This window comes from Caballeronia arvi, assembly GCF_001544695.2.
Lineage (GTDB): Bacteria > Pseudomonadota > Gammaproteobacteria > Burkholderiales > Burkholderiaceae > Caballeronia > Caballeronia arvi.
The window spans coordinates 55,163-105,240 of record NZ_FCOM02000026.1 but is presented as its reverse complement, the minus strand read 5'-3'; the positions used below and the strand labels follow the sequence as shown (position 1 = coordinate 105,240).

Below are 50,078 nucleotides of genomic sequence, written 5' to 3'. Positions count from 1 at the left end.
TTCACCGAAAACGAAACCAATACCGAGCGCCTCGATGGCACCGCGAACCGCACGCCTTACGTCAAGGACGGCATCGATCGCTGCATCGTGCATGGACAGGAAGCGGCCGTGAATCCGGAGAAACGTGGCACGAAGGCCGCCGCGCATTATTCGCTGATGGTCGGACCGGGTGCGTCACACGTTTTGCGCATGCGCCTCGTCCGGGATACGCGCGAGCACGAGGCTTCGGCAGAGAACGGATACAGCGAAGCGTTCGGCAGCGGCTACGACGAAACACTGAAAACGCGCCATCGCGAAGCGGACGAGTTCTATGCGAAGGTCATTCCGGCATCGCTCGATGCGGACGAAACGAATGTGATGCGTCAGGCGCTCGCCGGCATGATGTGGTCGAAACAGTTCTATTACTACGACGTCGACAGATGGCTGACCGAACGCGGCTCCGATCCGTTCGACCCGAAGCGGCGCGCGCCGCGCAACTATCACTGGCATCACATGTACAACGCGGACATCGTCTCGATGCCCGACAAATGGGAGTATCCGTGGTATGCGACGTGGGATCTGGCCTTTCATGTCCTCGCGCTCACACTCGTGGACGAAGACTTCGGCAAGCAGCAGCTCGACCTGATGCTGCGGGAGCGTTATCTGCATCCGAGCGGACAGCTTCCGGCTTACGAGTGGAATTTCGGCGACGTCAATCCGCCGGTGCATGCATGGGCGACCATCTTTGCGTATCGTCTCGAGCAATATCGCTACGGGCGCGGCGATCTCGTCTGGCTCGAACGGTCCTTTCACAAGCTGCTTCTCAACTTCACGTGGTGGGTGAACCGCAAGGATCGGGAGGGCAACAACGTATTCGAAGGCGGCTTTCTCGGTCTCGACAACATCGGCGTCTTCGATCGAAGCGCACCGCTGCCAACGGGCGGATATCTGGAACAGGCGGACGGCACCGCATGGATGGCGCTGTTCTGCCAGAACATGCTCGAGATCGCCGTGCAGCTCGCGCTGAACAATCCTGCTTATGTGGACATGTGCGTGAAGTTCGTGTCCCACTTCCTGTGGATTGCATCGTCGATGCTGCGCACCGGCGAGGGCAGCGGCATGTGGGACGAAGAAGACGGGTTCTTTTACGACGTGCTGAGATTGCCCGATGGCCGCGCCGAGCGGCTCAAGGTGCGCTCGATGGTGGGACTGCTGCCGCTATGCGCCGTCACCTCGTTCGATGGCGCGCTGACGGAGCGTTATCCCGATGCCTTCGAGAATCTCAAGCGGTTCTTCGCGGCGCGTCCGCAGATCATGGCTTCCATTCACGACATGACGTCGAAGGGCGTCGCCGATCGCCGCCTCGCTTCGATCCTCAACGAAAAGAACCTGCGGCGCGTGCTGTCGAAGATGCTGGATGAGAACGAGTTTCTGAGCCCGCACGGTATCCGCTCGCTGTCCCGGTATCACGCGGATCATCCTTACGTGTACCGCATGGGTGAACAGGAATATCGCGTTGCGTACTTGCCGGCGGAGTCCGACACCGGCATGTTCGGCGGCAATTCCAACTGGCGCGGCCCGGTCTGGATGCCCGTGAACGGTCTCATCATCCGCGCGCTGCTGCAGTATTTCAGCTACTACGGCAACGACTTCAAGGTGGAATGCCCGACCGGCTCCGGACATCGGATGACGCTCTATGAAGTCGCTGAAGAGATCACCCGAAGGTTGTCGAGCATCTTCCTGCGCAATAGCGACGGCCACCGGCCGGTGCATGGCGGCAACCGGAAGTTTCAGGAAGACCCGCACTGGCGTGATTGCCTGCTGTTCTACGAATACTTCCACGGCGATAACGGCGCGGGACTCGGCGCCAGCCACCAGACCGGCTGGACGGGCATCATCAGCCGGGCGATGCATCTGTTCGCCACGACGACGCCAGAGCAGTTTCTGCAAGCGGGAAGAGCTGCGGCGTTCATCGAGTTACCGGTTGCTGGCGCGGATGCGGCCAGCGGTTGAGAAGGGCGACTTGACGCCTAACCGGTGCCGCCGGTGTCCGCATCTTTCGTGAGGGGCGACGCGACATGGGCGAAACTCGCGATGCTCGCGTCGTACCGGGCTCCGCCGCCACCCAGTGCGACCGTCGCCCGCCTGGCGCTGCCCAGCAGCGTCTTCAAGGCGGCGTCGATCGTGGCCGGATCATCGAATCTTCCGCGCGGACCCGACAAGGTCAGGGCGCCCACCAGTTCGCCCGTCGAATCGAAGACCGGCACTGAAGCGGAAGCCGTTTCCGGATCGCGTTCGCCGTATGAAACCGCCCAGAGCTGGGCCCGAATGTCGTCCCATCGTGCGTCCTGCGGTTCCGTGAAAGCGAGCAGCACTTTGCCGGACGCGCCCTTGTCGATCGCGAATTCTTCCCCGATACGTACCGATACCCTCACGCTCCGCGACGGCTCCACGCGATACAACACCAGCCGATAGTCACCCTGCCGCACATAGAAAGACGCGGTTTCACCGAGCTCTCTGCTCAACTGCTGGAGCAATGGCTCCACGACCGGTCCGACCTGAAAGGACCGCTGGTAAAGCGACGCCAGCCGCAACGGCTGATGGCCGATCGCATACTGCCCGTCGCTCAGTTTTCTGATGAAGCCGCCGTGCTCCAGTGCGCCGAGCAATCGCAAGACCGTGCTCTTGTACAGACCGGTTCGCCGTGAAAGCTCCGTGAGGGTCAACCGGTCGTCGGTTGCTCCGAACGCATCGAGGATCGCGAACGCGCGATCCAGCACGGCGACGCCGCTGGAAACCTCGCCCGTATCGGGCGCCTGTTCTTTCGTCGAAACCACCTTTCTTATCCTCCGCTGATCACCCCATCACTGTACGGTTCTATCCAGCAGAACTCAAGTTCTGAAATCGAGGGGTAAACCCGTCTTACCACGTCACATGGTCGCGCCTATAGTTCTCTTCAACAGAACACGGGTCTATCAGATGGAACTTCAAGGAGCGAACGATGGATGTTTTCCGCCCAAACGTGCTGGTCAGTGAAGTCGGGCCGCGCGACGGTCTGCAGAGCATCAAAACCGTCATGCCGACCGCAGCGAGGTTGCGCTGGATCTCCGCGCTCGCCACAGCGGGACTCAGGGAGATCGAGGTCGGCTCGTTCGTCCCGCCGAAGCTTCTGCCGCAGATGGCCGACATTCGCGAAGTCGTCGCGCATGCGCTTTCGATTCCCGGTCTGCATGTCGCGGTTCTCGCGCCGAATCTGCGCGGCTCGCAGAGCGCCTTCGAAGCAGGCGTCCACAAAGTGACGCTGCCGGTGTCGGTGACGAACGAGCACTCGATGGCCAACATCCGCAAGACGACGGAACAGATGATCGAAGAGGTGCGCAACATCGTCGCGCTGCGCGACGAGCAGTTTCCGGGCGTGCAGATCGAAGCGGGCGTGTCGGTTGCGTTCGGCTGCACGATCGCGGGCGTCGTCACCGATGAAGAGACCATGCGCATGTGCGCGGCGATGGCCGAATGCGGCGTCGACGAGATCGGCCTTTCGGATACGAGCGGTTATGCCAATCCGGTTCAGGTGCGGCGCCTGTTTCGCCGCCTGCAATCGGAGTTCGGAGCGAAGGCGGGCGGCGCGCACTTCCACAACACGCGCGGTCAGGGCCTGGCCAATGTCGTCGCGGCGCTCGATGCCGGCGTGACCACGATCGATGCGAGCCAGGCCGGCCTCGGCGGCTGTCCCTACGCGCCGGGCGCGACCGGCAACATCGTGACGGAAGACCTCGCGTTCCTGCTCGAAGCGATGGGCTATGACACGGGCATCGACATCGACAAGCTGATCGCCGCGCGCGCGATTCTCGCAGAAGCGCTGCCGGGCGAGGCGCTGTACGGACATGTGCAGGACGCCGGATTGCCGAAAGGCTTCACGTATGCGGACGGGCGCGCACCGAGCGCGCCCCAGCCGGAAGGCTGTTTGCTGGGAGTGGCGCAATGAGCGAAACGCAAGCGAATCAATCTCTGCCGTATAGCGGCGTGCGCGTCGTCGAGATGACGCACATGGTTATGGGTCCGACGTGCGGCATGGTGCTGGCGGATCTCGGCGCCGAAGTCATCAAGGTCGAGCCGATTTCCGGCGACAGCACGCGCGCGCTGCGCGGCTCCGGCGCGGGCTTTTTCAGCACGTTCAACCGTAACAAGAAGAGCATTGCCGTCGATGTGAAGGATCCGCGCGGCGTCGAGATCGTGCACAAGCTGCTCGCCGGCGCCGATGTCTTCAGCGAGAACTTCAAGAGCGGCACGATGGATAAGCTCGGCCTCGGCTATGCAGCGTTGTCGAAGCTCAATGAGCGGCTGATCTACGTGTCGCACAAGGGCTTTCTGCCTGGCCCTTACGATCATCGCACCGCGCTCGACGAAGTCGTGCAGATGATGGGCGGCCTCGCCTACATGACCGGTCCCGAAGACCGGCCGCTGCGCGCGGGAACGAGCGTCAACGACATCATGGGCGGCATGTTCGGCGCGATCGGCGCGATGGCCGCGCTCGCGCAGCGTGAACGCACCGGACGCGGTCAGGAAGTGCAGAGCGCCTTGTTCGAGAACAACGTTTTCCTCGTCGCTCAGCACATGATGCAGTTCGCCGTGACCGGCAAAGCCGCCGCGCCGATGCCGAGCCGCATTTCCGCGTGGGCCGTCTACGACGTGTTCTCGGTGAGAAACGGCGAGCAGATCTTCCTCGCGGTCGTGTCCGATACGCAATGGGCGCTGTTCTGCGATGCGTTCGGATTGTCCGCGCTGAAAGCGGACGAACGGATCGCCACCAACAATCAGCGCGTGCAGGCGCGCGACTGGCTGCTGCCGCAGCTTCGCAAGCACATGGAGCAATTCAGCGCCGCCGAGATCAGCGCGACCTTCGAGCGCTGCGGATTGCCTTACGCGCCGATCACGAAGCCGCAAGACCTGTTCGACGATCCGCATCTGCTTGCAACGGGCGGGCTGGCCGACGTGACCTTGCCGCCCGACGCGAGCGGCGCAGGGCGATCGGTGTCGACGAAGACGGCGCTGCTGCCTCTGACGTTGAGCGGCGAGCGCCTGCACCTGCGGGCCGCGCCGCCTTCGCTGGGCCAGGACACGCGGGCGCTGCTTTCGCAACTCGGGTACACGCCCGAAGAGTTGAGGCAGTTGACCGAAGCGGGCGTCGTCAGGTGCCAGGACCGGCAACCGGGCGATACAGCGAATCCTTCAGCGAACGAACTGGCCAGCGCCTGACATCGAAAAACAGACAGCAGAACAGCAAAACGCGGTCGCGCGAGTCGGCATGACGTCGCGCGCCCGGCGATCCGCCCGGAGACAAAGCATGACATCCCTATCCTCGAACCTGGCAGCCGATAGCGCCGCCGATTCCACGCTCGAACAGCAGGCGGTGAGAAAAGCCGCGTGGCGCTTCATCCCGCTCCTTGCGCTCGCTTACTTCTTCAACTATCTGGACCGCACGAGCGTCGGATTCGCGGCGCTGACGATGAACCGCGATCTCGGTCTGACGGCAACGCAGTTCGGCTGGGGCGCCGGCATCATGTTCGCGGGCTACTGCCTGTGCGAGGTGCCAAGCAACCTCGCCTTGTATCGATTCGGCGCGCGCCGCTGGCTTGCCCGCATCATGATCACGTGGGGCTTCTTCGCGGCGGCGACGGCGCTCGCCGTGGGGCCGACCAGCTTCTACGCGATCCGGCTGCTTCTGGGTATCGGCGAAGCGGGCTTCTTTCCGGGCGTGATCTTCTTCCTCGCCGTATGGTTTCCCGCGAGTTACCGGACGCGCGTGCTCGCGTGGTTCACCGTGTCGACGCCGCTTTCGTCGCTCGTCGGCGGACCGCTGTCGACATGGCTTCTCCAGATGGACGGCTTTCTCGGACTGGCGGGCTGGAAGTGGATGTTCATCGTCGAGGGTCTGCCCGCGTGCGTGCTCGGTTTTCTCGTGCTGAAAATGCTCGCCGACAAACCCGCCGATGCGAAATGGCTCTCGCCCGAAGAGCGCCGGGCGCTGCAAGGCGCCTTCGACCGGGAAGGCGCGGCGAGCCAAAAGAAGAAGAACTTCGCCGCCGCGCTGAAGGATGTGCGCATGTACCTCCTCGCGATGATCTCGTTCGGCTTCACGATGGGTTCCTACGGTATCGGCATCTGGCTACCGCAGATGCTCAAGGCGCACGGCATGAGCATGACGCAGACCGGCTGGGTGTCCGCCGTGCCTTACTTCTTTGCGACCATCGCGTTGCTCTGGTGGGCGAAGCGCGTCGATCGTCGTGGCGGTCATATCGCGAATCTCGCGGCCGGGCTCTTCATCGGCGCGGTGGCGCTCGGCGTGTCGACGTATTTCCATCAACTGATTCCCGCGATGACCGGCATCACGCTGGCATTGATCGGCACGATTGCGGGACGCACGATCTTCTATACGTTGCCTGCGAGATTCCTGTCCGGTCAGGCTGCGGCGGGCGGACTGGCGCTCATCAATTCGATCGGCGCACTGGGCGGGTTTGCCGGCCCGTACCTCGTGGGTTATCTGAAGGATAGCTTCGGTACGTTCACGGCGGGGATGATCGGCTTGTCGATCGTGCTCGCGGTCACGACCTTGCTGACGCTCTCGCTGTTTGCCTTCGACAAGGGGGATGCACGATGAATCCGCTTCGCTCCCCCCGACGACGCCAGCTTCTCGGCGCGGCCGCCGCATCGGTCATGATCCCGGCGCTGACATCGCGCCGCGCATACGCAAAAGAGGAATCGCGCAGCATGAGCACAACCAGCAACTACCTTCCCGTTCGGGCGGAGTGGCTCGCGTCCGGCACGGAGGCGGCGCTCGAACCGGAGATGCCGATCGTCGACGCGCATCATCATTTCTATGAACGCGCCGGCTGGACCTATCTGCTCGAGGAATATCTCGACGATGCGCGATCCGGCCACAACATCACCGCGTCGGTCTACATGCAGGCGCTCACGCGTTATCGGCAGTCGGGCCCCGAACCGCTGCGTCCGGTAGGCGAAGTCGAATACGTCGCCGATGTCACCGCGCCGTTGCAGAAGGACAAGCCGCAGGTTGCCAAGGGAATCGTCGGACATGCGGATCTGCGGCGCGGTGCGGCCGTTCGCGACGTGCTCGAGGCGGAGCTCGCGGCGGGCGACGGCCGTCTGCGCGGCGTGCGGCATCTCGCGACCTGGGATGCGGACCCCTCGCTCGTCAATCCGCTGTCGGCCGCGCCGCGCGGGCTGCTGCTCGATCCCACATATCGCGCGGGCGTGGCGCAGCTCGGGTCACTCGGACTGTCGTATGACGCGTGGCTGTTCTTCCCGCAACTTCCCGAACTGTTCGATCTGGCGAAGGCCTATCCCGACATGCCCTTCATCATCAATCACTGCGGCGGCGTCGTGCGGATTGCGAGCTATACGGACCAGCGCAAGGAAGTATTCGACACATGGGCGCGCTCGATGCGCGAGCTCGCGCAGTTACCCAATGTGTTCGTGAAGGTCGGCGGATTGGGGATGCGCATCAACGGATTCGACTTCGAGAAGGGCGAACGTCCGCCGACATCGATTCAACTCGCGCAAACGTGGAAGCCGTGGATGCTCACGTGCATCGAAACGTTCGGCGCCGATCGCTGCATGTTCGAAAGCAACTTCCCGGTGGACAAGGGTTCATACCCGTTCAACAACGGCTGGAACGCATTCAAGCGACTCACGATGCAAGCGAGTGCGGCGGAGCGGCAAGCGTTGTTCCGGGGAACGGTGACGAAGGTCTACCGGCTCTCCTGAATGAAAGGCCCGCAGGCCGGCGCATCGATCGACCGCTCAGTCAGTCCGCGGTGATGCGATAGCTGCCGGTCTTCTTGCCGACGAAGTTGAACGCGCCTTTTTCGGCCGGCAGCGAGAGCACCTGTTGCCAGTCGAGTTCGCCTTTGATGCCTTTGTACTTGCCCGTGCCTTGCCCCAGCACCGCCTTTCCCGCGATAGTCCCCGCCGCGTGGCTGAAGGTTTCGACGAAGTTATCGCCGTCCTTGTCCGTGAAGACGCAGTAGCCGTTCGCGCCGGCGGCGCTGAATCCCGCTTCCACGCAGCGCGCCGTGACGTTTTGCATCAAGGGCGTTTTGCTGTTGTTGGTGAAAGCCATCGTCGCTTCGAACAGGTAGACGGCGTTGTCGCTGCCCACGGGGATTTCCTTTACATCACGCCCGACAGCGGTAAAGGTGACATCGATCGGTCCTTGTTTCGGAATCGCCTGCGACCATGCGATGTCGATCGTCGCGAATACAGTTGCGCAAACGAAAACCGTCGTCGTGCATAGGCGATGGCAAAGCCTTTCCATGATTGCACCTCCGGACGCCGCTGCAACCTGTTCCGTTGATACCCCGGGTCGATGCATAGTGTTATAGGGCTTTCGAATTGAAAGTTCCAGTGGACGCGATGATCGGCGGGTCCGTCCGAATGATCGTTCGTTCCGGGCTTGATTCGGATACCTATGCGCGTCGTCCCTCTGGCGTGGCGACGTCCGGACGCGCCGATCCTCCTGCGATCCCGTCATCGCGATCCGCGATGGTGCCTTGCCGAATGACCACGAACAAGCCGGCTCGCCTGCTGCATGATGCTTCCACCGCACCGACTTCACGGAGCCAGACGAAGCAATGCAACTCGACCCAGCGACGGCGAGGCCGCGCACGCTTTACGACAAGATCTGGGACAGTCACCGCGTGATGTCGCGCGACGATGGACAGGACCTGTTGTTCATCGACCGGCACTACATTCACGACGTCACCGCGCAGTCGTTCGATCTGCTGCGCCAGCGCGGGCTCAGGCCGCGTTCACCCGAGCGCATCTTCGGCACGGCGGACCACTACGTGTCCAGCGCGGCAAACGACATCGCAGCCGTGACCGACCCCGAGCGGCGCGCGATGATCGAGGCCCTGCAACGCGATGCGGCCGAATCGCGCATCACCTTGTTCGGCATGAACGATCCGCGGCGCGGCATCGTGCATATCGTCGGGCCCGAGCAGGGCTTGAGCCTGCCCGGCATGACCGTCGTCTGTGCCGATAGCCACACGTCGACACACGGCGCGATGGGCGCGCTGGCGTTCGGCATCGGCGCCACCGAAGTCGCCCACGTGCTCGCCACGCAATGCCTGTGGCAGCGCAAGTCGCGCAACATGCGCGTCACGCTCGATGGCGCGCCGGGACCGGGCGTCAGCGCCAAGGACCTGATCCTTGCCGTGATCGCGCGGATCGGCGTGGCGGGCGCGGTGGGGCACGTGATCGAATATGCCGGCTCCGCGATCGCCGGCCTGTCGATGGAAGGCCGGCTGACGCTGTGCAACATGACCATCGAGGCGGGCGGCCGCGCCGGCATGATCGCGCCGGACGACACTACGTTCGCGTATCTCTCCGGGCGCCCCTACGCGCCCGCGGGCGAGCAATGGGACCGGGCGATGACGCACTGGCGCACCTTGTTCACCGACCCCGGCGCCAGCTTCGACCGCGAACTGCATATCGACGTGGCCGGCATCGCGCCGATGGTGACGTGGGGCACCACGCCCGGCTATGCCTGCGCCATCGACCGGCGCGTGCCCGACCCCGCGCAGCAGCCTGATCCCGATCTCCGCGCCGCGATGTCGCGGGCGCTCGACTACATGGGACTGAACGCGGACGAGGCGCTGGAAGGCGTGACGATCGACCGCGTGTTCATCGGCTCGTGCACCAACGGGCGCATCGAGGACATGCGCAGCGCGGCCGAGGTCGCGCGCGGCCGTCACATCGCAGCGGGCGTCGAGGCGTGGGTGGTGCCGGGCTCGCACGAAGTGCGGGCGCAGGCCGAGGCCGAAGGGCTGGACCGCGTGTTCATCGAGGCGGGGTTTCAGTGGCGCTTTCCCGGCTGCTCGATGTGCCTCGCGACCAACGGCGATATCGCCGCGCCCGGCCAGCGCTGTGCGTCTACGTCGAACCGCAACTTCGTGGGCCGGCAGGGGCCCGGCGTGCGCACCCATCTGATGAGCCCGGCGATGGCGGCCGCCGCCGCAGTCACCGGACGTCTCACCGATGTCCGCCGCCTCCTGGGAGCCTGAGCATGGAAAGCCTGACGTACCTCGACGCAGTCGCGGCCCCGATCGTCGCCATCGACTGCGATACCGACCAGATCCTGCCCGCGCGTTTCCTGCAAAAACCCCGTTCCGACGATTTCGGCCAGTTCCTGTTTCGTTCGATGCGCTTCGGCCCCGACGGCACGGAACGGCCGGACTTCATTCTCAATCAGCCGTCTTACCGCGCGTCGCGCATCGTCGTGGCGAATCACAACTTCGGTTGCGGCTCGTCGCGCGAACACGCGGTGTGGGCGCTGTACGACTACGGCATCCGCGCGGCGATCGCCCCGAGCTTCGGCGACATCTTTTTCATCAACTGCCTGAAGAACGGGCTGCTGCCCATCGTGCTGCCGGAGACCGTGGTCCTGCCGCTCTTGGACCGTTTGCTGGCAAGCCCCGGCAGCCGCATCGCCATCGACTTGCCCGCACAGACCGCGACCTTGCCCGACGGCTCCGTCCATGCCTTCGACATGGAGCCTTTCGCGAAGGCGTGCCTGCTGCGCGGCATGGACGAGATCGACTACACGCTGTCGCATCAGGACCGCATCGATGCCTTCGAGCGCAGCCGCGCCGGACCGTATTGAAGGCGCGTTCTTCCCACTATCGACCAAGGAGGAGTTCAGATGAAGATTGCAGTCATGCCAGGTGATGGTATCGGTCCCGAAGTCGTGGCGCAGGCGCTCAAGGTGCTGCAAGTCGTGGCGCCGCACGCCGAGACACAGGAAGCGCCCGTCGGCGAGGCGGGCATTCAGGCGCACGGCGTGCCGCTGCCCGAGCCGACGCTCGAGCTCGCGCGCAAGGCCGACGCCATCCTGTTCGGCGCGGTAGGCGTGGCCGACGAAGCCGACATCCCGCGCGAACGTCGTCCCGGCACCGGCCTGCTGCAGTTGCGCGAAGCGCTGACCCTGTATGCCAATTTCCGCCCGGCCTATATGTTTCCGGAGCTGATCGGCGCTTCGACGCTGCGGCCGGAAGTGGTCGATGGACTCGATCTCGTGATCGTGCGCGAGCTGAACGGCGACGCCTATTTCGGCCAGCCGCGCGGCTTCGAGACCAATCAGGCGGGCGAGCGGGTCGGCTTCAACACGATGCGCTATGCCGAATCCGAGGTCGAGCGCGTCGCGCACGCCGCCTTTCGGGCCGCGCGCCGCCGTCATCACAAACTGTGCTCGGTGGACAAGGCCAACGTGCTGGAGGCGAGCCAGTTGTGGCGCGAGGTGGTCACGCGGGTCGGGCGGGATTATCCCGACGTCGAGCTGAGCCATCTCTTCGTCGACGCCGCCGCGATGATGCTGATGCGCCGGCCCAGGCAGTTCGACGTGATCGTCACCGGCAACCTGTTCGGCGACATACTCTCCGACGCCGCCGCGATGCTGACCGGCTCGATCGGCATGCTGCCATCGGCCTCGCTGGGCTATGAGCGCAAGGGTTTGTACGAGCCGGTGCACGGCTCGGCACCGGACATCGCCGGCAAGGATATCGCCAATCCGCTCGCCGCCATTCTGTCGCTCGCGATGATGCTGCGCGAGAGCTTCGAGATGGAAGCGGCCGCGAGCCGCGTCGAGCGGGCCGTGCGCGCCGTGCTCGCCGCGGGCTACCGCACCGCCGATATCCAGCAGGACGGCACGCAATGCATCGGCACCCGTGACATGGGCGATGCAGTCGTCGAGGCGCTGCGCAAGCAGGCAGCCTAGAGGAGAGCGCGTCGCGAAATCAGGAGCAGGGAGCCGGTCCATCGCAGGCAGTTCGTCGCACCAGAATATCCCTTGAAAGGGAGGAGACAACCATGAAGCTAAAACTTGCCATCGCGCTATGCGCAGCGTTCGAGCTTGCCTGCGGGTCCGGCTCGGCCGTGGCCAAAGATGTGCCCGAGAAGCCCGAGTTGCACATCGCAGCGGCTTCGGTAGGCATCACCTATCTGCCGATGCTCGTCGCCAAGCAGCGCGGCTACTTCAAGGACGAAGGGCTGGACGTGAGCATCGCCGCATTCTCCGGCGGTTCGAAGACGCTGGAAGCCCTGCTGGGCGGCAGCTCCGACATGGTGGCGGGCGCCTATTCGAACACCATCACGATGGCCGTCAAGGGTCAGCATCTCGTCGTGGTGGCGGCGCAGGTCATCTGTCCGGGATGGATCTTCGGCGTGTCCCAGAAACGCCAGGCCGAAGTCAAGTCGCCCAAGGACCTGAAAGGCATGCGCATCGGCGTGAGCGCGCCGGGTTCCAGCACGCACATGGCCGTCAATTACATTCTGCACAAGGCGGGGCTGCAGTCTTCGGACGTGTCGATCATCGGCGTGGGGCAGGCGGCCGGCGCCGTCGCGGCGGTGCGGGCGGGACAAGTCGATGCGCTGATCGTCAACGATCCGAGCGCGACGATCCTGACGAAGGACGGCAGCCTCAAGCCGCTGGAGAACATGCGCACCGCCGACGGCAACGTGAAGGTGTTCGGTTCGGATTACCCCGAGTCGAGCCTGTTCGCGACGCAGGATTTCATCGACAAGAATCCGAAGACGGTGCAGGCCGTCGCCAACGCGATCGTGCGCGCCGAAAAGTGGATCGCCAAGGCGACGCCGGAGCAGGTCGCGGACAATGTCCCGCGCGAGTACCTCGAGGACAACAAGGCGCTCTATGCGGAGGCCTTCACGAACAGCCGCCGCTGTATCGCGCAAAACGGGGAGATCACGGCCAAGGGCGCTCAGACCGTGCGTGACGTGCTGTCGGCTTTCGATCCGGCGGTGGCCTCGGCGAAGATCGACCTCGCCGCGACCTACGACAACCGCTTCGTCAAAAAGGCGGCGGAGATCCAGCCATGAGCACCGCGGCGTGCAGCATCCCGCTCGACAGCGGTCAGGCCGAAAGACGCGAAGCGCTGTGCTTCGACAACGTGACGTGCACCTTCGCCGGCAATGGCAAGCATGCGCAGACTTACACCGCCGTCTCCGGAGGCAGCCTGACGATCGGCGACGGCGAGTTCGTCTCGATCGTCGGTCCGACGGGCTGCGGCAAGTCCACGCTGCTGAACGTGGCCGCGGGGCTGACGCGGCCCTCGTCGGGCAGCCTGAGCGTGTTCGGCAAGAAGTTGACGCACGGCCTCAACACGCAGGCTGCCTATCTGTTCCAGGTGGACGCGCTCATGCCCTGGAAGACGGCCGAAGACAACATCGCGATGGGCCTGATCTTTCGCGGCATGCCGCGCGAGGAGGCGCTCGGCGTGGCGCGCGGCTGGCTGGAGCGGGTCGGCCTGCACGGGCACGGCAAGAAATATCCGCATCAGATGTCCGGGGGCATGCGCAAGCGTGCCGGCCTCGCGCAGGCGCTGGCGCTGAATCCCCGCATCATCCTGATGGACGAGCCGTTCAGCGCGCTGGATATCCAGACCCGGCATCTGATGGAAAACGAACTGCTGCAGTTGTGGTCGCACGACCGCAAGTCCGTCATGTTCGTGACGCACGATCTGGAAGAGGCCATTTCGCTGTCGGACCGCGTCATCGTGTTGTCGGCGGGGCCTGGCACACGGCCTATCGCCGAGTTCGAGATCGATCTGGAGCGGCCGCGCGAGATGTCGGAAATCCGCATGACGCAGCGTTTCCTGCAACTGCACACCCAGATCTGGGACGTGCTTCGAGGCGAGGTTCTGAAAAGCTATGCGCGCAATCGAGTTTGATCCGAACAACCGGCTTACGGTCCTGATCACCCGCCTGGCGATCCTGTTCGGCGTCCTGTTTCTTTGGTGGCTCGGCACGGGGCAGAAATGGCTGTCGCCGTTCTTCTTCGGCGATCCGGTCGGCGTGGCGCGCCGCATCTTCGAGTGGTTCGTGACGGGCTCGGTGTTCCGCCACCTGTACACGACGCTGCTCGAAACCATGCTGGCGTTCGCGATCGGCACGGCCTTCGGGCTGGCGTGCGGATTGTGGCTCGCGCTCAACCCGTTCCTCGCGGTCGTGTTCGATCCGTTCATCAAGGCGATGAACTCGATGCCGCGCCTCATCTTCGCACCGATCTTCGCGCTCTGGTTCGGCCTCGGCATCTGGTCGAAGGTGGCGCTGGGCGTGACGCTGGTGTTCTTCGTGGTGTTCTTCAACGTGTTTCAGGGCGTCCGCGAAGTCAGCCCGACGGTGCTGTCCAATACCCGCATGCTGGGCGCCAATTCGCGCCAGCTGATGCGCCATGTGTACCTGCCTTCGGCGACGAGCTGGGTGTTCTCCAGCCTGCATAACGCGATCGGCATCGCTTTCGTCGGCAGCGTGGTGGGCGAGTACCTCGGCTCGGAGAAGGGCGTCGGTTATCTGATCCTGCTGGCCGAAGGCGTGTTCGATATCAACTCGGTCATCGCGGGCATTCTGGTGCTGACCGTGTTCGCGCTGGTCCTCGATACGGCTGTGTCGATGGTCGAAGACCACCTGCTGCGCTGGCGCCCCGTTGCCGGGCAGACCGTCGCCGCGAGCGCCTGATCGACCGGCGAGCCAAACTTCGAGGAAACCATTTTGCAAATCAACGCGATCAATCTGAAGGACCGCGTCGCCGTGGTGACGGGCGGCGCGCAGGGCATCGGCCTCGCGGTCGGACGCCGGCTGCTCGACTCGGGCGCGCGGCTGGCGATCTGGGACATCAGTCCCGTGGGCATGGACACGGCCCGCAACGAGCTGGGCGAGCACGCTGTCCACTTCGAGCACGTCGATATCGCCGACTACGCGAGCGTCGAAGCAGCCGTCGCGGGGACGATGAAAGCGGCCGGACGCATCGATATCCTGATCAATAACGCGGCGATCGTCGGGCCCAATGCACCGCTGACCGACTATCCACCCGATGTCTGGAAGCAGGTGATCGATATCGACCTCAACGGCACGTTTCACTGCTGCCGCGCCGTGGCGCCCGTCATGATCGGCCAGAACTACGGGCGGATCGTCAATCTCGCCTCGGTTGCCGGCAAGGAAGGCAATCCGAATGCGGCGGCCTACAGTTCGGCCAAGGCGGCCGTCATCGCCATGACGAAATCGCTGGGCAAGGAACTGGCGAGCCACGATATCGCGGTCAACTGCGTCACGCCTGCCGTGGCGCGCACGCCCGGCGCGATGGAGCAGTCGCCCGAGCATATCCGCTACATGCTGGGCAAGATTCCGCGCGCGCGCTTTCTCGAACTCCACGAAGCGGCCGCGATGATCGCCTGGCTCGCCAGCGAAGAGAATTCGTTCACCACCGGCGCCGTTTTCGACCTGTCCGGCGGCCGTGCCACCTATTGAGACGAGCCATCGTGAGAACGTTCTGGCGTCTGTTATTGCCGATAGTGGCCGCCGGCGCGGCCTTGCTGAATTCCCTTTCCGCCAGCGCCGCGCCCGTGCCGGAGAAGCCGAAACTTCATCTTGCCGCCGCGGGCGTAGGCTTTCCCTATCTGCCGATGGTCATCGCGGACAGCCGCGGATACTTCAAACAGGCCGGGCTGGACGTCGAGATCGGCGTGTTCAGCGGCGGCGCGAAGGCTCTGCAAGCGATGATCGGCGGCAGCGCCGATATCGTGGCGGGCGCGTATTCCAACACCATCACGATGGCGGCGAAAGGACAGAAGCTGGTGTCGTTCGTCACTCTGGCATCGTGCCCCGGCTGGGTGTTCGGCGTGACGCGGGCCAGCCACGGCAAGGTCAAGACGTACGCGGATCTGAAGGGCATGCGCATCGGCGTGAGCTCGCCCGGTTCGAGCTTCCACATGGGCGTGAATTACCTGCTGAGCAAGTCCGGCGTCAAGCCGGGCGATGTATCGATCATCGGCGTGGGCTCGTCGGCGGGCGCGATTGCCGCGGCGCGCAGCGGACAGATCGACGGCCTGATGAGCAACGACCCGGTCGCGACCGTGCTGCAGGACAGCGGCGATCTCTTTCCGCTGGCCGTGATGCGCGATCCCGCCGGTACGCGCGCCACGCTGGGCGGAGACTATCCGGAGGCGTCCATCTACACGACGCGGGAGTTCGTCGCCAGATATCCGAATACCGTGCAGGCGGTCACGAACGCGATTCTGGAAGCCGAGCGCTGGATGGCGCAGGCGACGCCCGAGCAGGTCGCCGCGGCCGTGCCGCAGCAATACGCGCTGGCCGAGAAGGCGGTCTTCGCCCGCGCTTACGGCAACATGCGCAGCTGCATCTCGCGCGACGGCCTGATGACGGACGCCGCAGCGCATACCGTGCTGGATGTGCTGACCGCCTTCGATCCCGACATCGGCAAGGCCGGAATCGATCTGAAGGCGACTTACGACAATCGCTTCGTCGAGAATTCCGGCAAGCACTGATTCGAGCAGAGGCGACGATGGAAAGCGGCGTGCGAATCCTGGCCGAAGGCCTGAAATTTCCCGAAGGGCCGGTGGCGATGCCCGATGGCTCGATCGTGCTGGTCGAGATCGAGCGCGAGACGCTCAGCCGCGTGGCCGCCGATGGCACGGTGAGCGTGCTCGCGGATGTCGGCGGCGGTCCCAACGGCCTGGCGCTGGGGCCGGACGGCGCCTTCTACATCTGCAACAACGGAGGCTTCCTGTTCCGGACCGTCGCGGGGTTGAACCGCACGAAGCCGGGCGTGCATCCGCGATATACCAGCGGCCGTATCGAACGCTTCGACCCGCGCACAGGTGCGCTGACGACGCTGTACGACCGCTGCGGCGACTATCCGCTGTGCGGTCCCAACGATATCGTGTTCGACCACGACGGCGGCTTCTACTTCACCGATTTCGGCAAGAACCGGCTGCGTGACCGCGATCACGCGGGCCTCTATTACGCGCGCGCCGATGGATCGATGATCGTCGAAGTGGCGTACCCGCTTACGACGGCCAACGGTGTCGGTCTGTCGCCGGACGACCGTGTCGTCTATGTGGCGGAGACCGAGACCGCGCGACTGTGGGCGTTCGATCTGGAAGCGCCTGGCCAGGCGCGCAAGCATCCTTATCCGTCGCCGCACGGCGGGCGTCTGGTGTGCGGTTTGCCTGGCTACCAGCGCTTCGACAGCCTGGCCGTGGATGCAGCGGGCAATATCTGCGTGGCCACGCTCGTCACGGGCTGCATCACGGTGGTCGCGCCGACGGGCGAGGTGCTCCGGCAGGCGATGGTGCCCGACGGCATGGTGACGAATATCTGCTTCGGCGGCATCGACATGAAAACGGCTTACATCACGATGTCCGGCACGGGACGTCTCGGCACTTTGCCGTGGCCGCAGGCCGGGTTGAAGCTGGCTTATTCGTGATCACCGCGCGTCTGCTGCGCATCCCGACTCGCGAGCAGATGACTGAGAAAGAGCTGGACGGGCGCGGGAAGCGACTCGGCCTCTCGCACGCAGATCTTCCAGTGCCGTTCGGCCCAGGTTTCGTCGAGCTGCACGGCGACCAGCGGCGCCGAACTGACGTAACGCTCGGCATGACGCTCCGGCACGAGGCCGATGCCGAGGCGCGCTTCCACCATGCTGCGCACCGGCTCGAAACCGTTGACCCGGATCGATAATTTGAGCGGATGATCCAGATCGGCGGCGGCGCGCAACACCAGCGAATTCAGATAGCTGCCCGCCTGCGGCCCCACCAGCGGGTATTCGGCCACTTCGCGGAATTTCACCCGTTCGGCGCGGCTCAACGGATGATCGGGCGGCATGATGACCACGAGCCGATCGCTGCGATAGGGGAATACCTGCAGGCCGGTGGTGACCGTCGTGCCGCCGAATACGCCGATATCGGCTGCGTTTTCGGCCACGGCTCGCACGACGGCGGGACTCAGACTTTCTTGCAGATCGATGCGCAGCCCCGGATGCAACTCGAGGAAATCGCGGATATCGTTGGCGATGTACTGGACGATGGTGGACAGGCTGGCATGGAGCCGGATCTGTCCGCGCACGCCTTCCGCATGATCGAGCAGCTCGCTTTCCATTTGTGCGATGTCGCGCAGGAGCACCCGTGCGTGCTGCAAGAGCGCCGCGGCGGCGGCCGTCAGTTCGAGCCCTTTGTTGCTGCGCACGAAGAGGGCGGTCTTGAGGGTGTCTTCGAGCTGAGACATGCGCTTGCTGAGCGCCGAAGGCGCGATATTCCCGGCTTCCGCCGCGCGCGCGATACTGCCGTGCTCGCAGACAGCGACGAATAATTTCAGCGATTGCAGATCGAAACGCATCGGGTCTCCGGGCCGCGGTCTTCTCGCCGCGATGCTTTGTCCATGAAGCGAGAGTATGCATGCGGTCGATTGCACGTGCAGAGGATGAAAAAAAAGCCCTGGCTCCGCACGCTCGTACTTCCCGCGTAGCCGGTAACGCCAGCTAAGGCCGTACCCGTTACCCCGTGGCGCTTCCTCATCCCACAATTCGTGCAATTAATGATTGACGCCCACGCGTTGAAAGGCAGAAGCTTGCGGAAATTCTCCTGTAAAGAATCTTCCGGTCTGATTACGCACTGAAAGATATTTCCTTCCGCCATGCGCGAGTTGGCATGGTCTCGACTTAACGGAGAAGAAAATGAGAAGGATCAGAGGGCTCGTTCTGGCAGTTTTTTCAGGAGTACTTCTCAGTGCATGCGGGGGCGATGCCGGCTCCGATGCACCAGGATCGAACGCGAAGGGTGCGGCCGCACAACCGGCAGCTCAGGATGTGAGCACGACGAAGGGTTACGCGTTGTCGACGGTCATCTGGGATCGCTTTCCCATCGGTGTGTGCTGGGACATGAACAATGCCGATTTCGCGCGATATTCGGAACAGCGCAAGTGGACGCGTCTCGCGGTCAAAGAGACCTGGGAGCAGCATTCCGGCGCCCAGTTCTCGGGCTGGCAGCAATGCACGAACGATCCGAACTATTACGGCATACGGATTTCCGTCGAAGACAGTGCGGCGGAAGGGCCGCACACCTTTGGCCTCGGCGCAATGCTGAACAACGCGGCGGGTGGCATGGTGCTCAATTTCACCTTCATGAACTGGAGCCAGAGTTGCCAGGGGCGCGAGGAGTTCTGCATTCGCCGCCTTGCCGCGCATGAATTCGGTCACGCGCTGGGCTTTGCGCACGAGCAAAACCGGCCGGACACGCCTTCGACGTGCACGGAGCCCGCGCAAGGCAATTCGGGCGACACGATGATCGGGCCGTGGGATCTCGCATCGATCATGAACTACTGCAATCCGAAGTGGAACGGCGACGGCAAGCTCAGCGCCACCGACATCGAGATGGCGCAGAAGTACTACGGGCCTCCGCGCGGCAACGAAACCGTGTACACGCTGACGCGCGCGCAAGCCCCTGCGCAGGTGACCGCGTACGACTTCTCCACGCACGCCGCGAAGGCTTCGATCGATCTGTCGCTGACGGGCGACTACAAGCGGGTCGACCGAATGTTCGCCAGCACCGATGGAAAACGGCTGCACGTGCTTCTCGAAAGAAGTTCGACATCGATCGATCTCGCGACCATCGACACGGCGACGAATACGGTCTTGCGCGTCACGCCCATCGGTCCGTTGCTGACGACGTTCACCGGCTATGACCTTCAGCCCGCGCCGGATGGAAGTCAGGTCTATCTGTCGAGCAAGAACGTCATCAGCATCATCGACGCGGACGCCGGGACGCTCGTCAGAACGATCGTGTTGCCAGAAGCCTTCAACCTCATCAGGCTGGCGACGGCAAGAAACGACAGTGGGAACATCTACGCGCTATCGATCGCGGAGGGGACGAAGGTGGAAGTGCTGCGCATCGACACGGCCCTCTCGCTGATCACAGGCGGCTACCCGGCAGGTTCGGCGCCGAGCACGCTCCATGATCAGTTCGCCGTGACCCCCGATGGCAAGAAGGCCTACTTCGTCAGCTTCGCGTCTGCGGCGGCCCAGGGCAGTCTGACGGAAATGGACCTGGAAAGCGGCATTACGCGCGTGCTGACCGATCTGCCGGAAAAGAACCCGAAATTCCTCGCGGCCATCAGCAACCAGCAAATCCTTTTTGCCGACGACAACGACACGAAACCGAGTCCGATCATCCTCTATGACGTGGCGAGCCGAGCCAAGACGACCTTGCTGGCTTCGTCGAACCTGCTGGGTTATCTCCAGTACGAACCGAGGACGCAGTCCATCCTTCTGGAGCGAAGCGGCGTCTGGTCCGTCAATCAGTTGAAGCAGCGTGCGGACGGCATGTACAGGAATATCGACCTCGGGATGCGGTCATTCACCAGTGGTTCCGCGTATAGCGGTCTTGCACCGTTCGTGTTCGTGGCGCGTTGAGATAGCCGTCCATAACTTCATATCATTCGAGAGCAACAGGGAATCCCTCATTGAATTAAAGTGTGTAATTAAGCTAAGCGCTTGCCTCCAATGGGGATTCGAAATGGCTGCCACTCAATCGGGGGCCATGCCCCTGTCCGATGAAGATTATCGGCGCCAGCTTCGCCGTGCCGTCGTCGCCAGCACGATCGGCACGACGATCGAATGGTATGACTTCTTTCTTTACAGCACCGTCACGGGCCTTGTCTTTGCCAAGCTGTACTTTCCGGAATCGGACCCGCTCGTCGGCACGTTGCAGGCGTTTCTGATCTACGCTGTCGGCTTCATCGCGCGGCCGGTCGGTGCGGCCATCTTCGGTCACTACGGCGATCGGATCGGACGGAAGGCCACGCTGATCGTCACGCTGCTGCTCATGGGGCTGGCCACGTTCGCGGTCGCATTCGTGCCGACCTACGCGACGATCGGCATCTGGGGCGCCGTCGTGCTGACCGTGCTGCGCTTCATTCAAGGCGTGGGCGTCGGCGGCGAATGGGGCGGCTCCGTTTTGATGTCGATGGAATGGGCGCGCACGAATTCGCATCGCGGCTTCGTCGCTTCGTGGCCGCAGTTCGGCGTGCCCGCGGGGCTGTTCATCGCCAATCTCGCCGTGCTCGCGATGAGCCAGATTTCCGGCAGCGCATTTCTCACGTGGGGCTGGCGCGTGCCGTTCGTCCTCAGCATCGTACTGGTCGCGATCGGTCTTTATATCCGGCTGAGCATTCTCGAGACGCCGATCTTCGCCAAGCTTCTGGCCGAGAATAAGATCGAAAAGGCGCCGACGCTCGAAGTCATACGCCGGCAACCGAAAGACATTCTGCTTTCCGCGTTCGTGCGGATGGCCGAGCAGGCGCCTTTCTATATCTTCACGGCCTTCGTCTTCACCTATGGCGTGCGGACGCTCGGCGCGTCGCGCGATCTGTTGCTCATGGCCGTGCTCGCCGCATCCGTGCTGGAATTCTTCACGATCCCACTGTTCGGTCACGTGTCCGATCTCATCGGACGCCGCCGGATGTACATGATCGGCGCGGCGCTCGCGGGCCTGTTCGGCTTCGTCTTCTTCGCAATGGTCGACACCAGAAATTCTGTCTGGATTTTCGTGGCCATCGTGCTTTCACTGGTGCCACATTCGATGATGTACGGGCCGCAGGCCGCGTTGATCGCCGAGTCTTTCACGGGGCGGCTGCGTTACAGCGGTGCATCGCTGGGTTATCAACTCGCTTCGGTGATTGCGGGCGGTCCCGCGCCCTTGATCGCAACCGCGCTCTTCGCGTATTACCACTCGGGCTATGCGATCGCGGGCTATATTTTCGTGTGCGGATTGTTCAGCCTCGCTGCGGCGTGGCGAATGGGCGACTACACGAACAAGGACATCTCGCGCGAATATGACGAACCGATGGGCGAGCACCATCACGCAAGACCGGCGCATTGATCGAAGCCCGGCGAAGCGCACGCCTCATACTTCGCTGCGCTTCAGAAGATAATCGAGGCCGCCCACGCGGAACCATCGATAGCCAAACGGTTCCAGCACGACGGTATGCTGTCCTTTCGCCGTGCCTTGGCTGTGGTCGTCCGAGAGCAGGTTGACGAGCATGGTGCTCTCGCCGGCCTCCGCGCGGACGTGAAACTTCACCGTGCACGCGGCCGCGCTGAAGTTGTGCACGCAGACTACCGAGTTGTTGCGCCACTCATAGCGCAGCACGAGCACATCGTCACGCGATGTCCGCAGGATCGCGAAATCGCCCCAGCTTATTTCAGGCACCTCCTTGCGCATGCGAATCATCCGCTCGATCCAGTTGAGCAGCGAATTCGGGTCCCGGCGCTGACTGGCGACGTTCACACGTTCGAAGCCGTACGGTCCGCCCGAGATCACGGGAGACACGGGCCGCGTATGCTTCGTGAAACCCGCGTGCGGCTCGGTGGACCACTGCATCGGGGTACGCACGCTTTCACGCTCGGGCAGGCGCAGGTCGTCGCCCATGCCGATTTCATCGCCGTAACGCACGACGGGCGTGCCCGGCAGCGTCAACATCAGGCTGTACGCAAGCTCCAGCCGGTGACGGTCGCCATCGAGCATCGGCGCAAGACGCCGTCGAATGCCGCGTTCGTAGAGCTGCATGTCCGGTTCCGGGCCGAATGCGGCGAACACGGTCTCACGCTCTTCAGACGACAACCGCCCGAGATCGAGCTCGTCGTGGTTGCGCAGGAATACGCCCCACTGCGCCGTCGCGGCGCGCGACTTCGTCGCTTCGAGCGCCTTCTTCAACGGCGTGGCGTCCGCGCTCGCGAGCGCATAGAACGTGTTCTGATTGACCTGGAAGTTGAACATCATCTGCAACCGCTCGCCTGCATCGCCGAAGTACTGCATGTCGGTATCGGGCAGCACGTTCGCTTCCGCGAGAATGATGGCGTCGCCCTGACGCCATTGCAGGAACTCGCGGAACATGCGCAGCATGTCGTATTGCTCGACCGGCCGCTTCACCTGCGCACCCTTGGTGGCGATGACGAACGGCACCGCATCCATGCGAAATCCCGAGACGCCGAGCTGAATCCAGAAGCCCATGATCTTGAGCAGCTCGGCCTGCACATAGGGATTGGCCGTGTTCAGGTCGGGCTGAAAGTCGTAGAAGCGGTGGTAGTACCACATGGCCGCTTCTTTATCGTAGGTCCACGTCGACTTCTGCACGCCGGGGAATACGACGCCTTCTTTCGCGCGGGCCGGCCGCTTCTTCGACCACACATACCAGTCGCGATATTTCGATGCCGGGTCGCGCCGCGCCTCCCTGAACCACGGATGCTGATCCGACGTGTGATTCACGACGAGATCGATCATCACGCGCAGGCCGCGTTGACGGCATGCGTGAGTGAATTCCGTGAAGTCGCCGAGCGTGCCGTAGCGCGGATCGACGTTGTAGTAATCGGAGATGTCATAGCCGTTGTCGCGGCCGGGCGATGGCTGGAACGGCATCAGCCATATCGTCGTGATGCCTAAGCCCTGAAGATAGTCGAGGCGGCGCACCAGACCCTGAAAGTCGCCGACGCCATCGCCGTTCGCGTCCATGAACACGCCGACGGACAGGCAGTAGATGATTGCGTTCTTGTACCAGAGGTCGTTGACCATGCGCTTTGATCGGAGCCCGGTTCGTGAGCGGCGCGGAACCGTTCGAGTGTAATCGGCATCCTTCGAAGCAGGCAACGTTTCGAAGCGTGGATGCACCTTCGCACCTCACGGCGTCGCCTATACTTTTTTTCAGGCAGTCAGCCCGACCGTGCGCCGCATATGCAATCGATGCGGCCCGCAACGCGAAACCGGGCGATATCCCATCGGCGGCGCTCTTGTCGCAAGCGCCAGATCTTCTGCGCGATAGCCGCCTCTCTTCCCTTTTCTTTGCCTCTTTATCCACGCATAGAAAAACGCTGCGCGCGCGGCGGCTGCGCTCGTCCGCGTGCGGCAGTGTCACTCTCACTCGACGAGGACGACATGGCCACCTACATCATGCTGCTCAACTGGACCGATCAGGGCGTGCGCAGCGCGAAGGACACGATCAAGCGGGCACGCGCGTTCCGCGAAACGAGCCAGTCGATGGGCGCGACGCTCAAGTCATTGCACTGGACACTCGGCACCTACGATCTGGTCGCTTCGGTCGATTCGCCTGACGATGAAACGATGACCCGTCTCGGCCTCATGCTCGGAGGACTGGGCAATGTCCGCACGACAACGATGCGTGCGTTCGACGAAGTCGAGATGGAGCGTATCGTCGGCGGATTGAAGTAGAGCAGAGCGCGATTCTGCTGACGAATAGATGCTGATTCACGCACGGATTCTTCCGTCTTTCGCAACGTCGGCCGGTATGCTACGGTGGATTCGTATGCATAACTTGCGAACGGGCGATCGCTGATTGTCGATCGACCCTCCGGAATCATTCGTCTGGAGTGTGATGTGACAGTGGATCAGCAAGGCGTTCGCTCGTCGCCTTATTCGGTCATCTGCCCCCGATGTGAAACGCTCTCTTCAGTGGAAGAGAGCGCATGTCCTTTTTGCGGCGCGGATCGGCACGGGGCCGTGCTGACGAGAGGCGCGGAAACCGCGATGCGTGCGGTCGTGGCGGCGCGCGGCGTGACGCGCCGTTTTCAGGAGTACGGCGAAGCGGACCGCGTCGAGAAACGGCTTGGCCGCATCGAAGGGCGCGAACCGCGTTTGCCGGCGCCTGCGGCTGCTCATGCGCTGGAGCAACCGCAACGCAAGTCGAATTCCATGCTGGCCACGGTCGCGATGGCAGGCGTCGTGCTCGGCGCCTGTGTGCTCGCGCGCGCTTACTTCGAAAATCATGGCGCGACCGCGCGCGCCGCCTCGGTGCCTGTCGCCGTCGCCGGGCCGGTCCGCGAGGCGGCGCCGAAGATCGACGTGGCCGCAAGGACCGTCGAAAGCCGCGCGCCCGATGCAGCGCGTCCTTCGGTCTATACGGCGTCGCCATTGATTCCGGTGGTCGCATCGAGCAAGGAAAGCACGCCGCAGGCGGTCGTGCCCGAACGCCCGGTCGTAAAGAAGAACGCCGCGCCTCGCACACAGGCATCGCATAAGGTCGCTTCCAAAGCCGGTGCTTCCAAACCTGCCGCCACGTGCTCGCAAAAGTCCGATCGTGCGTGTGCGAAGGCCACCCAACGTCAGGCATCGAAGACGGAACCGAAACAGCAGAAGACGAGCAAGCCGCAACCGCACCGCCAGGAAGTCGCGAAAGCCAAATCCGGATCGAAAGACTTTCAGAAGGTCGCAGCCGTGCCCGCACCGGTCAAACCCGCGATGACCGCCGACGGAAGCTGGAAGCCGAGCCGGAAGAATTAGCCGGCGTATCTGCCGACGAAAGCGCGCGCGTTCAGATCCACTTCGCCTTTCGAAACCAGCGGAAAAGCAAAGTGTCGATGGTGACGATCGCGGCGATCACGACCGGATAGCCGAACCGCGAGTGCAACTCGGGCATGTGCTCGAAGTTCATGCCGTAAATGCCGGCGATCATCGTCGGGACCGCGAACATCGCCGCGAATGTGCCGAGCCGTTTGGTGATTTCGCTGTCGGCGAGTGCGATCATGCCGAGGTTCACCTGAATCGCGGTGATCACCATTTCGCGGCGTCCGTCGATCGCGCCGACGATGCGCTCCAGATGCACGTAGACATCCTTGAAGTACGCCGTCATGCCGGCGCAGATGCCCGGCACGCGCCCGCCGGTCAGCTTCCCCACGCCTTCGAGCAGCGGACCGACGTGATGCCGCAACACGACGAGCCGCCGCTTGAAGCGATAAAGATCCTCGATGAGCTCGCGCGAATCCCTGTTGTCCTGGCGCGCGAAAATGCGGTCTTCCAGCACTTCGAGATCGGCGGTGAGCGTTTCGAGCACGGTGAAGTAGCCGTCGACGATATCGTCCATCAGCGCGTAGAGCACGAACGCGGAGCCTTGCCTGAGCATCGGCGGCTCGCTCTCGCAGCGCTCGCGCACCTTCGTGAAGCCGCGCGTCGCGCGCATGCGCACCGTGAGCACGTAGTTTCTGCCGACGAACACATCGACTTCGCCGAAGAGCAGGCTGCCGTCTTCCGTGAGCTCGACCGTGTGCATCACGGCGAACAGCGAGTCGCCGTATTCCTCGATCTTCGGCCATTGATGATGCGTGCGCACATCCTCGACGGCGAGTTCATGCAGGCCGAATTCCTCGCGCATTGCGTCGAGTTCGGTGGGCTCCGGATCCTTGAGCGCGACCCATACGAAGCACTCCGGCTTTTGCACGTAGTCGCTGATCTCGTCGACGGTGATATCGGCGAGCTTGCGGCCGTCCTGATAGGCAACGCAGGCTATCAACATGACCGGTCTCCTTGCGGGAGGATGCGTTGGGATGGCTCGCGCCCTGGACTGCCATTGAGCTGCGTTTTATCGGACCTGACCAGACATGCATCGTGCATGGGTCAGTCGACGGTTTGATGACATCGCGCGCGGCGTGAAGGTTGGCCGCGCGCGACAGGGGGAAGGGATCGATGAAGTGCTTCGGGCGATCAGGCGGCTTGCCAGTGCTCGTCGACGGCCTTGTCGGTCACGCGAACCTTCGCGATCAGGGGCGAATAGCCGCGCAGCCTGATTTCGTCGGCGGCGAGCCGCTCGGAGCGATAAACCTGCTGCGTGATTCGGGTGCCGTCATGGAATTCGAGTGCGTAGCCGTCGATCGGCCCCCACTGGCCCTTCGGCATCGGTTCGATATAGACGTTCTGCATCGCGTTTCTCCAGCGTGATTGGAAAGCGTCGGGCGCGAAGGCGCACCTCTTGTATAAGAGGTTATCGAAGAAAGGCGAGCGGGCAGCGGCGATCCGTGGCCTCGGACACCAAATAAAACACGTTAAATTTCAATGAGTTAGACGCATAATTTCACGATGCGAAAGCCGGTTGTCCGATGTGCAACCTGCGCCATGCTGCCATGCAGCGTGCGTTTTCGAAAACCGGACCCCGATTGCGCATCGTGAAATTTCAGTGGTGCATCGCGTGCTCGCCGGCCGCTTCGAGACACGCGTCGATCGCGGGCGCGGCGTCCGCCGGCATCGACGCGAAGCGAAAGCCGTTTCGGCCCTTGCGCTTCGCTTCGTACATCGCGCGATCGGCTTGCGCGAGCAGCGCTTCCGCCGAGGTATCGAAGCCCGCCGCGCACATCGCGATGCCGACGCTCGTGCCGAGCCGCGCTTCGCCATTGGCCAGGTCGAAAGGCCGGCCGATCGCGCGGCAGATATCCTGCGCGATCCGGCTGCACGCGCTCGACGACGCAATGCCGCGCGCGAGCAGCACGAACTCGTCGCCCGCGAGACGGCAGACGAGATCGCCCGCGCGCGTGGTCTTTTTGAGGCGCGCGGCCACTTGCCGGAGCAGCGCGTCGCCGACATCGTGACCGTGCTGATCGTTGACGTTCTTGAAGCCGTCGAGGTCCATGAAGAAGAGCGCGAACGGCATGTCGTCGGCGCGGGCGGCATCGACATAAAGCGCGAGCTGCTCGGCGAGCGCGCGGCGGTTCGGCAGGCCCGTCAGCGCATCGAGCATGACTTCGGAGCGCATCTGGTTCTCGCGCCGCTTCGTCTCGGTGATGTCCTGCGACATGATGTAGAAGCCGACGACCTTGTCGCGCCGATACTCCGGGATATACGTCGCGTTCCAGATGCGGCTAGGCGCGCCTTCGTAGACGATGTCCTCGTGCGTCACGCGTTCGCCCGCGAGCACGCGGCGAAAGTACGGCAGGCAGCGCTCGAAGGTCGCCGCGCCGATGGCGTCGCGCACGGTCTTGCCGCGCAGCGCGGCCGGATCGACGCCGAACACGTCCCGATACACCTGATTGTTGAAGCGGTACCGCAGGTCCGCATCGACATGGGCGATCAGCACGGGCAGGTTGTCCGTGATCGTCTGCAACGCCGCGCGGCTGCTCGTGAGTTCGGACGTGCGGCCGAGCACGCGGCGTTCGAGCTCCTGACGGTAATCGCGCAACATCTGCTCGCTGTGTTTGCGGCTCGTGATGTCCTGCGCCACGCTGACGAAATGCAGCGGCTCGCCGCGTTCGTCGCGGATCAGCGCGACACAGAGGTCGACCCAGATCGTGGCGCCGTCGCGGCGGCGATAGCGCTTTGCGAGCGAATACGTCTTGCGCGCGCCGTCGAGCAATTCGGCGACAAGTTCCATGTCTTCGGGCAGATCGGCTTCTTCCGTGATCTGCTGAAAGGTCATCGATACGAGTTCGTCGGCGCTGTAACCGGTGATCTCGCACAGCTTCGGATTCACTTCGATGAATCGGCCGTCCAGATCGACGATGGCCTTGCCCGTCGGCGTCTGCTGGAAGATCGTGTGAAAGCGCGACTCGGAGAGGCGCAGCTTGCGGCGGTCGACTTCCTGAATCTCGCGTGTCTCGCGCGCGGCTTCCCGCTGCACGATCTCGCGCTCGACGGTGGCCGCCAGATCGCACAACGCCGCCTGTTTCGATGCGCTCAGTGTTCTCGGCTTCGTGTCGATCGCGCACAGCGTGCCGAGCACGAGTCCGCCCGACGAGCGCAGCGGCACGCCGGCATAGAAGCGGACATGCGGCGCGCCCGTGACGAGCGGATTGCCCGCGAAGCGCGCATCGGCGTGCGTATCTTCGACGAGCAGCAGGCGCTCCGAATGCAGCGCGTACGCGCAGAAGGACACGTCGCGCGCGGTTTCGCACACGTCCAGTCCGAGGCGCGACTTGAACCATTGCCGATGCGCGTCGACGAGCGACACCAGCGCGATCGGCACCTCCAGCAGTTCCGCGACGACGCGCGTCACGCGGTCGAAGACTTCTTCGTGCGGCGTATCGAGCAGGTCGAGGCTGTGCAGCAGATGCAGTCGTTTTGCTTCATCGGCGGGAAGGGGTGCCGCGTGCCATTCGTGTACGGGATGCAAGTTGGTTCTCGGTTCTTCTGGTTTCGCCGTCGGGCCCAATGCCACGACGGGCAATTTATCGAACCTCATGCAATCCCGATTCGCCGATCAAAGGCAGGCTTTCGGTTCAGTTCGGCGCACGGCTCACATGCCCAGACACACCGCGCCCGCCGCGACGACCACGCACGCGAGCCAGCGTTTCGCGCTGACCGCTTCCTGCAGGAACACGCGGCCGATGAGGGCCGCGAACACGACGCTGGTCTCGCGCAACGCGGATACCGCGCCCATCGCGCCGGCCTGCATCGCCCAGATGACGATGCCGTATGCGGCGATCGACACGAGGCCGCCCGCGAGCGACGATCCCACGGCCATCGGCGCATCTCTGAGCGGCGTCCACAGCGCGGGCAGGCCGCGCTTCGCGACGAAGATCACCGGCATGAACCAGTAGAACATGAACATCCACGCGGTATAGGTGATCGCTTCGCCGTCGGAGAGACGCACGCCGATGCCGTCGATGACGGTATAGACCGCGATGGTCGCGCCCGTCGTCAGCGCAGCGAGCGCGCCCGCGCGCGATACGCGGCCGCCCTGCAGCGCGAGCGCCATGATGCCGCCCGATATCAGCACGATGCCGAACGCGTGCAGCGCGCCGATCGACTCATGCGCGAAGAGGGCCGCGCCGAGCGTGACGAGCATCGGCGACGAGCCGCGCGCGATCGGATAAGCCTGCGCGAGATCGCCGCGGCGATACGCGCGCACGAGGCTCAGGTTATAGACGATATGCACGAGCCCCGATGCGACGATGTACGGCCACGCGGCTTTCGGCGGCATCGGCATATACAGCACGACGAATGCGGACACGACGCCGATCGCGACGCTCATCCATGTCATCGACAGGAAGCGGTCGCGATTGCCGTGAAGCATCGCGTTCCAGCTTGCGTGCAGCAGCGCTGCGAAGAGGACGACACCGCCGGTATAGCTGAGCATGCGTTTTGTTCTGGTTACGTGGCAGATACTTCATAGAATATCTATCTTGTATGGGCGCAACAAACCATTTAAATTGCGGTCTCACGTTAGAAAAACTCTTGCGACATGAGACAGGCATTGCCTTCGCTCAATGCGCTGCGCGCCTTCGAAGCGGCGGGGCGGCTCGGCAGTTTCAAGGAAGCCGCGGCGGAGCTGCATGTGACGCACGGCGCGATCAGCCAGCAAGTGCGGCTGTTGGAAGCGTGGCTCGGCGCGCCCTTGTTCGAGCGTCATAACCGGCGCGTGGTGCTGACGGCGGCGGCGCGCGTCTATCTCGCGGAAATCGCGCCACTCTTCGATCAGCTCGCGCAAGCCACGGCGCGCTATGGTCTGTCCGAAGCCGTGTCGCGCACGCTCACCGTGAACGCGCCCGCCACCTTCACCTTGCGCTGGCTCGTGCCGCGGCTCGAACAGTTCCGTGCCCGTCATGCGGATGTCGAGGTCAGGATCGAGACATCGAACGAGCCGGTGGAAAGTCTGAGGGATGCCTACGACATCGTGATTCGCGGCGGTCCGGACACGTTCTACGGCTACGCGATGCGGCCTTTTCTGGCCGAAGAGCGCTTGCCCGTGTGCAGTCCCGCGCTGTTGAAGCGCTTGCCGCTTGCTGTGCCGGAGGACATGCGGCGGCACACGCTGCTGCATACGTCGAGCTTGCCGCGCGTCTGGCCCGACTGGATCGCGCAGGCGAACATGCCCGCGTTCACGCCCGCAGCGGTGCTGACTTTCGACCACTTCTATCTGACCTTGCAGGCGGCTGTCGATGGCATGGGCATCGCGATGGGTCCGACCGCGCTCGTCGCCGACGATCTCGCCACGGGCCGGCTCGTCGCGCCTTTCGCGGGACCGCGCCTGCCGTCGCGGAGTTATTGCACTTATGTCGCCGACGAAAGGGCGAGTGACGAACTCATCGTTTTGTTTCGATCATGGCTCGAGCACGAGGGCGAGGCGTTCGCGGGCGCACAGGATGCGTGAGGCAGTAACATCGGAAGTCCTGCGCCGCCAATCACGGACGACACGCTCATGAAACTGCTCGACGCCATTCCCATCGTGCGAATCTTTTCGGTCGAAAAGGCTTACGTGTTCTATCTCGACTATCTCGGCTTCGAGCTGGACTGGGAGCATCGCTTCGAAGAGGGCATGCCGCTCTATTGCCAGATCAGGCGCGGGCAGGTCGTCTTTCATCTCAGCGAACATCACGGCGACGGTACGCCGGGCTCGTTCTTGTTCGTGCCCGTCGATGACATCGACGCGTTGCACGGCGAGTTGCGTGCGAAGCCTTATCGGTACGCGCGGCCCGGCATCGACGAAGTGGACTGGGGCCGTCAGATGCAGATTTACGATCCGTTCGGGAATTGCCTCCGATTCTGTCAGCTTGCGTGACGCGCCGGGCTCAGCGTTTCTTCGCCTCTTCGAGACACGCGGCGAGCTTTTCGAAGTAATCCAGCGCCTTGCGCGTCGGGACGACGGTCTTGATGCGCAGATCGTCGCTGCTCTCGCCGACAGACACGAGCCCTTGCTTCCTGAGGCTCGTCAGCTTGCGATGCACCGTGGCCGGTGCGCCCGCGACCGACAGTGCCATCGTTTCCGTGACCGTCAGCGTTCTCCCGGCATGCCACGATGCCGTAAGCGCTTCCAGCAAACGTTCCTCGGCGGCGTCGAGTTTGGGTACCGAAGGCAATGCCTGCACCGCCTGAGCCAGATTCAGGAAGCGAAAATAGGCATCGAAGACGTTCTTTTTGGCCATGAAAAACCGTTCCACTCAGACCGATAATCATAGCATCGGCCAAAAAACGAAACACGGTTTCGCGCAGGATGTATTTATCAACCTGATAAGAGAGTGATAAGATTCACCTCCGGGCAAGCGAGGCGACGAGCGTTGCATTCTCAGTCGCACGGGCGAAAATCGGGGGCATGGACGTGGCTCAGGAACGCGACTTCACCTATATCACGGCGCATTTCATCGAGCAGGAAATCGATCATCTCGGGCGGATGATCCGCTCGCGCCACTGGCATCGCAGCGCGGCGTGGCCGGTGTCGTACTGGCGCGAGCGCATCGAAGATTTGCAGCACGCACCGACGATCACACTCAATCAGCAAGCCGAGTTGCAGTGTTTGCTGGAAGAACTGGAGCGAATCGCGATGAAGCTTCAGGCGTCGCCAAAGCATGCTGCATGTGCGATGCATGATGCCGCCGGTAAAGCGCGGCCTTAGCGGTGCTGCGTTAAGATGAGCGACCCTGCCGCCGCTCACTGGCACGCCACATGTCTTCCTTTCAACTGCGTCTATGCTCCGTCGTCGGAACGGCGCTCGTCTTTATCGGCTCACTCTGGGCCAATCAGGAAATCTTCGTTCATTCCGAATTCGTGCGCGGCGTAAACTGGGTGTATCTGCCGGCCGGCATTCGGCTGCTCGGCACGCTGCTTTTCGGCGCGGACGGCGCGATCGGACTGTTGATCGCGAGCTGGATCGTCGATTTCTTTTACTTCTTTCCCAATGATCCCGTGCGTGCATTTGCCGGCGGAATCATCTCGACGATCGCGCCTTATGCGGTCTATCGCCTCGCGCGCGAGATCTATGGGCTGAATGCGTCGCTGTCGAATCTCACGGCGGCGCGGCTCATGGTGCTAATGGGCGCGTATGCCATAGCCGGGCCGCTGCTGCATAACATCTGGTTCTATCTTCAAGGCGATAGCCACGACATCCTTTCGAGATTCTTCGCGATGTTTGTCGGTGATCTCGCGGGCACGATCATCGTCATCTATACGTTGAAGTTGGTACTGCATTTTCTGCCGAGGCCGCGCGAGTCTCTGACGCGCGACTGACCTCTTACGGGAGCGTCGTTTGCTGGCATTGAGTGGCGATCAATGGAGAGGCGGCCGCCGCCCGCTCATGTCCCGCTCGAATGCACAAGCCGTTATTCTTGATGAAAACGGAGCGAGACATGAACGAGACGAACTGGTACAGCGAGAGCGATTGCTCGCTCGACGCGTTTTCGAATTTGCTTGCGCGCGACGACGTGGTGAAACTCGCATTTGCGGCCGGTATCGAGAAGGAGATTCCGCTGTACGATTGCGGCACGCTCGTCGATGTCTTGAACTATCCGGACAAGCGCATGGCGCTGCAAGCAGAATGGGCCAGCGTGCTTCGCGACGGTGCAGGCGTCTTCGTGCTGAGGCATGCGTACGCGGATGTCGGTCCTATCGACGAGGCCACCGCGATTTTCGAATCGATCATCCGGCAAGAGCGCGAAGGGGGCACGAATGCGGGCGATCACTTTGCAAAAGCCGGCGCGAACGATCGCATCTGGAACGCGCAGGAGAAGCTCTGTCTGCAAGCGCCTCGGGTCTATGCGCGCTACTTCGCGAACCGGTTCATCGACTGTGCGGCGCAAGCGTGGCTCGGCCCCGCGTATCAGATGACATCGCAGGTCAATGTCGTGCGCCCGGGCGGAGGCGCGCAACAGGCGCATCGCGACTATCACCTCGGTTTTCAGAGTGCGGATGAAGTGCGGCGCTATCCGGCGCATGTTCATGCGATGTCGCCGTTTCTCACGTTGCAAGGCGCGGTCGCGCATAGCGACATGCCTGTCGAAAGCGGACCGACGCAATTGCTGCCGTTCTCGCAACGCTATGCGCAAGGTTATCTCGCGTGGCGTCGTGCCGACTTTCGCGAGTACTTCGAAGCGCACCATGTGCAACTGCCGCTTGAAAAGGGCGATGCGCTGTTTTTCAGCCCGGCGCTGTTTCATGCGGCCGGCGCGAATCGCACGCGCGATGTGCAGCGCATGGCGAATCTGCTGCAAGTGTCGTCGGCATATGGAAGGGCGATGGAAACGCTCGATCGCGCGCGCATGTGCGAAGCCCTTTATCCGGCGCTGCTCGATTGCAGGGCGATGGGCGCACTGAGCGATCAGCAGATCGATGCGGTCATCGCGTCGTGCGCGGAAGGTTATGCGTTTCCGACGAATCTGGATCGCGATCCGCCTGTCGGTGGTCTTGCGCCGAAGAGTCAGCAGGCGCTGGTCCGGCAGGCGGTCGATGAACGATGGACTGTCGATGCGCTGATGCGTGCGTTGAAGGATAACGCGTGGCGGCGCGGCGTGTAACACCTACTCCTGATAAACCGCCGACAACACATTTTCCGCATCCGCCCGCGCATTATCCAGTTGCACGACACTCGCATGCCGCGCGCCGAGCGGATCATGATTCGCAATCGCGGTCAGAATAGCCTTGTGCCGCGGCAACGACAGCGCATGCGTATCAGGATGCCGGCTCGTCAGCTTGATCGACTCCGACAGCGCCAGCGACAACATATGCCCGATATACATCAGCATGTCGTTATGCGTGGCCGTCATGATCGCGCGATGAAACTCCAGATCCGGCGCAAGCAACTCCTCTGACGTGCCCGCACGCGACATACGTTCATAAGCATCGCGGATACGCGCGACATCCTCGTCCGTCGCGTTCGATGCGGCGAGCGCCGCCGCAGCCGGTTCGACGATCCTGCGCACCACGAGCAATGACTGAAAGAACTCGCCCTCGTGCACGCTGTTGATGGTCCAGAAGAGCACATCGGGATCGAGCGTGTGCCACTCGTCGCGCGGACGCACGACGCTGCCCAGCCGCGGTTTCGACAGCACAAGCCCCTTCGCAACGAGCACGCGCGTCGCTTCACGCAGCACGGGACGGCTCACGCCATACGCTTCGCAAAGTTTCGCCTCGGCGGGCAGACGGTCGCCCGGCTTGAGCTTGCCGCTCACGATATCGACGCCGAGCTCCTGCACGATGCGCGCGTGCATGCTCTTGCGGGGCTGTGGATGGCGATAGTCCATATCGTTGTCAGCGCTTTGCCGCCGCGCGGTCGCCGAACGCGCGCTGCGACAGACAGAACACGAGCAGCAACGCGCCGACCGCGATCTTCGTCCACCACGAACTGAGCGAGCCGTCGAACGAGATCAGCGTCTGGATGATGCCGAGCAGCAGCACGCCGAAGAGCGTGCCGATCACATAGCCGACGCCGCCCGTCAACAACGTTCCGCCGATGACGACCGAAGCGATCGCATCGAGTTCGAGACCCATAGCATGCAGTCCATAACCCGAAAGCATGTAGAACGTGAACAGCACGCCGCCGAGCGCCGAGCAGAAACCCGACAACGCATAAGCGCCGATGGTCGCCGCATTCACCGGCAAGCCCATCAGAAGCGCGGAGTGCGGATTGCCGCCGACCGCATAGATCGTGCGGCCGAATGGCGTGTAATGCGCGACGAATACCGCGAACGCGAGCACGACGAGCGCGATCACCGCGCCGAGCGAAAGCGACGCGCCGGTCATCACCGGAATGCGGATCTGCGAAACCGTCGCGTACCACGGGTTCGTGATGCTGATCGAATCGATGCTGATGAGATAGCACAGCCCGCGCGCGAGAAACATGCCCGCAAGCGTCACGATGAACGGCTGCAAGCGGAAGCGCGCGATCAGCCAGCCCATGAGCGTGCCGAACGCCGTGCCCATCGCGAGCACGAGCGGGATGACCACGAGCGGATGCCAGCCCGCCTTCTCGACGAGCGCGGCGGATACCATCGTCGTGAGCGCGATCACCGATCCCACCGAAAGATCGATGCCGCCCGACAGAATCACGAAGGTCTCGCCGACCGCGACGACGATCAGAAACGCATTGTCGATCAGCAGATTGAGAAAGACCTGCGGCGAGAAGAAGCCCGTGTACATCACCGAGCCGAGCACGGATATGACGATGAAAAGCGACACCGTCGCCGCCAGCGGCAGATAGCGGCCGCGCGATGATTTGCGCGGCGGCGCATCGCCCTTGCGTTGATGCGCGAGCGTGGGCAGGCCCGAGTTCATCGGCGCACCTCGCGTTCGGAAAGAGCCGGGCGGCGCGCGAACTTCGCGACCGTTGCGCGGAATTCGCCCGATTGCAGCATCATCACCGCGAACACGACGATGGCCTTCACCACGAGATTCACCTCCGGCGGCACGCCGAGCGAATAGATCAGATACGTGAGCGTCTGGATGATGAGCGCGCCGATCACGCTGCCCGCGAGCGTGAAGCGCCCGCCCGTGAGCGCGGTGCCGCCTAGCGTGACGGCGAGAATCGCATCGAGTTCGAGCAGGAGGCCCGCGTTGTTGCCATCGGCGCTCTTTACGTTCGAGCTGATGAGAATGCCCGCCACGCCCGCGCACAAGCCGCTGAACGCATATGCGCCGAGCGTGAGCCGCTTCGCCTGCACACCCGCGACGCGCGCGGCCGTCGGATTGATGCCGATGGCTTGCAGAAAGAGACCGAGCGCCGTGCGCGTGATCGCGAGATACAACAGCACGAACACGAGCGCGACGATCAGGATCGACACCGGCACGCCGAGCAGATAACCGCCGCCGAAGAAGAAGTAGGGCGAGTAGTAGATCGTGATGATCTGGCCGCTCGTGATGAGCTGGGCGATGCCGCGTCCCGCGACCATGAGAATGAGCGTCGCGATGATCGGCTGCATGCCCGCGCGCGCGACGAGCAAGCCGTTCCACAATCCGCACAGCAAGGCGACGCCGAGCGCCAGCACGATCACGACGGGCAACGGAAAGCGCGTGACATTGCCCGCGATCGAGCCGCCGATCGCCCATGCGGCGACCGCGCCCGCGATGGCGACGACCGCGCCGACGGAGATATCGATACCGCGTGTCGCGATCACGATGGTCATGCCGAGCGCGACGACGGCGAGCGGCGCGGCGCGATTGAGGATATCGATGAAACTGCCGTACAGATGCCCATTGCGCCATTCGACATGGAGAAAGCCCGGATTGAACGCCGCGTTCAACGCGAGCAGCAGGATCAGCGTGACGATCGGCCAGCCGAGGCGGTGTTCCATCGCAGAACGAAGCATTCCATGCTTCATCGTGTCATCCATGTTCGGCTCCGATCATTTCGCACACGGTGTCCTCGCTCGTGCCCGCGGGCAATTCGCCGACCTTGCGCCGGTCGCGCAGCACGACGATGCGGTTCGCGATCCGCACGACTTCCGCAATCTCCGACGAGATGAAGAGCACGGCCATGCCCGTCGATGCGAGCCGGAGTATTTCGTCCATGATTTCCTGCTTCGCCGCGACGTCGATGCCGCGCGTGGGCTCGTCGAGAATCAGCAGACGCGGCTCGGTGGCGAGCCATCGCGCGATGAGCGCCTTCTGCTGATTGCCGCCTGAAAGCAGGCCGATCGGCATGTCGAGCGTCGCAGCCTTGATGCCGAGCGCGCGCACGAAACGCTCCGCCAGCGCGCTCTGTTGTGCGCGCGTGAGGCAGCGCCGCGCGCCCATGCGCGCCTGCAACGCGAGCGCGATGTTCTCGCGCAGCGACAGTTCCGCGACGATGCCGTCGGCCTTGCGCTCTTCCGGACAAAACGCGATGCCATGACGGATCGCATGCGCGGGCGTCGCGAACGAAACGGGCACGCCGTCGATGCGCAACTCGCCTTCGTCGGGCTTCTCCAGGCCGAAGAGCAGCTTCGCGAGTTCGGTGCGCCCCGAGCCGAGCAATCCCGCTACGCCGACTACTTCGCCCGCACGCACGCGCAGATCGAGCGGTTGAAGCTGACCCTTCTGGCCGAGGCGCGTGGCGTCGAGCAAAGCCGCTTCGTTCGCGTTCGTGTCGACATCGTCGGGCGGTGCCTGACGCGCCTGTGCGGCGGCCAGCTCCCGCCCGAGCATCGCGGCGATGAGCGCCTGCGTGCCCAGTTCGCTCGCGCGCCATTCACCCACGCGCCGGCTGTTGCGCAACACCGTGATGCGGTCCGAGATCGCGTAGACCTGATTCAGAAAGTGCGTGACGAACAGAATCGCGAGACCTTCGCCACGCAGGCGGCGCAGCACGTCGAAGAGGCGGCGCACTTCGTCGTCGTCGAGGCTGGAGGTCGGTTCGTCGAGTATCAATACTTTCGACGACAGCTTCAGCGCCCGCGCAATCGCCACCATCTGCTGCACGGCGACCGAATAGCTCGTCAATACGCGCGTGACGTCGATATCGAGCCCGATGCGCGCGAGCAGGTCGCGCGCTTGCCTGTTCGTCGCATCCCAGTCGATGCGATAACCATGCAGCGCGCCGCGCCGCGGAAAGTAACCCGCGAAGATGTTCTCCGCCACGGAAAGATTCGGGCAGAGATTCACTTCCTGATACACCGTGCTGATGCCGAGCTTTTGCGCCTCCAGCGGCGAATCGGGACGAATGGCGCGGCCATCGAGCAGGATCTCGCCGGCATCGAGGCTCACGACGCCGGTCAGCACCTTGATGAGCGTCGACTTGCCCGCGCCGTTCTGTCCCATGAGCGCGTGAACCTCACCCGGATAGAGCGTGAGGTTCACGTCCTGCAGCGCATGCACGCCAGCGAAGCGCTTGTCGATGCCGCGCAATTCCAGTACGGGCGATGTCATCGGGTATCAATATTTCCGCTCAGTACTTCCGGTTGGGGAATTCCTTCGCGGCGACCTCCATCGGGAAGATGCTTTCCTGCGTGACGATGCGCTTGGGCACCGCCTTGCCCGCCTTGATGTCCTTCACGACCGACATCAGTTGCGGCCCGAGCAGCGGACTGCATTCGACCGATACATTGAGCTTGCCCGCCATCATCGCTTCGAACGCGCCCTTCACGCCATCCACCGAAATGATGACGATGTCCTGGCCCGGCTTCATGCCCGCTTCCTCGATCGCCTGGATCGCGCCGATCGCCATATCGTCGTTATGCGCATAGAGCACGTTGATGTTCTTGCCCTCGGCCTTGAGGAACGCCTCCATCACTTCCTTGCCCTTCGCGCGCGTGAAGTCGCCCGTCTGCGAGCGGATGATCTTGAATCTCGGATCGCCCTTGATGATTTCCTCGAAGCCCTTCTTGCGATCGATCGCGGGCGCCGAGCCTACCGTGCCCTGCAACTCGACGATATTGATCGGCCCCGGCTTGCCTTTTTCCTTCTCCAGCAGCCAGCGGCCCGCCTTGCGGCCTTCCTCGGTGAAGTCCGAGCCGATGAACGTGACGTAGAGCGACTCGTCCTTGCTGCTGATCGCGCGGTCGGTGAGCACGACGGGAATCTTCGCGTTCTTCGCTTCGACGAGCACGGTTTCCCAGCCCGTTTCGACCACGGGCGAGAACGCGATTACATCGACCTTCTGCGCGATATACGAGCGGATTGCCTTGATCTGGTTTTCCTGCTTCTGCTGCGCGTCGGAGAATTTCAGGTCGATGCCGGCTTCCTTCGCGCTCGACTTGATCGACTCGGTGTTCGCGGTGCGCCATTCGCTTTCGGCGCCCACTTGCGCGAAGCCGAGCACGATGGGTTTCTGCGCGAAGCTCGTTATCGGAAGCATTGCGCCCAGCGGCGCGGCGGCGAGCGCGACTAACACGGTGCGGCGTTTCATGTCAGTAGTTCCTCCATGCGTTGGCAATTATTCGAATGATTTTTGGAATATCGTGTTAATTCGTTGTTCTATTCATCCCGAGACCTTTCCTTATTCCGGTATTTGGGTTTTGACCGAATAAAAGACGGCCGCCCGAGATAGATTGACTATATGAAGCTATCCGGCCACTTTTAATTCACGTTAACCCGCTTTTAAGGCTGAAACAGTCATACGATCTCGCGCCGCGCGCTGCGTTGCAGCATTCACTTTCATGGCGGCCTAAGAACTGGTAACGGCGACGTAACGTCTCGTAAGCACTCGCGGAAAGCAGCGTTTTCTTGCGCGATCGCCGTACCGCGCGCCCGGTGAAGATGCACTCCGTTGCAATCGGCAACGTCATTTATCCTCAAGGAGCGCGCAGCATGAACGTCACCGGCCCGAGCACATCACACGCGACGCAAGCGTCGTCGCACACGCTGCCCATCAAGCGCGGCGCCGATAACCCGGCCGCCGAGACGGCCACCCCGAACGCGAACACGAAGACGACGCCGAGCAATCCGGCGCATCTCGGCAATCGCGTCGATACCACCGCGTGAATCATGCCGACGTCCTTTCGTCTCGCGCTCGCGTGCGTGGCCGTCGCGGCCTGCCCGTTCATGCTCGACGGCTGCGCGCTTGCCGCGCTGCCGTGCCGCGCCACATCGGCCGTACTGAAGGTAGTGCCGGTCGTGGGTCACGCCGCGTCCACGCCCTTCGATGCGTGCGCCACCGCCATCGACTGACATGAAGCGAACGTTCCTTCGTTGCGCGCTCGTCGCGTGCATGGCGCTGCCCGCGTTCGCCGCGGCGCAAAAGCCTTTCGACTTTCGCGGCCTGCCGCTCGGCATATCGCTCGATACGTTCCGCCGTGAAGAGCCCGCGCGCGCGACGCCGCCCGGCAGCGTCGCCGTGTGCGACACGGATCTCGAATCGGCCGCGCTCGGCATGGTGCTGCGCGATACGCACAGCCTGTCGATCGCGTGCAAGTGGGCGCATCGCACGCCGGATGGATGGAGCGCATCGCAGGCTGTCGTCGATGGTGCGCCCGCGCGCGATCACGTGCTGCGCTTCATGGCAATGCCGGGCGATGCGTCGCCGCGGCTGTATCGCATGTCGTTCGTGATCGATGCGCGCGTGGCCGACGACTTCACCGAAGCGCTGACGTCGAAATACGGCAGCAGCCGTGTCGAACGCGCGAATGGCTATAGAACGCGCACGTGGGAGAACGCAACCAGTTCGATCACGCTGGAAGCGAACGGCGCGCCGGCCCCGGCGCGCGTGATCTATCGGCTGAAAGCATACGAAGCGTGGCTGCGCGAGACGACCGACCGATGGCGTCTTGCCGCGCTGCACGACACGCCCTGAAACAAGGAAGAGGATCGTTCATGAAACTGGCGACATTGCCGTGCGCGGCGCTGGCGTGCCTGCTTGCCGCGTGCTCGTCGGGCGCGTCGCGCTCGATCGTCGAGATGCCGACTTACGCGCCCGCCGTCGCGCAGCCGGTCAACGTCAACACGCTGGGCGCGATCTATCAGGCGGGCAGTTCGGTCTCGCTCTATGAAACGTCGCGCGCGCAGAAGGTCGGCGACGTGCTCACCATTCGCCTCGCGGAGTCGTATCAGGGCAGCAATTCCGCCGATGCCAGCGCAACCCGCGCGAGCAGCATCAGCGCACAGGCCGCCGATCAGTCGAGCGGCGCGGCGGCGCGTCTCGCGCGTCTCTTCAACGTCGGCTCCGCCGATACGTCGTTCAAGGGTAGCGGCAGCACGAGCAATCTCTCGGCGATGAGCGGCACGCTCGCGGTGTCGGTGATCGGCACGTTGCCGGGCGGGAACCTCGTCGTCGCGGGCGACAAGATCATCGCGATGAGTGGCAATCAGGACCAGTTGCGCTTCTCGGGCATCGTCAATCCGAAGGACATCGAGGCGGGCAACTACGTGGCGTCGAACAAGGTGGCGAATGCGCGCATCGAGCAGGCGGGCGTGGGCATGCTCGCCGATTCGACGACGATGGGCTGGCTGCAACGTCTCTTCATGAGCGTGCTGACTTTCTGACGATGCCAGCGAAGAGCTTTCGTTCAGGCGCGCGACGCAATGCGCCCGGCCGCCGTCGGATCGCCGTGCGGCACGAAGATGTAGCCCTGGCCCCACACCGTCTGCACGTAACGTGGCTCGGACGGATCGATTTCGAGCAGGCGGCGCAGGCGCCAGATCGCGACATCGAGACTGCGGTCGCGATGCGCGCCGTTGCCGCGCAGCTTTTCGTTCAGTTGCGTGCGCGTGAGCACGGTCATCGCGTTTTTGACGAGCGTCTTGAGCAACGCGAATTCGCCCGAGCGCAGCGCGATGCGTTCGCCGCCGCGGTGCAGCTCGCGCGCGCCGAAGTCCATTTCGAACGGGCCGAAGCGATAGCTCGGGCGGATTTCCGGCGCGCTCGCCACGAACGGCGAGGCCGGTTCGCGACGCCGCAAGATCGAACGGATGCGCGCGAGCAGCTCGCGCGGATCGAAGGGCTTACCGAGATAGTCGTCCGCGCCGAGTTCAAGCCCGATGACGCGGTCGAGCACATCGGAGCGCGCCGTCAGCAGGATCACGGGGATATCGTCGTGTGCGTTGCGCAGCTCGCGCAGCGCGCTGATGCCGTCCTTGCCGGGCATCATCACGTCGAGCACGACCATCGACGGACGTTCGGCCTGTACGTGACGCCTGAGCTCCGTGCCGTCGCCGAGCACGGAGACATCGAAGCCGTGCTGATGCAGAAAATCGCGGACGTGATCGCGCACGACGGGGTCGTCGTCGACCATCAATACATGTGGATTCATGCGCCGATTCTAAGCTCAAGGCCGATGTGCCCGCGACGGCGCAGAACTTTCCATTTCTTTCCGTTACGGCGTGTTTCATCGGCGTTGCGCAGCGCGATTACGCCCATGCGGGGCTTGCGCGCGATTAGCACGCGCGTGCTGCATGTGTTCATCGCGTGAAAGACGCGTCGCGTAAGAAACCGTAACGAAGGGACGCATGCGCGATGCGCTGAAAGGAAATAACGTCCGAATAAAATTTTGAGATGGCTACATCGGTTCTTATCGTCGACGACGATCCTGCGGTGCGCGATCTGCTGCGCCGCTTCTTCAACGCACAGGGCATCGACGTTTCCGTGCTGCACGATGGCGCGGGGCTGCGCCGTCGCCTCGAACTTGAGCGTCCGTCCATCGTCGTGCTCGACATCATGATGCCGGACACGGACGGCCTGCGCGCGCTGCGCGACTTGCGCGCGGCGGGCGAGGATATTCCCGTGATCTTCGTGACGGGTTGCGACAGCGTCGCGCAGACGATCGCGGGCCTGCAATCGGGCGCGGACGACTATCTCGCGAAGCCGTTCGATCCGCATGAACTGCTCGCGCGGATCGAAGCGGTGCTGCGGCGTCGCGCGGGCGCGCCGAGTCAGCCCGAGCGCGCGCCGCGCGAACGCTTCGGGCGCTTCGAAGTGGACTTCGTCACGCGCTCGCTGCTTTCCGATGGCGAACGCCTCGCGCTGCGCGACAGTGAGTTCGCGCTGCTCAAGGTGTTCATCAAGCATCCGTACAAGGTGCTGTCGCGCGTGCTGATCCACGATCTCATCCATCGCGATGACCTGGCGTTTCGCGATCGCGGGCTCGATGTGCCGATCTGGCGCCTGCGCCGCATCATCGAGGACGATCCTTCACGCCCGCGTCATGTGCAGACGGTGCGCGGGCAAGGCTACGTGTTCGTTCCCGACGTGGACGGCCCGCTATCGAACCGGTTCGAATCGTGAGCGGCGTGAGTGCAATGAGTGCCGTGAGTGCGATGGCGCGCGCGCCGCGCCGTTTCATCGATACGCTGTTCGGGCGCATGGCGCTGCTGTCGATCGGTGTGCTGCTCGCGCTGCAGGGCGGCTGGTTCGCGATTCTGCACGTGCAAGGCCCGCACAAGGAAGCCGATGGCTATGCGCGCGCGTTGCTGATCGTGCTGGAGGCGGCGCATAACGATGTCGCGCTCGGCGGGCGGCTCATGCGCGAGACGCGCGTGCATATCGTGCCCGTGTGGAACATGCCCGACCCTTTGACCTTGCGCGATCCGCGCAAGACGCGTCATGCGCATCTCGCGCGTCAGATTGCCGATGGCTTGCCGGAGGGCGCGCAGATCGCCGTCGATAGCGATGGCCATCACAAGGCGCGGCTCTGGGTGCGCTATCCGGCGAGCAACGTGTGGATCGTCGCGCCCATCGACTTGCCGCCGCCCGCGCCGTTCATGATGGAGGCGCTCGTGCTGCTGGTCGGCGCGCTCGTGCTGTCGCTCGTCGTCGCGTGGCAATTGCAGCGCCCGCTCGCGCGTGTCGCGCACGCGGCACGGCGGTTCGGTGGCGGCGAGCGGCCGGTTCCCGTCGATGAAAACGGTCCGCGCGAATTGCGCGAGCTGATCGGCGCGTTCAATCAGATGATGAAGAAGCTCACCGATGCCGACGACGACCGCGCCGTGATGCTCGCCGGCATCGCGCACGATCTCAAGGCGCCGCTCACGCGCCTTTCGCTGCGCGCGACGGTGCTCACGAAGGACGAACGCGAGCGAGCGCACTTCCTGCGCGATATCGATTCGATGACGCGCATCGTTCAGCAGTTTCTCGAGTTCGCGGGGCGGTCCTCATCGGAGAGCACGGCGACCGGCGTCGATGCGTTCATCGCGGAGCAGTTCGCCTCGCCCGAAGACGGCGACGAGCCGTTGTTCGCGCTGTCGCTCGAAGCGGGCGACGCGTTCCGTTTGCCGCGCACGTTCATCGACCGTCTGATGACCAATCTCGTCGACAACGCGCTAGAGCATGGTGAGCCGCCGGTCGAAATCCGCACGGCGCGTGAAGGCGATGACTGGCTGATCGAAGTGCGCGATCACGGACCCGGCATTCCCGACGAGCGTCTCGGCGATGTTCTGCGGCCCTTCGTGCGGCTCGATCCCGCGCGCAGCGGCAACGGTCATTGCGGCCTCGGGCTCACCATCGTCGAACGTCTGGCGCGCGAGCAGCGTGGCCGCTGCGAGATCGGCAATGCCGAGGGCGGCGGGCTCGTCGTGCGCATCGTCATTCCTTTTGAAGAAACATGATGCCCGTTTCATGCTTGCGTGCGGCGCCGCTGTCGCGCCGCGCTTTCCTTCGCGGCGGCGCGCGTGCCGCATTGATTTCGACGACGCTCGGCGCGGGCGCGCTGCTATCCGCATGCGGCGGCGCGAGCGGCGAAGAGTCCGTGGCCGATATGCCGAAGCTCGCATCGATCGAGAATTTCCGCGATGTCGCGGGCACGGGCGAGGGCTATCCGACCGTCGATGGCGGGCGATTGCGGCGCGGCGTGTTCTATCGATCGGGCGCGCTCACGCCCGACGATGCGGACACGGCTGCGCTCGCGCGCTTGTCGCTGCGCGCGGTGCATGATCTGCGCGTGCTCGCGGAAACGTCGCTCGCGCCGGATCGCGTGCCGGTGAACGCGGTGCGCGAGACGCACGAAGTCGCGCCGATCGATGCCTTCGCCGCGATGCCCGCCGATGCCGCCGCCGCGAGTGCGTGGATGAGCGAGCGGCAACGCCAGCTCGTCACGGACCCGGTGGCACGGCTGCAGTTCGGCTTGCTGCTGACGCGGCTCGCACGTGTGCCGGGGCCGCAGGTTTTTCATGGCACGGCGGGCAAGGATCGGACGGGATGGGCGGCGGCGCTGCTGCTCGCCATCGCCGATGTACCGCTCGATGTCATCATTCAGGACTATCTGTTGACGAACACGGCGGCGCAGACGCAGATCGATGCGCGCATCACGGCGCACGCGGCGCGCATCGGCACCGATGTGCAAACGGTCGCGCCGCTGTATCGTGCGCAGAGCGCGACGATCGAAGCGGCGTTCGAGGAGATGCATCGCGGGTTCGGCACGTTGAATAACTATCTCGCGCAGGGGTTGTCGGTCAGTGCGGCGGATGTGGGGATGTTGCGGGCGAAGCTGGTGGCCTAGACGCTCGCGCTTTCCCGATACGCCGCAAACTTCGACATCTTCCCGATCCCCGGATTGAAGCAGTTGCACGGATCGAGTTGTTTGTAAAACGCGGCGAGCTGCGGCTTCGCCTCATAAAGATGCCCGACGTTGTGCTCAGCGGGATATTCGGCGCCGCGTTCATCGAGCAATTCGAGCATCTCGTGCTCCAGCGCCATGCAGTCGTTGCCCTTGGCGACGAGGTAGTCCTGATGGAACACGTGACACAGAAAGTGCCCGTAATACAGCTTCTTCATGATCGGGCGTTCGATCTTCTCCGGCAAGCGCTCGAACCAGTCGCGGTCATTGCGTCGTAACGCGATATCGAGCGCGACGATATCTTCCACTTCGCGATGATGCACCGCGCGATAACGCACCGCCGCGCTCGCCGCCGCGAAGCGATGCAGAAACGCCTTGCGGCCTTCTTCATCGCTGCATTCGAAATACGCGCCGCCGCCGTCCGCAAAACGCGCCGACAGATACGCGCGTGCTTCGTCGATGCCCGCCGCCGGCACCTTCAGCATCAGATGATGCTCGTACTCTTCGCGATACGCGTCGAGTCGCGCGGGCAAATGGTTCGGCAAAAGCTCGCTGACCCATTGCAGCACGCGATCGCTCAGATGCTTCGGCATGAAGCCGAGGCGCTCGAACCACGCATCGCAACGCGTCTTGAGATTGAAGAACGCCGGCAGCCGGTCCGTGCCGAACCGGTCGATGATGACGAAGAGGTCCTTCCCATACTTGCGCGCGATGTCGAACGCATCGCGATGAAGATATTCGCCCGCGATCGGCAGATGGGTGAAGCTAGCGAGTGCGTGACGGCGGATATCGGTCAGCACGTTCGTGTCGTTGGTGCCAATGTAGAACACCTTCGCGCCTTTCTCGGCCGCGAACGTGTCGAGGCGCACAGCGAACGTCATCACCTTGCCTGCGGAGCCGGATGCTTCGAAAAGACGCCGCGGATCGGCATTGAAGCGCGCGGGCGTGGGCGCATCGACTTCCCGCACATGAGTCGCGTATTCGTGATCCGATGCCGCCGCGCCGTCGCGAATGTCGGCATCGTCGAACGTGCCGCCTTCGATGCGCGACAAAATCTCCTCGGGTGTGTTGCCGAGTTCGATGCCCAGATGATTCACGAGCCGCAGCGCGCCGGATGCATCGGCCGCGGCGAACAGCGCCATCTCCGTGTACGCCGGTCCGCGATGCACGAGCGAGCCGCCCGAGTTATTGCTGATGCCGCCCAGCACCGACGCGCCGATGCACGACGAGCCGATGACCGAATGCGGTTCGCGTCCGAGCGGCTTCAGCGCGCGTTCGAGCTGATCCAGCGTCGTGCCGCCGATGCAGACCACCTGAGCGCCGCCCTTGATCAGATGCACGCGTCTGATGCGCGTCGTGCTGACGATGACGATATCGCGATCGTAGGCGTCGCCATCGGGCGTCGAGCCGCCGGTGAGACCGGTGTTCGAGGCCTGCGTGATGACGATCGTGCGCGCCGCGACGCACGCCGCGAGCACGCGCCATTGTTCGACGAGCGTGCCGGGGCGCGCCACCGCCAGCACCCGGCCGGCGCCGAAGCGGTAGCCGGTGCGATAGCGGCGCGTTTCTCCATCGCCGGTGAGCAGATTGCGCGCGCCGACGATATCGCCGAGCGATTCCAGCAGGCTCTTGCGCGTATCCCCGAACGCAAGAGCGGAAGGAGCGGTAGCGGACATGATGACCTCAGGCCCGGTGCGGTTCCGAAGACGTCTCCGGCGACGATCCCGCTGCCGCGCGCTGCGTGAGCGTCAGCACCGCGCCGACGAGCAACGCCCCGGCGACGACGACGAGACCTGCGTTCGTGCTGTGCGTGACATCCTTCATCCAGCCGATGATCGACGGGCTGACGAAGCCGGCGAGATTGCCGATCGAATTGATCATCGCGATGCCGGCGGCGGCGGCCGTGCCGGTCAGCACGCTGCTCGGATAGGTCCAGAAGACCGGCATCATCGACAACACGCCCGCCGTGCCGACCGACAGCGTGACCAGTGCGAGCGCGAGATTGCCCGTGTGCAGCGTGCTCGCATAGAAGCCCGCCGCCGCGACGACAGCCGCGATCGCGAGATGCCAGCGGCGCTCGTTGCGGCGGTCGGAGCTGCGCGCGGCGAGAATCATCGACACGATCGCGACCGCATAGGGCACCGCGGTCAGCAGGCCGACATCGAGCGCGTCCTTGACGCCCGCGGTCTTGATGAGCGTCGGCAGATAGAAGCTCACGCCGTAGAGGCCCATCATGCAGCAGAAGTAGATCGCGGCGAGCCGCCATACACGGCCGTTCGATACGACGTGCTTGAGCGAATGATCTGCGCCCGCGCATTCATCGCGTGCGATGTTGTCTTCGAGAAGCTGCTTTTGTTCGTCATCGAGCCATGACGCGGCGCGGATGCCGTTCGGCAGCAGGAACAGCGTGAGCACGCCGAGCACGAGCGACGGCAGCGCTTCGAGCAGAAAGAGCCATTGCCAGTTCGACAGACCGTGCAAGCCGTTGAACGCCTGCATGATCCACCCCGACAGCGGACCGCCGACCACGCCCGCCACCGGAATGCCGATCATGAAGAGCGCGTTCATGCGGCCACGGCGCGATGACGGATACCAGTACGTCAGATACAGCACGATGCCGGGAAAGAACCCGGCTTCCGCGACGCCGAGCAGAAAGCGCAGCGTATAGAACATCGCCGGTGTCGTGACGAACAGCGACGCGGCCGACACCAGCGCCCACGTGATCATGATGCGGCTGATCCACACGCGCGCGCCCACCCGATGCAAGAGGATGTTGCTCGGCACCTCGAACAGGAAATAGCCGATGAAGAAGATTCCCGCGCCGAGTCCATACACCGACTCGCTGAACTTCAGGTCGTTGAGCATTTGCAGCTTCGCGAACCCGACGTTGACGCGATCCAGATAGGCCGCGACATAGCAGATGAACAGGAAGGGCAGCAGGCGCCAGGTTACTTTCGCGTAGGTCGCGGTTTCGAACGCGGTCGTGACGGCCGGGGATGGGGTATGCGGTTTCATCGGGAGTCTCCTGATTCATGCGGCTTTGCGCCGCTGCTGGCTTTACTGGAGCGCATTGTTCCGCGCCAGTAAGAGACTGTCGAGACACCGGACCACTGGTCCTACCACTTATTTTTGCCGTGCCAGAAGCGGTGTTTCGCCCGAATCAGGCGCCGCGAGCTTGCGTGGTCTTTAGCACGGTGGTGCGCCCGCGCGCCGCGCGGGAGTCATTCCCAGCCCTTCAGACGCAGCGTCGCCCGCACGAGACGCTGCTCTTCCGCTTCGATTTCGCGCAGACAGGCGGTCGTCGTGGCGATATGCGTGCTCGCGGCCTTGCGCGCCTGTTCCGGCTGCTTGCCGAGCACGGCCTTGTAGAGCCGCGCGTGCTGCTTGTCGATGACGCGCTTTTCCGCCTCGCGATGGTAGAGGTTGTTGACCGACGCGAAGACCGAGCTCAGCAGCAGGTCGGTGAGCGAGCTGAGCGTATGCACGAGCACCGGATTGTGCGACGCCTCGCTGATCGACAGATGAAAGTTGTAGTCGAGCCGCGCGCGCAGCATTTCGCCCGCGTCGCTCTCGTTTGCGGCGAGCATCTCCTCGTAGCGGCGCGTGATGAGCGCGAAATCCGCCTGCGTGCCGCGCAGCGCGGCCAGACGCGCGGATTCGGCTTCGAGCATCTCGCGCACTTCGAAGATGTCGTACAGCGTGCGCGGCTGCGAGCCGAGCAGATGCATCATCGGCGTGAGCGCGGGTTGCGTGGTGAGCGCGGCGACGAACGACCCGCGTCCATGCGATGTTTCGATGATGCCGCGCGTGCGCAGCACCTTCAGCCCCTCGCGCACGGCGGACCGCGAGACGCCCAGCTTCGCGGTGAGACGCCGTTCGGACGGCAGCGCCTGACCGGGCTTCAGCACGCCATCGACGATCAGGCCCTCGATGCGTCCGGCGACGATATCCGCGATTTGCAGCGCGTCTTCCTGATTGTCTTCGAGCATGGCATTTCTCACTGGTCCGACCACTTGCGGACTTTAGCATTTGCCAGCGCTGAAGGCGACGCTTTCCGATGCTTTACGATGTCGGGCACTGCACGAAGCCCACAGAAGAAAAGCGCTGCAATGACATAAAAACGAGGTGCCGAATGGATGCTCGACAGAATCGCGCGCCGCGATCCATGACGTCGCGACTGACGTGGTGGATCGCTTCCGTTGTCGTGGCGCTGAGTGTGATCGCAGGCGGTGCGTCATTCGCCGCGGCCTATCACGAGGCGAACAAGTTGCAGGACGGTCACTTGCGTGAGATCGGCGCGCTGATCGATGCTAGAAAGCTCGTGCTCGATACGGCCGCCGTCGCCTGGCAAGGCAGCCAGGATTCGGACGTGCGGCTCGTCATCGCGCGGCTGGGGCCGTCGCCGGATGGTGCGAACGCGGCGCCGATCACGGTTCCGGAGACGCTTCCGGACGGCCTGCATAACCTCGAAGCTGACGGCACCAACTGGCGTGTCGATGTGCGGACGCTGCACTCCGGCGAGCGCATCGCGGTCGCGGAGCTTTCGATGATACGAGACGAAATCGCCACCGACGGCGCGTTGCGAACCTTGTTCCCGATGCTCGCGCTCACCCCCGTTCTGGTTGCACTGGTCGTCTTCCTCGTGCGCAGGATGTTGCTGCCGGTGCGGCGCCTCGCCAGCGTCGTCGACTTGCAGGACGACGCGACGCTCGACGCGCTGTCCGAAGAGGGCATCCCGAAGGAACTGCTCCCGTTCGTCACGTCGATCAACCGGCTCATCGGCCGGCTCAAGGACGCGATGACCCAGCAACGGCGATTCATCGCGGACGCCGCGCACGAACTG

At 63.6% G+C, this 50,078-nt stretch carries 49 protein-coding genes (1 of these 49 cut by a window edge); 31 read left to right on the top strand and 18 right to left on the bottom strand.

The window, feature by feature from the left end:
- A partial coding sequence (locus AWB74_RS25265) for an MGH1-like glycoside hydrolase domain-containing protein (RefSeq protein ID WP_061149440.1) occupies positions 1–1,992 on the top strand: 1,992 nt, incomplete at its 5' end.
- Positions 1,993–2,009: 17 nt separating this feature from the next.
- On the opposite strand, the gene AWB74_RS25260 is transcribed toward AWB74_RS25265, so the two are convergent.
- A complete protein-coding gene (locus tag AWB74_RS25260; RefSeq protein ID WP_407642467.1) occupies positions 2,010–2,816 on the bottom strand; it encodes an IclR family transcriptional regulator in 807 nt (268 codons plus the stop codon).
- A gap of 164 nt (positions 2,817–2,980) precedes the next feature.
- Between AWB74_RS25260 and AWB74_RS25255 the strand changes: the two genes are divergently transcribed.
- The 4 genes from AWB74_RS25255 to AWB74_RS25240 all read left to right on the top strand — a co-directional run bounded on the left by AWB74_RS25255 (position 2,981) and on the right by AWB74_RS25240 (position 7,764).
- Complete coding sequence (locus AWB74_RS25255) at positions 2,981–3,964, top strand: hydroxymethylglutaryl-CoA lyase (RefSeq protein WP_061149438.1); 984 nt, start codon at positions 2,981–2,983, stop codon at positions 3,962–3,964.
- The gene (locus AWB74_RS25250; RefSeq protein ID WP_061149437.1) at positions 3,961–5,235 is read left to right on the top strand and encodes a CaiB/BaiF CoA transferase family protein; all 1,275 of its coding nucleotides are present in this window, start codon (positions 3,961–3,963) and stop codon (positions 5,233–5,235) included. Before AWB74_RS25255 ends, AWB74_RS25250 begins: the two co-directional genes overlap by 4 nt.
- 88 nt (positions 5,236–5,323) lie before the next feature.
- Positions 5,324–6,637 (top strand): MFS transporter, encoded by a 1,314-nt coding sequence (locus AWB74_RS25245; RefSeq protein ID WP_061149436.1) that lies wholly within the window; start codon positions 5,324–5,326, stop codon positions 6,635–6,637.
- Complete coding sequence (locus tag AWB74_RS25240; RefSeq protein ID WP_061149435.1) at positions 6,634–7,764, top strand: amidohydrolase family protein; 1,131 nt, start codon at positions 6,634–6,636, stop codon at positions 7,762–7,764. Before AWB74_RS25245 ends, AWB74_RS25240 begins: the two co-directional genes overlap by 4 nt.
- 40 nt (positions 7,765–7,804) lie before the next feature.
- On the opposite strand, the gene AWB74_RS25235 is transcribed toward AWB74_RS25240, so the two are convergent.
- Positions 7,805–8,158 (bottom strand): hypothetical protein, encoded by a 354-nt coding sequence (locus AWB74_RS25235; protein WP_235024680.1) that lies wholly within the window; start codon positions 8,156–8,158, stop codon positions 7,805–7,807.
- Positions 8,159–8,630: 472 nt separating this feature from the next.
- On the opposite strand from AWB74_RS25235, the gene leuC reads away from it, so the two are divergent.
- The 9 genes from leuC (at position 8,631) to AWB74_RS25190 (ending at position 17,293) form a co-directional block, all read left to right on the top strand.
- Complete coding sequence (gene leuC / locus AWB74_RS25230; RefSeq protein ID WP_061149433.1) at positions 8,631–10,061, top strand: 3-isopropylmalate dehydratase large subunit; 1,431 nt, start codon at positions 8,631–8,633, stop codon at positions 10,059–10,061.
- Positions 10,062–10,063: 2 nt separating this feature from the next.
- Positions 10,064–10,660, top strand: coding sequence for a 3-isopropylmalate dehydratase small subunit (gene leuD / locus AWB74_RS25225; protein ID WP_061149432.1), 597 nt, complete (start codon positions 10,064–10,066; stop codon positions 10,658–10,660).
- 39 nt (positions 10,661–10,699) lie between these two features.
- Positions 10,700–11,770 (top strand): 3-isopropylmalate dehydrogenase, encoded by a 1,071-nt coding sequence (gene leuB, locus AWB74_RS25220; RefSeq protein WP_061149431.1) that lies wholly within the window; start codon positions 10,700–10,702, stop codon positions 11,768–11,770.
- A 92-nt stretch (positions 11,771–11,862) separates the two neighbouring features.
- The gene (locus AWB74_RS25215) at positions 11,863–12,888 is read left to right on the top strand and encodes an ABC transporter substrate-binding protein (protein WP_061149430.1); all 1,026 of its coding nucleotides are present in this window, start codon (positions 11,863–11,865) and stop codon (positions 12,886–12,888) included.
- Positions 12,885–13,739 carry an ABC transporter ATP-binding protein gene (locus AWB74_RS25210; protein WP_061149429.1) on the top strand — a complete coding sequence of 285 codons (855 nt, stop codon included), beginning with the start codon at positions 12,885–12,887 and terminating at the stop codon, positions 13,737–13,739. Before AWB74_RS25215 ends, AWB74_RS25210 begins: the two co-directional genes overlap by 4 nt.
- Positions 13,720–14,526 carry an ABC transporter permease gene (locus AWB74_RS25205; protein ID WP_061149428.1) on the top strand — a complete coding sequence of 269 codons (807 nt, stop codon included), beginning with the start codon at positions 13,720–13,722 and terminating at the stop codon, positions 14,524–14,526. Before AWB74_RS25210 ends, AWB74_RS25205 begins: the two co-directional genes overlap by 20 nt.
- A 33-nt stretch (positions 14,527–14,559) precedes the next feature.
- Positions 14,560–15,315, top strand: coding sequence for an SDR family NAD(P)-dependent oxidoreductase (locus AWB74_RS25200; protein WP_061149427.1), 756 nt, complete (start codon positions 14,560–14,562; stop codon positions 15,313–15,315).
- A gap of 11 nt (positions 15,316–15,326) precedes the next feature.
- Positions 15,327–16,352 (top strand): ABC transporter substrate-binding protein, encoded by a 1,026-nt coding sequence (locus AWB74_RS25195; RefSeq protein ID WP_061149426.1) that lies wholly within the window; start codon positions 15,327–15,329, stop codon positions 16,350–16,352.
- 17 nt (positions 16,353–16,369) lie between these two features.
- Positions 16,370–17,293, top strand: coding sequence for an SMP-30/gluconolactonase/LRE family protein (locus AWB74_RS25190; protein WP_061149425.1), 924 nt, complete (start codon positions 16,370–16,372; stop codon positions 17,291–17,293).
- On the opposite strand, the gene AWB74_RS25185 is transcribed toward AWB74_RS25190, so the two are convergent.
- On the bottom strand, positions 17,284–18,201 hold the full coding sequence (locus tag AWB74_RS25185; protein ID WP_061149424.1) for a LysR family transcriptional regulator: 918 nt from the start codon (positions 18,199–18,201) through the stop codon (positions 17,284–17,286). The genes AWB74_RS25190 and AWB74_RS25185 overlap by 10 nt on opposite strands.
- 469 nt (positions 18,202–18,670) lie before the next feature.
- Here AWB74_RS25185 and AWB74_RS25180 point away from each other — a divergent pair, with 469 nt between their 5' ends.
- Entirely contained in the window at positions 18,671–20,272 is a 1,602-nt protein-coding gene (locus AWB74_RS25180) for an ATPase (protein WP_235024679.1), read from the top strand.
- Positions 20,273–20,375: 103 nt separating this feature from the next.
- Entirely contained in the window at positions 20,376–21,740 is a 1,365-nt protein-coding gene (locus AWB74_RS25175; protein WP_061149422.1) for an MFS transporter, read from the top strand.
- Positions 21,741–21,764: 24 nt separating this feature from the next.
- Here AWB74_RS25175 and AWB74_RS25170 read toward each other — a convergent pair whose 3' ends face one another.
- Positions 21,765–23,429, bottom strand: coding sequence for an alpha-amylase family protein (locus tag AWB74_RS25170; RefSeq protein WP_061149421.1), 1,665 nt, complete (start codon positions 23,427–23,429; stop codon positions 21,765–21,767).
- 360 nt (positions 23,430–23,789) lie between these two features.
- Between AWB74_RS25170 and AWB74_RS25165 the strand changes: the two genes are divergently transcribed.
- Positions 23,790–24,083, top strand: a complete 294-nt coding sequence (locus AWB74_RS25165) for a GYD domain-containing protein (protein ID WP_061149420.1) — start codon at positions 23,790–23,792, stop codon at positions 24,081–24,083.
- A gap of 315 nt (positions 24,084–24,398) precedes the next feature.
- A complete protein-coding gene (locus AWB74_RS25160) occupies positions 24,399–25,151 on the top strand; it encodes a hypothetical protein (protein WP_143749309.1) in 753 nt (250 codons plus the stop codon).
- 31 nt (positions 25,152–25,182) lie between these two features.
- Here AWB74_RS25160 and corA read toward each other — a convergent pair whose 3' ends face one another.
- From corA to AWB74_RS25140, 4 genes are all read right to left on the bottom strand, one after another.
- Entirely contained in the window at positions 25,183–26,160 is a 978-nt protein-coding gene (gene corA, locus AWB74_RS25155) for a magnesium/cobalt transporter CorA (protein ID WP_061149418.1), read from the bottom strand.
- 188 nt (positions 26,161–26,348) lie between these two features.
- A complete protein-coding gene (locus AWB74_RS25150; protein ID WP_061149417.1) occupies positions 26,349–26,564 on the bottom strand; it encodes a hypothetical protein in 216 nt (71 codons plus the stop codon).
- Between the two features lie 250 nt (positions 26,565–26,814).
- The gene (locus AWB74_RS25145; RefSeq protein WP_061149448.1) at positions 26,815–28,743 is read right to left on the bottom strand and encodes a diguanylate cyclase domain-containing protein; all 1,929 of its coding nucleotides are present in this window, start codon (positions 28,741–28,743) and stop codon (positions 26,815–26,817) included.
- Between the two features lie 123 nt (positions 28,744–28,866).
- Positions 28,867–29,709 (bottom strand): DMT family transporter, encoded by an 843-nt coding sequence (locus AWB74_RS25140; RefSeq protein WP_061149416.1) that lies wholly within the window; start codon positions 29,707–29,709, stop codon positions 28,867–28,869.
- Between the two features lie 105 nt (positions 29,710–29,814).
- Between AWB74_RS25140 and gcvA the strand changes: the two genes are divergently transcribed.
- Entirely contained in the window at positions 29,815–30,723 is a 909-nt protein-coding gene (gcvA, locus tag AWB74_RS25135) for a transcriptional regulator GcvA (protein ID WP_061149415.1), read from the top strand.
- Between the two features lie 48 nt (positions 30,724–30,771).
- Positions 30,772–31,131, top strand: a complete 360-nt coding sequence (locus AWB74_RS25130) for a glyoxalase superfamily protein (RefSeq protein WP_061149414.1) — start codon at positions 30,772–30,774, stop codon at positions 31,129–31,131.
- 10 nt (positions 31,132–31,141) lie between these two features.
- Here the strand turns inward: AWB74_RS25130 and AWB74_RS25125 are convergent, their stop codons facing one another.
- Positions 31,142–31,495 carry a MarR family transcriptional regulator gene (locus tag AWB74_RS25125; RefSeq protein ID WP_061149413.1) on the bottom strand — a complete coding sequence of 118 codons (354 nt, stop codon included), beginning with the start codon at positions 31,493–31,495 and terminating at the stop codon, positions 31,142–31,144.
- A 167-nt stretch (positions 31,496–31,662) separates the two neighbouring features.
- On the opposite strand from AWB74_RS25125, the gene AWB74_RS25120 reads away from it, so the two are divergent.
- The 3 genes from AWB74_RS25120 to AWB74_RS25110 all read left to right on the top strand — a co-directional run bounded on the left by AWB74_RS25120 (position 31,663) and on the right by AWB74_RS25110 (position 33,856).
- The gene (locus AWB74_RS25120; RefSeq protein WP_061149412.1) at positions 31,663–31,962 is read left to right on the top strand and encodes a hypothetical protein; all 300 of its coding nucleotides are present in this window, start codon (positions 31,663–31,665) and stop codon (positions 31,960–31,962) included.
- A gap of 50 nt (positions 31,963–32,012) precedes the next feature.
- Positions 32,013–32,573 carry an MASE1 domain-containing protein gene (locus AWB74_RS25115; protein WP_061149411.1) on the top strand — a complete coding sequence of 187 codons (561 nt, stop codon included), beginning with the start codon at positions 32,013–32,015 and terminating at the stop codon, positions 32,571–32,573.
- Positions 32,574–32,692: 119 nt separating this feature from the next.
- Entirely contained in the window at positions 32,693–33,856 is a 1,164-nt protein-coding gene (locus AWB74_RS25110) for a phytanoyl-CoA dioxygenase family protein (RefSeq protein ID WP_061149410.1), read from the top strand.
- 3 nt (positions 33,857–33,859) lie between these two features.
- Here the strand turns inward: AWB74_RS25110 and AWB74_RS25105 are convergent, their stop codons facing one another.
- The 5 genes from AWB74_RS25105 to AWB74_RS25085 are packed head-to-tail and all read right to left on the bottom strand — an operon-like array spanning position 33,860 to position 39,159.
- The gene (locus tag AWB74_RS25105; protein ID WP_061149409.1) at positions 33,860–34,582 is read right to left on the bottom strand and encodes a FadR/GntR family transcriptional regulator; all 723 of its coding nucleotides are present in this window, start codon (positions 34,580–34,582) and stop codon (positions 33,860–33,862) included.
- 7 nt (positions 34,583–34,589) lie between these two features.
- Entirely contained in the window at positions 34,590–35,612 is a 1,023-nt protein-coding gene (yjfF, locus tag AWB74_RS25100) for a galactofuranose ABC transporter, permease protein YjfF (RefSeq protein WP_096032031.1), read from the bottom strand.
- Complete coding sequence (locus tag AWB74_RS25095) at positions 35,609–36,667, bottom strand: ABC transporter permease (RefSeq protein ID WP_061149408.1); 1,059 nt, start codon at positions 36,665–36,667, stop codon at positions 35,609–35,611. Before AWB74_RS25095 ends, yjfF begins: the two co-directional genes overlap by 4 nt.
- Complete coding sequence (locus AWB74_RS25090; RefSeq protein WP_061149407.1) at positions 36,660–38,180, bottom strand: sugar ABC transporter ATP-binding protein; 1,521 nt, start codon at positions 38,178–38,180, stop codon at positions 36,660–36,662. Before AWB74_RS25090 ends, AWB74_RS25095 begins: the two co-directional genes overlap by 8 nt.
- Positions 38,181–38,199: 19 nt before the next feature.
- Positions 38,200–39,159 carry an ABC transporter substrate-binding protein gene (locus AWB74_RS25085; RefSeq protein WP_061149406.1) on the bottom strand — a complete coding sequence of 320 codons (960 nt, stop codon included), beginning with the start codon at positions 39,157–39,159 and terminating at the stop codon, positions 38,200–38,202.
- Between the two features lie 401 nt (positions 39,160–39,560).
- Here AWB74_RS25085 and AWB74_RS46490 point away from each other — a divergent pair, with 401 nt between their 5' ends.
- From AWB74_RS46490 to AWB74_RS25065, 4 genes are read left to right on the top strand one after another with little or no spacing between them, the layout of a single operon-like run.
- On the top strand, positions 39,561–39,734 hold the full coding sequence (locus AWB74_RS46490; protein WP_160110318.1) for a hypothetical protein: 174 nt from the start codon (positions 39,561–39,563) through the stop codon (positions 39,732–39,734).
- Positions 39,735–39,737: 3 nt separating this feature from the next.
- Positions 39,738–39,920 (top strand): DUF6726 family protein, encoded by a 183-nt coding sequence (locus AWB74_RS25075; protein WP_061149404.1) that lies wholly within the window; start codon positions 39,738–39,740, stop codon positions 39,918–39,920.
- 1 nt (position 39,921) lies between these two features.
- Positions 39,922–40,542 carry a hypothetical protein gene (locus AWB74_RS25070; RefSeq protein ID WP_061149403.1) on the top strand — a complete coding sequence of 207 codons (621 nt, stop codon included), beginning with the start codon at positions 39,922–39,924 and terminating at the stop codon, positions 40,540–40,542.
- A 20-nt stretch (positions 40,543–40,562) separates the two neighbouring features.
- Complete coding sequence (locus tag AWB74_RS25065) at positions 40,563–41,231, top strand: flagellar basal body L-ring protein FlgH (protein WP_061149402.1); 669 nt, start codon at positions 40,563–40,565, stop codon at positions 41,229–41,231.
- Positions 41,232–41,254: 23 nt separating this feature from the next.
- Here AWB74_RS25065 and AWB74_RS25060 read toward each other — a convergent pair whose 3' ends face one another.
- Positions 41,255–41,998, bottom strand: coding sequence for a response regulator (locus AWB74_RS25060; RefSeq protein ID WP_061149401.1), 744 nt, complete (start codon positions 41,996–41,998; stop codon positions 41,255–41,257).
- Positions 41,999–42,240: 242 nt separating this feature from the next.
- Between AWB74_RS25060 and AWB74_RS25055 the strand changes: the two genes are divergently transcribed.
- From AWB74_RS25055 to AWB74_RS25045, 3 genes are read left to right on the top strand one after another with little or no spacing between them, the layout of a single operon-like run.
- On the top strand, positions 42,241–42,969 hold the full coding sequence (locus AWB74_RS25055) for a response regulator (RefSeq protein ID WP_061149400.1): 729 nt from the start codon (positions 42,241–42,243) through the stop codon (positions 42,967–42,969).
- A gap of 14 nt (positions 42,970–42,983) precedes the next feature.
- Positions 42,984–44,288, top strand: coding sequence for an ATP-binding protein (locus AWB74_RS25050; protein ID WP_235024678.1), 1,305 nt, complete (start codon positions 42,984–42,986; stop codon positions 44,286–44,288).
- Positions 44,288–45,178 (top strand): tyrosine-protein phosphatase, encoded by an 891-nt coding sequence (locus AWB74_RS25045; protein ID WP_235024677.1) that lies wholly within the window; start codon positions 44,288–44,290, stop codon positions 45,176–45,178. Before AWB74_RS25050 ends, AWB74_RS25045 begins: the two co-directional genes overlap by 1 nt.
- Here AWB74_RS25045 and dld read toward each other — a convergent pair.
- From dld to glcC, 3 genes are all read right to left on the bottom strand, one after another.
- A complete protein-coding gene (gene dld / locus AWB74_RS25040; RefSeq protein ID WP_061149398.1) occupies positions 45,175–46,911 on the bottom strand; it encodes a D-lactate dehydrogenase in 1,737 nt (578 codons plus the stop codon). The genes AWB74_RS25045 and dld overlap by 4 nt on opposite strands.
- A 7-nt stretch (positions 46,912–46,918) precedes the next feature.
- The gene (locus tag AWB74_RS25035; protein WP_061149397.1) at positions 46,919–48,250 is read right to left on the bottom strand and encodes an MFS transporter; all 1,332 of its coding nucleotides are present in this window, start codon (positions 48,248–48,250) and stop codon (positions 46,919–46,921) included.
- A 206-nt stretch (positions 48,251–48,456) separates the two neighbouring features.
- Positions 48,457–49,224, bottom strand: coding sequence for a transcriptional regulator GlcC (gene glcC, locus AWB74_RS25030; RefSeq protein WP_061149396.1), 768 nt, complete (start codon positions 49,222–49,224; stop codon positions 48,457–48,459).
- A 176-nt stretch (positions 49,225–49,400) separates the two neighbouring features.
- Between glcC and AWB74_RS25025 the strand changes: the two genes are divergently transcribed.
- Positions 49,401–50,078: the 5' portion of an ATP-binding protein gene (locus tag AWB74_RS25025; protein ID WP_087039185.1), read on the top strand. The gene runs 636 nt beyond the window's last position; only the first 678 of its 1,314 coding nucleotides appear in the window; its start codon is at positions 49,401–49,403; its stop codon lies beyond the right edge, outside the window.

Excerpts from the sequence above, each read along its gene's own strand:
- AWB74_RS25255 (WP_061149438.1), top strand. The coding sequence starts at position 2,981 with ATGGATGTTTTCCGCCCAAACGTGCTGGTCAGTGAAGTCGGGCCGCGC.
- AWB74_RS25250 (WP_061149437.1), top strand. The coding sequence starts at position 3,961 with ATGAGCGAAACGCAAGCGAATCAATCTCTGCCGTATAGCGGCGTGCGC.
- AWB74_RS25245 (WP_061149436.1), top strand. The coding sequence starts at position 5,324 with ATGACATCCCTATCCTCGAACCTGGCAGCCGATAGCGCCGCCGATTCC.
- AWB74_RS25240 (WP_061149435.1), top strand. The coding sequence starts at position 6,634 with ATGAATCCGCTTCGCTCCCCCCGACGACGCCAGCTTCTCGGCGCGGCC.
- leuC (WP_061149433.1), top strand. The coding sequence starts at position 8,631 with ATGCAACTCGACCCAGCGACGGCGAGGCCGCGCACGCTTTACGACAAG.
- leuD (WP_061149432.1), top strand. The coding sequence starts at position 10,064 with ATGGAAAGCCTGACGTACCTCGACGCAGTCGCGGCCCCGATCGTCGCC.
- leuB (WP_061149431.1), top strand. The coding sequence starts at position 10,700 with ATGAAGATTGCAGTCATGCCAGGTGATGGTATCGGTCCCGAAGTCGTG.
- AWB74_RS25215 (WP_061149430.1), top strand. The coding sequence starts at position 11,863 with ATGAAGCTAAAACTTGCCATCGCGCTATGCGCAGCGTTCGAGCTTGCC.
- AWB74_RS25210 (WP_061149429.1), top strand. The coding sequence starts at position 12,885 with ATGAGCACCGCGGCGTGCAGCATCCCGCTCGACAGCGGTCAGGCCGAA.
- AWB74_RS25205 (WP_061149428.1), top strand. The coding sequence starts at position 13,720 with ATGCGCGCAATCGAGTTTGATCCGAACAACCGGCTTACGGTCCTGATC.
- AWB74_RS25190 (WP_061149425.1), top strand. The coding sequence starts at position 16,370 with ATGGAAAGCGGCGTGCGAATCCTGGCCGAAGGCCTGAAATTTCCCGAA.
- AWB74_RS25185 (WP_061149424.1), bottom strand. The coding sequence starts at position 18,201 with ATGCGTTTCGATCTGCAATCGCTGAAATTATTCGTCGCTGTCTGCGAG.
- AWB74_RS25175 (WP_061149422.1), top strand. The coding sequence starts at position 20,376 with ATGGCTGCCACTCAATCGGGGGCCATGCCCCTGTCCGATGAAGATTAT.
- AWB74_RS25170 (WP_061149421.1), bottom strand. The coding sequence starts at position 23,429 with ATGGTCAACGACCTCTGGTACAAGAACGCAATCATCTACTGCCTGTCC.
- AWB74_RS25165 (WP_061149420.1), top strand. The coding sequence starts at position 23,790 with ATGGCCACCTACATCATGCTGCTCAACTGGACCGATCAGGGCGTGCGC.
- AWB74_RS25160 (WP_143749309.1), top strand. The coding sequence starts at position 24,399 with ATGCGTGCGGTCGTGGCGGCGCGCGGCGTGACGCGCCGTTTTCAGGAG.
- corA (WP_061149418.1), bottom strand. The coding sequence starts at position 26,160 with ATGTTGATAGCCTGCGTTGCCTATCAGGACGGCCGCAAGCTCGCCGAT.
- AWB74_RS25150 (WP_061149417.1), bottom strand. The coding sequence starts at position 26,564 with ATGCAGAACGTCTATATCGAACCGATGCCGAAGGGCCAGTGGGGGCCG.
- AWB74_RS25140 (WP_061149416.1), bottom strand. The coding sequence starts at position 29,709 with ATGCTCAGCTATACCGGCGGTGTCGTCCTCTTCGCAGCGCTGCTGCAC.
- gcvA (WP_061149415.1), top strand. The coding sequence starts at position 29,815 with ATGAGACAGGCATTGCCTTCGCTCAATGCGCTGCGCGCCTTCGAAGCG.
- AWB74_RS25130 (WP_061149414.1), top strand. The coding sequence starts at position 30,772 with ATGAAACTGCTCGACGCCATTCCCATCGTGCGAATCTTTTCGGTCGAA.
- AWB74_RS25125 (WP_061149413.1), bottom strand. The coding sequence starts at position 31,495 with ATGGCCAAAAAGAACGTCTTCGATGCCTATTTTCGCTTCCTGAATCTG.
- AWB74_RS25120 (WP_061149412.1), top strand. The coding sequence starts at position 31,663 with ATGGACGTGGCTCAGGAACGCGACTTCACCTATATCACGGCGCATTTC.
- AWB74_RS25115 (WP_061149411.1), top strand. The coding sequence starts at position 32,013 with ATGTCTTCCTTTCAACTGCGTCTATGCTCCGTCGTCGGAACGGCGCTC.
- AWB74_RS25110 (WP_061149410.1), top strand. The coding sequence starts at position 32,693 with ATGAACGAGACGAACTGGTACAGCGAGAGCGATTGCTCGCTCGACGCG.
- AWB74_RS25105 (WP_061149409.1), bottom strand. The coding sequence starts at position 34,582 with ATGGACTATCGCCATCCACAGCCCCGCAAGAGCATGCACGCGCGCATC.
- yjfF (WP_096032031.1), bottom strand. The coding sequence starts at position 35,612 with ATGAACTCGGGCCTGCCCACGCTCGCGCATCAACGCAAGGGCGATGCG.
- AWB74_RS25095 (WP_061149408.1), bottom strand. The coding sequence starts at position 36,667 with ATGGATGACACGATGAAGCATGGAATGCTTCGTTCTGCGATGGAACAC.
- AWB74_RS25090 (WP_061149407.1), bottom strand. The coding sequence starts at position 38,180 with ATGACATCGCCCGTACTGGAATTGCGCGGCATCGACAAGCGCTTCGCT.
- AWB74_RS25085 (WP_061149406.1), bottom strand. The coding sequence starts at position 39,159 with ATGAAACGCCGCACCGTGTTAGTCGCGCTCGCCGCCGCGCCGCTGGGC.
- AWB74_RS46490 (WP_160110318.1), top strand. The coding sequence starts at position 39,561 with ATGAACGTCACCGGCCCGAGCACATCACACGCGACGCAAGCGTCGTCG.
- AWB74_RS25075 (WP_061149404.1), top strand. The coding sequence starts at position 39,738 with ATGCCGACGTCCTTTCGTCTCGCGCTCGCGTGCGTGGCCGTCGCGGCC.
- AWB74_RS25070 (WP_061149403.1), top strand. The coding sequence starts at position 39,922 with ATGAAGCGAACGTTCCTTCGTTGCGCGCTCGTCGCGTGCATGGCGCTG.
- AWB74_RS25065 (WP_061149402.1), top strand. The coding sequence starts at position 40,563 with ATGAAACTGGCGACATTGCCGTGCGCGGCGCTGGCGTGCCTGCTTGCC.
- AWB74_RS25060 (WP_061149401.1), bottom strand. The coding sequence starts at position 41,998 with ATGAATCCACATGTATTGATGGTCGACGACGACCCCGTCGTGCGCGAT.
- AWB74_RS25055 (WP_061149400.1), top strand. The coding sequence starts at position 42,241 with ATGGCTACATCGGTTCTTATCGTCGACGACGATCCTGCGGTGCGCGAT.
- AWB74_RS25050 (WP_235024678.1), top strand. The coding sequence starts at position 42,984 with ATGAGTGCCGTGAGTGCGATGGCGCGCGCGCCGCGCCGTTTCATCGAT.
- AWB74_RS25045 (WP_235024677.1), top strand. The coding sequence starts at position 44,288 with ATGCCCGTTTCATGCTTGCGTGCGGCGCCGCTGTCGCGCCGCGCTTTC.
- dld (WP_061149398.1), bottom strand. The coding sequence starts at position 46,911 with ATGTCCGCTACCGCTCCTTCCGCTCTTGCGTTCGGGGATACGCGCAAG.
- AWB74_RS25035 (WP_061149397.1), bottom strand. The coding sequence starts at position 48,250 with ATGAAACCGCATACCCCATCCCCGGCCGTCACGACCGCGTTCGAAACC.
- glcC (WP_061149396.1), bottom strand. The coding sequence starts at position 49,224 with ATGCTCGAAGACAATCAGGAAGACGCGCTGCAAATCGCGGATATCGTC.